Source organism: Sulfurospirillum multivorans DSM 12446, from assembly GCF_000568815.1.
GTDB lineage: Bacteria > Campylobacterota > Campylobacteria > Campylobacterales > Sulfurospirillaceae > Sulfurospirillum > Sulfurospirillum multivorans.
On record NZ_CP007201.1, the window covers coordinates 2,578,139 to 2,633,102 of the forward strand.

The window sequence follows — 54,964 nt, forward strand, 5'->3', positions numbered from 1 at the left end:
CGGCTTCTTGAATCCGTTCAGGCGTTTGAGGATTGGAGGCAAAGATGTTTTCAAACAGTTTGAAAACACCCTCCCCCACAAAATAGCGGTATTTTTCACGCTCCTGTGCTTCAAAACCAAGCGAAACAAGCGCAAAATTAGCACTGATGGCAATGTCTTCTAATGTATCAAGAAGCGTGCCATCAAGGTCAAATACAATGTTTTTTTTCATTATCGCGCTCTAACTCTGCTTTAAGCGCTTCATAGTCAAGCCCTAAAAATTCACATGCACTCTTCGTCGCTTTGTGTGCCGTAAAGCCAAATTTCTCAAATAAGAGCTCCGCTGGGCCACTCGCACCAAAACGCTCCATGCAGATGACTTTATCCGCATAGCGGTACCATTCAATCCCCGCACCCGCTTCAATCGCGATAACTTTGGTTTGTGGCTCAATGATCGTTTGAATATACGCCTCATCTTGCTCATTTAAAAGATCAAAACATGGCACGCTCACCATATTGCTTGGGATGCCAAACATCGAAAGGTAGCACGCCACTTCCAACGCAAGATAGACTTCGCTTCCACTTGCCATCAAGGTAACTTGTGCATTTTCGCGTCGTTTTAAAAGGTAACCACCATTTTCCACATCACCATACGCTCGATCATCTTTGAGCGCTCGAAGTTTTTGGCGTGAGCAGACAAACGCAGCAGGCGCTTGCATACTCAGAGCCTTTTTCCATGCTTTCACGTTTTCTCTACCATCGCATGGGCGATAAACGTAGAAGTTTGGAAGCGCTCTAAATTGGCTCAATTGTTCAATCGGCTGATGCGTTGGGCCATCTTCCCCCACACCGATGCTATCGTGCGTCCAGATATAAAAATTTTTCAGTTTCATCAGTGCAGCTAAACGAACAGAAGGTTTCATATAATCACTAAAGATAAAAAAGGTCGCACCAAAAGGGATAAACAAGCCGTACAACGCAAACGCGTTGATGATCGCTCCCATCGCATGTTCACGAATACCAAAGTGAATGTTTCGACCTAGAGGATAATCGCCTAAGCCTGTCAGCTCACTTTTATTGGAAGGGCCAAGATCGGCACTACCGCCTAAAAAGCCTGGAATCGCTTGTGCAATGGCGTTGAGAATTTTTCCATTGCTATCGCGTGTTGCGACATCACTCTCAAAATTTGGCCACTCGATCTTTGAAAAATCAGGATTTAACAGTGCTTCTAACAGTGCTTTTTGCTCACTGCTCAACTTATTTTTAACGCGTGCATTCCAATTTGCCTCTGCCAAATCACCTTTCTCAAGGGCGCAACTAAAGCGCGCATACACATCTTCATCGACATTAAAACTTTTTTCAGGATCAAACCCTGCTTTGATTTTAGAGTTTTTGATCTCTTCGCACCCTAAAGGGGCACCATGGGCGTGGTGACTTCCTTCCATCTGGCATGCACCTTTAGCAATGGTCGTATCTGCGATAATCAAATAAGGCTTTGTTTGCTCTTTGGCTTGCTCTAATACTTCATTGATTTCATCGTAATCATGTCCATCAATACGTGACACTTCCCAGCCTTGCGCTTCAAAGCGGTGCTTCACATCTTCACTCCACGCAATGGAGGTATCACCCTCAATCGTAATTGCATTGCTATCGTAAATAACCACTAAGTTATCCAAAGCAAGGTGTCCAGCCAGAGAGCACGCTTCATAACTAATGCCCTCTTGCAAATCGCCATCGCCACACAAACAGTAGACTTTATGGGTAATCACTTCGGCTTTGGGTTGATTGAGTACGGTTGCCGCATATTTGGCTGCCATGGCAAAACCGACGGCATTGGTAATACCTTGTCCAAGAGGGCCTGTGGTGACTTCAACACCAGGAACATCGCCGTACTCTGGGTGACCAGGTGTTTTACTTCCAAGTTGTCTAAAGTTTTGTAAATCTTCTAAGCTAATGTCATAACCGCTTAAATGTAAAAAAGAGTAGACGAGTGCGGAAGCATGACCTCCACTGAAAACCAAACGGTCACGGTTCAACCACTTTGGATTTTTAGGATTGTGCGTGATATGGCGTGCTAAAATAGTGACGATGTCCGCTAAGCCCATAGGCGCTCCTGGATGTCCACTGTTGGCACGTTGTACCATATCGGCTGCCAAAAAACGGATCGTATCGGCTTGTTTTTTCAGTATTTTTTTATTTTCCATCGTATCATTATCCTTTAAAATATGCTTCTACAATGCTTTTGAGTCTGTGAGATAAAGCTGCATCAAGCTTTTCTAATTCACCATCCAATTCCAAAAGAAGTTTTTGCTTCACCTCTTGGGCATCTTCCAATCCTAGCAAATTGACAAATGAGTTTTTATGCCCATCATTGTGCGTAGGTTTGCCCGCCTCTTCGCTTGAGAGCGTTGCATCGATGATGTCATCTTGAACTTGGAACAAAAGCCCAAGTTTTAGACCAAATTGATAGAGTGCTTCTTGAATCGTTTTATCCAATTCACAGATCACAGCCCCCATCACCAGCGACGCTGCAATGAGTTTGGCTGTTTTGTGAAGGTGTAAAAATGTCAGTTCTTCAACATTCAAACGTTTATCTTCAAAAAAACAGTCAATGGCTTGACCCAAAACCATACCATGAATTCCCGAATTGCTTGACAGAATGGAGACCAGTTTTATCTTGATCTCAGCGCTGAGAGGAGCATTGGCTAAAAGATAAAACGCGTGGGTGTTGAGGGCATCTCCGATGAGCACCGCAGTGGTTTCATCATAGCTTACATGTAAGGTTGGGTGCCCTCGCCTAAGGGGCGCATTGTCCATGCACGGTAGATCATCGTGAATCAGCGAATAGGTATGCATCATCTCCAAACCAAGGGCTACATGTAAAGCATTTTCAACCAAAAGAGGTTGGGAGCTTTCAACCACACTGAGCAGTAATAAGGGGCGAAATCGCTTTCCCCCAACATCAAGCATTTCACCCAATGCTTGGTTAAAATGGGGGTGAAAACTCTCCACAACGGGGAGTTTTGCTTTTAAAAACAGTTCAAACTTTGCAATTAACTCTTTAGAACTCAAAAGATCCCTTTCAACGCGTCAATGTTACAAAAAATTGGAAATCATCACGATCAAATAAAAGACTCACTTCGCGGTTACGATTTTTTGCCAAATAAGCATCCGCCTCAGCAACACGCGTAATGGGAAGTTGCTCCACTTGCATTAAACGATCTCCCACTTTAAGACCACTTTGTTCAGCAAAAGAGCCACGCGCTATCTCTTTAATGCGAAGATTTGTATCAAACGTAAATCCCTTGCTCTGCAAATAGCTCACTTTTTTAACCTGAGGAGTCGGCATTTTTTTCTTTGCTTCCTCTTTTTTAGGAAGCGGTTTAGGTGCCATTAAATTCTCTTCCATCCAAGCGTTATTGCGCTGAAGTTGCGCACTGACTTTGCTCAAATCTTTAAGACCTCTGAGGGCATCCGCAAACTCAGCAACGTTTTTCACAGATTTTCCATTAAGGCGTGTAATCACATCGCCCACTTTGAGTTTCGCCTCTTTCACATTGGAATCCACAAAATCGACAATGACGCTCTCATTCCCATCCACAACGCGTACACCTAAGTCTTGAAATGAAGCGGTCTTACCATCGATAAAAAGCTTTAATGCTTCTGAGCCAATAAAAAATTTATCACCAATACCAAGACCATACATTTCACAGCAAAGCCCACCCACGAGGGTACTCACTTCGCCCACGCCACCAAATTCAAACAACTCATTGGCGCTGTTTCCAATTTTAGATGCATTAACGGCGATGAGGGAGTTGTCGGTCATACTGACAAGCCATTCACCCAGCTTTAATTCACTGGTTGGCTTTAGTTTTACAGGCACCAAAGGTTTTGGAGAATCAAACAGATAGAGATTGGCATAGTAATCAAACCGAACATAGGGAACACTCGGTTTCTCTTTGGAATACGCAACGGCTTGTTTCTCGCTAATAGCAACAGAGCGCGTTGAGCCAAAAGAGACAATGGAGTGTCTGTTTTTTTCATAACATTGTGAAAAATCGGGATAAACAAACTCTGCTTTAGAAGCAGGAGCTGGCGTAGATGCTGGCACATCGGCTGCAAAGAGTAACCCGGTTATTAAGAGAAGAAAGAGTCCTAGACGTTTCACATACTACTCCTTAATTTTTCGCGCCAAATCCCCCAATGCCGGAGAGCATCTGAGTCGTCGCTAGTTTTTTATTCTCTTCAACCATTTTAGAGACATCGTTCATCGCACTGATCAGTAAAATCTGCAACGACTCTTTGTCCCCAAGCAGTGAATCATCAAGCGTTATATCAATAACTTCACCGTTACCATTCATGCTCACACTCACCATTCCACCGCCGCTTTTAGCGGTAAATTGCTTACTGCTTGCATCTTCGTGCATTTTTTGAGCTTGCTTTTGCGCCTCTTCAAGCATCGCACCCACTTTTGAAAGATCAAAATTTTCAAACATCAGATGTAATCTCTCACTTCGACCAACGCATTATTTTCATCCACCAAAGCGACCGTTGGCTTAAATGTTTTGAGCTCTTCTTCACTCATATGCGCGTAGGCTATGATGATGATCTTATCGCCAATATGGGCTTTGCGAGCCGCCGCACCGTTTAGGCAAATATCTTTTCCGCCCGCTTTTCCCTCAATCACATAGGTGGTAAAGCGCTCACCATTGTTAATGTTCACGACTTCGACTTTTTGCCCTACATGAAGGTTAGAAGCCTCTATTAACTCTTTATCAATCGTAATCGAACCTACATAGTTCAAATTTGCATCTGTAACCGTGGCTCTGTGAATTTTGCTGTATAGCATCTCAAGCGTCATCGCTTTTATACCTCTTCTGGATTAAGAAATTTGTTTATTTTACCCTATTTTTGCTTAGCCCATTGAGCGATAAGCTCTCTTACGACGCTACGATCATCAAAAGGATATTTTTTACCCTTGATCTCTTGATACGTTTCATCCCCTTTTCCAAGGATCAGAAGCACTTCATTGGGAGCTTGCATCCTCAATGCTTTTTCAATCGCTTCGTGGCGATCTACTTCTACATGTAAAGATTCATGATGATTCATTCCTGCCAAAATTTCAGTGATAATACTTTGGGGATCTTCAGAGCGTGGATTATCGCTGGTTACGACAATTTTTTTAGCATAACGCTGAGCCATCGCTCCCATTTTTGGGCGTTTCGTGCGATCTCTATCGCCTCCTGCTCCAAAAACCACGACAAGGTCGCGCTCTTTCATACTATCAAGCACCTTCTCCATGCCATCGGGTGTATGCGCAAAATCAACGATCACCAAAGGATCCTGACTGACTACCTCCATACGACCTTCCACGCCACCAAAGTGCTCTACCGCTTCGCAGATAGACTCCATGGGAGCAACCCCTAACATATCGACTGCACTGATCGCGGCAAGAAGGTTGTAGAGGTTAAAAAAGCCATGTAAGGGGGATTCAAACTCATACACTTTTTCAATCTTCGCAACCGCCGCACTGATGCCTTCTTTGAGCGAATACGCCAAAATTTTATAGGTTGCAGGATGTTCGATCCCATAACTCATCGCGTTCGTGCGATTAAAACGAATTTTGCTCTCATCTTTGTTGATGAGCTTGACACTCTCATCGTCAAAAAAACGACTCTTAACAGCGATATATTCATCAATCGTTTTATGAAAATCAAGATGATCTTGCGTGACATTGGTCAAAATCTTCAAAGCAAAAGCAATCCCATCGATGCGGTTTTGCACAATGGCATGCGAGCTTACTTCCATCACAAAATACTCACAGCCAGCTTCTACGGCATGTTTGAGGTTGTGAATCGTCTGTAAAATGGGCGGTGTTGTAAGGCTTTTCTCTTCGATGCGATGATCGTTGATAAAACACCCTCGCGTTCCTTGCAGACCCACTTTTTTGCCTAAATCAAGCAAAATAGAGTAGATAGCAGCCGCTGTGGTTGTTTTGCCATTCGTACCCGTAATGCCAATGATTTTAATCGCATGAGTGATGCCAAGCAAATCCAAGCACGCTTTGGGTGAAATGATGTGAGTGCAGCCATGATCACGCGCACTTTGCTCATACATCGCGTTCAGTTTGGTTAAAACAAAGATGCTTGAGGCATCACATTCGTTTGAATTGTCGGTTACATGTAAAAATGTATTATGATTTGGAAGTTCTATTTTCAAGATGATTCTCTATTTTTGTGCTTTTTTAATCAGCGATAAAAGCTGCTCATCGTTCGGGAAAAGCGTGACGGCACTCTCAAGATAATTCAGGGACATTTCGATAAAACCATTCTCAATCAGTCTGGCTAAAAAGTCAACAAAATCCTCTTTTTTCGAGATGATGACTTTGGTGGAGAACATAATGTCTTCAAATGCCTCTTTAAAGCTACCACGCGCTTCAATCAGTGTCATAAAATCTTCGTATTTAATGCCGTTTTCTGCATTAATACGTGCTTCAAAATCACTCTCTTTAAACAAATGCGCTATTTTTTCACTGTGTTCTTCCACGGAGTTAATGATCTCTTCCATCACCTCTTCACAATCTTCAGCACCATTCTCTTTGGTTAAAATATAATACTCAAAAAGCGCCATGGCTTGTTCTTCATTCTGTGTTGCCATATCGCATAAAATAGCTCCAATGCGAGCTTCTTTTGATTGAGGATCAACACTCAGTGCTAATGCAAACTGAAGCATTGCCTCTTGGAAATTTTTTGTGTAAAATTTTTCAATCCCTTTGGTAATATAAGCGTTCATTACTCTCCAATTGCTTCAAACTCATGTTCCATCCCAGGTAAAATATTTACAACTTCAAGCTCAGGATGAATATCAATTCTTAATTGGCGTTCTACGCCGTATTTCAGTGTTTGTCCACTGGATGCGCACCCTTGGCAGGCACCTTGAAGTTGAACAAAAACACGTCCGCTTTTTATGCCTAATAATGTCAGTCCACCGCCGTCTAATGCAAGCATTGGCTTAATTTTTTCAAGTGATTTTTCGACAACGGGAAGCAACTCTTCGTCACTAAATGGTATCATAGATTCTCCTATAGCAAAAGTATCTAATTTAACAATAGTTTGAGTTAAAAGTGACTTAATTTTTAGTGGGGAAAGAAGTGTTTAGGGTAAAAAAAATTTAACGCATAAAAGCTTGGGAGCAAGCCGCTCCCAAAGCAAAAAAGTGAGATTTAGACGAGTTCTAAAAACGCCATAGGCGCTGCATCGCCTTTTCTGATACGTGTTTTTATAATACGGGTGTAACCACCATTTCTCTCAACATATTTAGGTGCGATCTCATTAACCAATTTTTTAGTACACTCTTTATCTTGAAGTGCAGCAAAAACAGTTTTGTGAGCATGATCGCCACCAACTCCTGCTTGCGTAATCAATTTTTCAACAAATCCTCTAAGCTCTTTTGCTTTAGGAACTGTTGTCTCGATTTTCTCATATTTAATGACAGCTATAGCCAAGTTCTTCAACAACGCCGCTCTGTGTGATGAAGTACGACCAAGCTTTCTGTATCCGTGCTTATGTCTCATAAATTAACCCTCGTTGGCTTCAGATTTTAAATCTTCAATTTTTTTCTTGAGCAAACTTGCCGTCTCGTCAGAGAAATTATATCCAACAGGATAACCACTCTCTTCCATAACTTGTCTGATCTCTTCTAACGATTTCTTGCCTAGATTTTTGAGGTTTTTAAGTTCTAACTCGCTCATTAAAGCAAGCTCGCCAATAAATTTCACCTCTGCTCTATCTAAACAGTTGAAGCTACGAGCACTTAGATTTAACTCTTCAATACTCTGTAATAGCTTACCAAGCTCCACATTCTCATTAGAACTCTCACTTTTTGGAGCTACTGCAATATCCAAAATGCCATTAAAAACAGACATTTGTGAATACATTGCTTCAAGTGAATTTTTAAAAGCTTCGATTGGAGAAACAAGTCCGTCTGTTTCAATCGTGAAAACAATTTTCTCATAGTTAGGATTGTCTTCAACCAAAACATTCTCAATATCGTACACAGCTCTTTTTACAGGGGTAAAGAAAGCATCCAGTGCAATATAATCTTCTCCAACCAAACCTCTAATGTTCTCACTTGGAACATAGCCGATCCCTTTTTCAAGGATTAAAGAGAAGTTAAACTCTGCATCTTCATTGATCGTTGCCAAATAAGCATCTGGTGTAACAATCTCAATGTGAGCATTGGCTAAATCACTTCCCTTAATCTCTTTTGGTCCCGTAAATGAGTAGTTAACCTCTACACGTTTCTCATCGCCTTTGATTTTGAAACGAATATTTTTAAGGTTAATGATGAAAAGAGCAACATCTTCAAGCATACCGCGCATGCTATCAAATTCATGGGTTACGCCTTCAATCTTTACAGCCGTTGGGGCAGATCCTACGGTACTGCTTAAAAGCAATCTTCGTAAAGGATGTGCCAAGGTTACCGCAAAACCAGATTCAAATGGGTATGCACTAATTTGAACCTTATTTGCCGCAATAGTCTCTACCTCAATTTCAGTTGGCATGTAAGCTGATGTATTGATTTTTTTCATATACTACCTACTTTATTATTTAGAGTATAGCTCAACGATTAATCTTTCTTCAACCGGAATCACTACTTCTTCTCTCTCAGGGATGCGTGTAAAAATACCCATTGCTTTTTCTCTCTCAACATCAACCCATGGCGCAATACCAGTTTGTTGTGTTAATTCAAGAGCTCTTTTTACTTGTGGGTTATTTTTAGATTTTTCACAAACCTCAATTTTCTCACCTGCACGCACAACATAGGAAGGAATGTCAACTCTGCTGCCATTCACTAAAATATGTCCATGTGTGACTAATTGACGTGCAAATCTTCGTGTTGTTGCAAATCCCATACGGTAAACAACATTATCAAGTCTTCTTTCGATAAGAAGGACAAGGTTAATACCTGTATTTCCCTCTTTACGAGCTGCTTCGTCAAATATACGTCTGAATTGTTTTTCAGAAACTCCATACATAAATTTAGCTTTTTGTTTCTCTCTTAATTGGAGTCCATACTCGCTAATTTTTGATCTTCTTTGTCCGTGTTGACCTGGTGCATATGGTCGCTTATCTAACGCACTTTTACCAGCAAGTCTGCGCTCACCTTTAAGGGCTAAGCTGACACCAAGTCTTCTTTCGAGCTTCTCGACTGGTCCTCTATATCTTGCCATTTTTTCTCCTAATCTATTGCATAAACGAAAAAATTATTTTGTTTCTCTCAAAGACGTTCTATTCTAAAAATTAGAATTAAACTCTTCTTCTTTTTGGAGGTCTACAGCCGTTGTGTGGAAGAGGTGTAATATCTTTTAGGAAAGACACTTTAATACCTTCTGTTGTACCAGCACTTTTTACCGCTGTCTCGCGACCACTGCCCGGGCCTTGAACTTTAATACCGATTTCTTTGAGACCATGTTCTTTTGCTTTAGTCAATGCATCTTCGACGGCTTGTTGTGCTGCATAAGGAGTAGATTTTTTACTACCCTTAAAGCCAAGACTACCTGCACTGCTCCACGCAATAACATTTCCCATCTCATCAGTTACAGTTACGACAGTGTTATTAAATGTTGCAGAGATATAAATGATACCTTTAGCAATATTTTTCTTAACAACTTTTTTACGTACTACTTTTCTTTTTGCCATCTGTTTCCCTTTGAGACTTCGTTATTTAGCTTTAGCGCCAACGGTGCGTTTTTTACCTTTTCGGGTACGCGCATTCGTTTTTGTTTTCTGTCCACGAACTGGCAAGCCACGTCTATGTCTAAGACCTCTATAGCTTCCCATATCCATCAAAGCTTTAATATCCATAGCCACTTTTTTACGAAGATCACCCTCTACTTGAAAGTCTGCTTGGATCTCTTTACGAATCGCAGCAACTTCATCTTCACTTAGCTCATGAACTCTTTTATCAAACGAAATTCCAGTTGCTTTTAAAATAGCTCTAGAACTTGTCAAACCTATACCGTAGATGTATGTTAAACCATACTCTACTCTCTTTTTCATTGGAAGGTCTACACCTGCAATCCTTGCCATGCTTATCCTTGTCTCTGTTTGTGTTTTGGATTTACGCAAATGACTCTAACGATACCTTTTCGTTTGATCACCTTGCACTTATCGCACATCTTCTTTACAGAAGGTCGTACTTTCATTCGTGACTCCTGAACTTTATTTCCACTGGAATTTTGAGCTAAACTGTCACAGGTTTGATGATGTATCTCAAACCAACAATCGAAAAAACAGTGGTTCCTTTTTCGATTATTCTTCACACAGCTTTACAAAAGGGGCAAATTATACATAAATTAAGCTAATAATTTACTTATACCTATAAGTTATACGCCCTTTATCCAAACTATACGGTGTTAACTCCACTTTAACGGTATCTCCGGGCATTATTTTAATATAATGCATTCTCATTTTTCCTGCAATGTGACATAAAATCACATGGCTATTTTGGACTTCAACTTTAAAGGTTGCGTTGGGAAGTGCTTCTATCACTTTACCGTCAATTTCAATCACGTCATCTTTTGCCATTTTACCTCCTATAATCTCAAGATAGAGACAAAATTTCTACTTTACCATCTACGATTGCAACGGTGTGCTCATAGTGGCTTCCTCTTAACCCATCCGCAGAAACAACAGACCATTTATCCGCCAAAATTTTAGGCGTGCCATCTTTATGGCAGATCATTGGCTCTATGCAAAATACCATACCATTTTTGATTTTGGGACCACTTTTGGGGTTAATCCCTTCTAAATAGTTGGGAATTTCTGGCTCTTCATGCGGCTTTCTGCCAATGCCATGCCCACAGAATCCATGCAAAGGAACATACCCTTTTTGAAGAATAAATTGCTCAATCGCATGACTTAGCTCTTTAAAGCGCATCTCAGGCTCGATAATATTAATGGCATAATAGAGGGCATCTTTTGCACATGCAATCAAGCTCTCATCACTTTTTGATATTTCTCCAACCCCTACAGTTACAGCAGAATCGCCATACCAGCCATCAACCTCTGTACCAATATCAAGTCCAACAATATCACCCTCTTTAAGCTCGTAATCTGTAGGAATCCCATGAATAATCACTTCGTTGACAGAGGTACACACACCTGCTGGAAAACCATAAAGGCCTTTAAAGGCAGGACGCGCACCAAGGCTATGAATGTAAGACTCACCCATGGCATTGAGCTCTTTCAAGCTAAGCCCTGGATGAATGTTACATGTAAGATACTCTAACGTTTTGGCAACAATCTTATTAGCGGCAGAAAGCTTTGCAATTTCCTGAGCTTTTTTAATCGTAATTGCCATCTTCTTAAAGACCTACCGCACTAAGTGTTTCATATTTATTCATGTACATTTGTGCTTCAATTTTACGCATCGTATCGAGTGCCACTTGAACAACAATTAAAACAGCTGTTCCACCAAAGTAGAATGGTACACCCATCACTTTTACCAAAACCCATGGAAGCGTAGAGATAAGCCCTAAATAGATTGATCCCCAAAGGGTTAATCTACCCGCTACTTCATTTAGAAAGAGTGCGGTGCTCTCTCCTGGTCTAACACCGGGAATAAAGCCACCCTGTTTTTTAAGGTTTTCAGAAATATCTTTTGCATTAAAAACAATCGATGCATAAAAATACGCAAAGAAAATGACGAACAAAAATGTAAGTACATTAAAGACATAGCTGTTTGGATTGAGAAAATCGTGAATAGATTGAACAATCGGATTGGTACTTGCTTGCATAATCGTTGATGGGAACATCAAAATTGCACTTGCAAAAATAGGAGGAATAACACCGCTTAAATTCATTTTTATAGGAACATAATTCATAATACGTTTGTGTTGATTTTGAAGCACGACTTTTCGCGAATACGAAATCGGAATACGTCGCTCACCCATCTCCACATAAATAATAGAACCAACCGTGGCTAAGATGACCACCAAAATACCAATAACAACAAGGAAATTGAGCTCTCCCGTGTTGACAAGGTTAATGGTTCCACCAATTGCACTCGGAATTCCAGAAACGATACCTGCAAAAATAATCAAACTGATACCATTACCAATGCCGCGCTGTGTAATCTGCTCACCAATCCACATGAGTAACATGGTACCCGTAAGCATACTCGCAGCAGCAATCGCTGTAAAGGTTGTCATATCGATCATAATAGCACTCTCGCCAGCACGACCACTTAACCCTCCAAGACCAACGGAAACACCAATGGCTTGTACAATCGTAATAACAATCGTTGCGTATCGAATGATCTGCATGTATTTCACCATACCATCACGTTCTTTTTTCATTTTACCAAGTGTTGGGAAAGTTGCAGCAAGAAGTTCCATAATAATAGACGCGGTGATGTAAGGCATAATACCTAACGATATAATACTAAGACGTTGTGCAGCGTTACCGCTGAACATATTAAACATTCCAAGGGCATTTGAGCTATTGGAGTCGAAGAACTCTTTAATTACAGCGATATTGACACCAGGAACTGGCACGTATGCCAGTATCCTGTATGCAAATATAAAGCCTAACGTAACTAAAATCTTCTTCGTAAGATCTTGGCTCATTTACTCATTCCAGTAAAAATGACGTTTTCGTCTTTGATCTTAGCAGTCAACTCTTTGGCACCTGCACCGATCAATTTCACTTTAATAACACTGCTTCCAATTTTATGCACAGTTCTAATCGCATCAACCGTAATTTCAGCAAGTTCTGCAACTGCTTTAATTCTATCAACGTTGATGATATAAGGTTTCACGATTTTAGAAGTAAAACCAACTTTTGGTAATCTTCTTTGAAGGGGTTGTTGGCCACCCTCGAAACCTCTTTTACGTTTATAACCTGTACGAGATTTTTGACCGTTGTTACCACGGCTTGCGGTTTTACCCATACCACTACCTTGACCACGACCTACACGTTTGATCTTTTTGGTAGAGTTTTCTGCTGGTGTAAGATTATCTAATGCCATTTTGAATCCTTCTTCTCTACTTAGCTTTTAATCATGCTAAGAGCTTTAATAGTTGCTCTTACCACGTTAGAAGCGTTGTTTGAACCCAATGACTTTGTCAAAATATCTTTAATACCCGCAAGTTCAACGACAGGACGTGTTGCACCACCAGCGATTACGCCGGTACCATCACTTGCTGGCTTAAGAATAATACGACTTGCATTAAATTTAACTTCAACATCATGAGCGATGGTTGAACCTTTGATATTTACTTTGACAATGTTTTTAAACGCATCATCAACTGCTTTTCTAATAGCATCAGGAACCTCTTTAGCTTTACCAAAACCAAAGCCAACAAGACCTTTTTTATTTCCAACAACTACGAGTGCTGTAAATCTAAAACGTCTACCGCCTTTAACAACTTTTGTTACGCGGCCAATGTTAACGATGACTTCTTCAAACTCTTCTCTGTTATATTTTTCCATTGAATCGTTTTCCTCTTCTTTTTCTTATAGCACTATGCCGTTTGCTCTAAGGCCGTCTGCAAAAGCAGCAACTACACCATGATACAAATAACCATTTCTATCATAGACAACTTGAGTTAAATTCTTAGCCTTGAGCGTCTCTGCAAAAACTTTTGCAACTTCCGCTGCACTTGCTTTGCTAGCATTGAACCCTAATTTCTTGCCATCTACACTTGCCAACGTAACACCATTAACATCATCAATCGCTTGCGCATACATAAATCTGTTTGATTTAAAAAAAGATACTCTTGGTCTTTGTTCTGTACCTGAAATATCTGCTCTTACTCTTTTTTTACGTTTAACTCTTAATGCAAGCTTTCGTTTTAAAATATTTGCTCTCATCTCTTACCCCTACTTCTTGGAAGTTTTTCCGGCTTTACGGATAATAGTTTCATCAGAATATTTAACACCTTTGCCTTTGTAAGGCTCTGGAGCTCTAAAACTTCTAATTTCGGCAGCAATCTGACCAACTACTTGCTTGTCATCACCTTGAATAGTAACCACGTTTTTCTCAACAACAATATGAATATCTTTTGGAAATTCATAATTGATTGGGTGAGAAAATCCAAGTTGAAGCTCAAGAATATTACCATTAACGGCAGCTCTGTAACCTACACCGTTAATTTCAAGTTGCTTTTTAAAACCTTCGGTTAAACCTGTGATAACATTTTGACCAAGGGCCCTGTATGTTCCCCAAAAAGCGCTGCTCTGACGATCAGCACCTTTTGAAATAAATACAAGCTCTCCATCTTGAACTTTTACGTCAACATTTCCCTTGGTGTCCAATACTTTTTGAACACTGCCTTTTTTAAACTCTACTAGATCACCATTCACTGACACTTCAACGCCAGCAGGAATCTTAACAGGCTTTTTACCAATACGAGACATTTTATTTCCTTTTACTTGTCTACGATAAGCTTAAAATCTTAGAATGGATATCGAATACCATAAAAGAACAGCTAATTACCAAATACTACAGATAACTTCGCCACCAAGACCTGCTTTGTGAGCGTCATCATTACTGAGAACACCTTTTGATGTACTAACAACGATCGTACCATAACCATTTTTAAAGCGTTTAATTTCATCGCGACCTTTATAGACTCTACGTCCAGGTTTTGAGATTTTTTTCACTTCATTAATAACTTGGGTGCCTCTTGCATCATACTTCAAAACAACATTGATAAATTTCTTAGGACCTTCTTCAACAACGTTAAAACTTTCGATATAACCTTTGTTTTGGAAAATAACTAAAATCGCTTCAACCAGTTTTGAATGCATTAATTTAGTCACATCAAGTTTACGCATTGATGCATTTCTGATTCTTGTTAAAGAATCTGCTACTAGATCATTAATCATAGTCTATTTCCTTACCAGCTTGCTTTTTTGAGGCCTGGAATAAGACCCTCATTTGCCATTTTACGAAGACAAATTCTGCAGATACCAAAATCTTTGTAAACAGAATGTGGACGTCCGCAAATTTGACATCGTGTGTATGCTCTTACTTGAAACTTAGGCGTTCTTGCAGCCTTTGCAATCATCGATTTTTTAGCCATATTATTTACCTTTTGCGAACGGCAAACCAATGAGTTCAAGAAGTTTAAATGCTTCTTTATCATTGCTAGCAGTTGTTACGATCGTAATATTCATTCCGTGTGTTTTCATGATGTTATCATACTCAACCTCAGGGAACATTAATTGTTCATTAAGACCAAAGTTATAGTTTGCACGTCCGTCAAAACCTACTCTTGGAAGACCTCTAAAATCTTTTACTCTAGGAAGTGCTACCGAGATAAGTTTGTCTAAAAATGCATACATAGTCTCTTTACGAAGTGTTACTTTAACACCGACTGGGTAACCAGCACGTACTTTAAAACCAGCAACTGATTTCTTAGCATTCGCAACAACCGCTTTTTGACCAGCGATTAAAGAGATGGTATCGACGATATTTTGCAATAACTTAGTATCTTTACCTTCTTCACCAGCACCAACGCTGATAACGACTTTTTCAATTTTAGGTGACAACATAGGATTAGCAATATTAAACTCTTTAACCAATGCTGGTTTAACTTCAGCATTAAATTTCTCTTGCAATCTGTTCATTATTTACCCTCTACTTTAGCCACGTTAGAGACATGAATTGGTTTTTCAAGATTTGCAAAACCACCCTTAGGGTTACTCTCACTTGGCTTAATGGCTTTTTTTACTACCTTGCAACCCTCAACAACGACTTGTGAAGTTTTTGGCAAAACTTGAACAACTTTCGCCTCTTTACCTTTATCGTCGCCTGCGATTACTTTAACAGTATCGCCTTTTTTAATTTTCATCTTAGTCGCCATTATAGTACCTCCGGTGCCAAAGATACGATTTTCATAAAGTTAGCATAACGAACTTCACGACCTACTGGTCCGAAAATCCTTGTACCGATTGGCTCTCTTTTGTTATCAAGAATAACAGCAGCATTTTCATCAAAACGAATCAATGAGCCATTTTCTCTTTGGATCTCTTTTTTTGTTCTTACGATAACCGCTTTGACAACTTGTCCTTTTTTCACTTTACCACTTGGCAAAGCTTTTTTGACAGAAGCGATGATAACATCACCTACCGTTGCATAACGACGTTTACTACCACCAAGAACTTTAATACACATGATCTCTTTAGCACCACTGTTATCAGCAACAGCTAATCTTGTAAAACTTTGTATCATTATTCAACTCCCACTTTAACAATCGCGCTAAGTCTAAAAGACTTTCTTTTTGAAAGTGGTCTGCACTCGATAGCGCTTACTGTGTCGCCGATTTTTACTTGGTTGCTCTCGTCATGGACTAGGTATTTTTTGAAACGTTTAACGAACTTGCGATATCTCGGGTGCATTACACGTCTCTCTACCAAAACGGTGATAGTTTTATCACCAGTTTTCTGAACAACTACGCCTTGAATCTCTCGTTTTAAAGCCATTAGTTACCCCTACTTGTTTTGAGCAGAAATTGCCGTACTAATACGTGCGATATCTCTTCTAACTTCTTTAATCTCATTTGGATTAGTAAGTTGCATTGTTTTTAGCTTTTGTCTTAATGTAAACAAAAGAACCTTTTTCTCTTTTAACAACTCTAAAAGCTCTGACGCGCTTTTGCCGTTTAAATCAATATACTTCATTTTCGCTCTCTCGAGTTACAATCTTGGTTTTGAAAGGTAATTTGTGCATTGCAAGTGTTAATGCTTCACGCGCTAACTCTTCAGGGACACCCGCCATTTCAAAAATAATTCTACCAGGCTTAATATTCATAACCCACTTATCAACAGAACCTTTACCTTTACCCATACGTGTTTCGATAGGTTTAGCCGTTAATGGTTTGTCTGGGAATACACGAATCCACGTCTTAGCTTGACGCTTAACATGTCTCGTATACGCAATCCTCGCAGCCTCAATTTGGCGTGAATCAATACGTCCAGCTTCAACAGCTTTGAGACCGATTTCACCAAAAGAGATAGATGCGCCACTGCTGGCTTCACCGCGGTTGCGGCCTTTCATCTGCTTTTTATATTTCGTTCTTTTAGGCATTAACATTAGTTTTTACCTCTCTCTTTACGCGCTCTTGGCTTGCGTGAATTCTCTTTTTCAGGTGCTTCTTCTTTTTCTGGAGCAAGTCCTTTTACAAGAACCTCACCTTTGAAGATCCATACTTTAACACCGATAACACCGTATGTTGTGTGTGCTTCAGCAAAACCATAATCGATTTTTGCACGAAGTGTATGAAGAGGAACACGTCCTTCTAAGTACCATTCAGTTCTTGCCATCTCCGCGCCACCAAGACGTCCAGAGACAGAAATTTTAATCCCTTTAGCACCAGATTTTTGTGCACCTTGAATCACTTTTTTCATTGCTCTTCTAAAGGCGACACGGCGCTCAAGTTGCATTGCAACGTTTTCTGCACATAATTGAGCAGAAGCTTGTGGGCGTCTCTCTTCTTTAATGTTAACGTTTACATCTTTATCAATTAATTTGGTCAATTTAACTCTTAATTTTTCAATATCAGAGCCTTTTTTACCAATAATGATACCAGGACGTGCAGCAACAACAGTCACTCTAAGCTTTTTAGCAGTACGCTCGATCAAAATTTGACTTACGCCTGCATAGTAAAGCTCTTTTTTTAAGAATGTTCTAATTTTGTAATCTTCACCAATGCTTGTCGCTAAGGTTTGTTTACTTGGGAACCAACGTGAATCCCAGTTTCTATTAATACCAAGTCTTAAACCAATCGGATTTACTTTTTGACCCATCTTAGTCTTCCTTCTTTGCAGCTTTTGCTACTTCAACAAATACATGAGAAGTTGGTTTTCTGATACCACTCGCACTACCTCGTGCTCTTGGCATAAAACGTTTAAGTACTGGACCTGCGTCAACACGGCAAGAAGCAACCACAACTTCTTGTGGTTCAAATCCGCCATTAGAAACAGCAGAAGCGATCACTTTAGAGATGATTTTTGCACCTTTGTTTGGCATAAACTCTAAACTTGCCATAGCAAGCTCAGCATTCATTCCTTGAACTTCACGTGCAATTAACCTTGCTTTTGTAGGAGATAATCTGATAAATTTTAATATTGCTTTGCTCATAGTCTACCTACTTACCAATTTTTTTCTGAACAGAGCCTTTATGACCCTTGAACGTACGAGTTGGTGCGAATTCACCCATTTTATAACCGATATGGTTCTCTGTAACGTACACTGGAACAAAGTTTCTACCGTTATGGACATTGAATGTCAAACCGATCATATCAGGAATAATAGTACTTCTACGAGACCATGTCTTAATCGGCTTGTTTGATTTTGTCTCTTTTGCTTCAACCGTTTTTTTCAACAAATGAGCATCAACAAAAGGACCTTTTTTTAGCGATCTAGCCATCTATTTTCCTTTTCTTCTAGAAATAATCAGTTTGTCGCTCGCTTTTTTCTTACGAGTTTTTCTACCTTTAGTTGGTTGTCCCCATGGAGTTACTGGATGACGTCCTGAGTTGGTTTTACCCTCACCACCACCATGTGGGTGATCTACTGGGTTCATTGCAGAACCACGAGTTTGAGGTCTAATACCACGGTGTCTGTTACGACCCGCTTTACCGATAACAACGTTTGCCCAGTCTTCATTTCCAACAACACCAACCGTAGCCATACACTCTGCCAAGATTTGTCTCATCTCACCACTTGGAAGTCTTACCATAACATATTGAGTCTCTTTACCCATAAGTTGAGCGTAACCACCAGCACTACGTGCCATTTGTCCGCCTTTACCCGGTTTAAGTTCGACATTGTGTAAGATAGTACCTACAGGGATGCTTTTTAGCTTCATTGCGTTACCTGGTTTAATATCAAGTCCGCTTTCAGCTGATTGAATTTTATCGCCCACTTTTAGACCTGATGGTTGAAGAATATATCTTTTGTCACCATCGGCATAATTGATAAGCGCGATTCTACAGTTTCTGTTTGGATCATATTCAATAGCAGCTACGGTTCCCTCTACATCAAATTTTCTTCGTTTGAAGTCAATAATTCTGTACAGTTTTTTAGCACCCGCTTCTTTATGACGTGAAGTGATTCTACCATTGTTATTTCTACCTGCCGTTGCAGCAATTTTAACAAGGAGTGAAGGAACACTTGCTTTTGCAGTAATGTCACTTGAATCAAGTCCTGTTAAAAATCTACGACTGGGGGTATAGGGTTTAAATGATTTTATTGCCATGATTACGCCTCCACATTCTCTAGTTTAGCGCCCTCTGGCAACTGAACATAAAACTTTTTAAAATCATTACGTTTGCCTTCAATGCCTTTAAACTTCTTAACTTTTCCCATAACTCTAAGAGAATTGATTTTTAATGGTGTAAAACCAAAGTATTGTTTTAATACCTCTTTTAAACCATTTTTTGTCATTCTTACGGAAGTTTGGATAACAACTGTACCATTCTCTTGAAGGCTCAAGCTCTTTTCAGTATAAAGGATTGCCTTAATATCAGTAATATCAGCCATTCTTAGCCCTCTTTTGTGATTGTTTCAAGCACTGATTTTTCTATGATTACCGCATAGAACGCAGTTGCTAAATACGCATTAAGCTCATTCGCTTCGACAAGGTAGCAGTTTTGAAGATTTCTAAACGCTAACAATGTATTCTCGTCAACCAATTGTTTAACGATTAATGCGTCTCTTGTACCAAGTGTTTTTACGATTTTTGCTGCATCTTTGGTTTTACCTGATTCTACAGTTAAAGAATCAACAACAAAAAGTGCGTTATTGAGCGCTTTTTCATTCAATGCAAATTCAAGCGCCAATTTTTTCTGTTTTTTATTGACTTTTAAATCATAATTTTTGTTAGCTCGTGGGCCAAATGCAGCACCACCACCAACCCATACTGGACTTCTTCTACTACCAGCACGTGCACCACCACGACCTTTTTGAGCCCATGGTTTTTTACCACCACCGCTTACTTCACCTTTTGTTTTGGTGTTAGCAGTGTTGGAACGAAGCGCAGCTTGGTATGATTTGACATAAAGATATAGGTTATGTGAATGGATCTCTTCAAAGCTTGAAGGAAGAGCCAATGCACCAACATTTTCTAATTTTTCATTTAATACGATTGCGCTACTCATTTAACAATCCTTGCTTTACCTAATGATCCATTTGCACCTGGAACGGAGCCTTTAACAGCTAAGATACCATTTTGTGCGTCAAATGAAACGATCTCATTTTTTACAGTCACTTGAGTGTTACCATAATGACCTGGCATTTTTTTGCCTTTTTGAACACGACCTGGCCATTCGCAGTTACCGATTGAGCCCGTAGTTCTATGGAAACGGTGACCGTGTGCACCAGGACCACCACTAAAATTGTGACGTTTCATAACGCCTGTAAAACCTCTACCTTTAGTACTCAAAGACACTTTAAGTGTTTTTGCTTCACCCAAAGGTGCTGTATCTAAATCACCTGCTTCAGCGTTTGCAACATCAAGTGTTACGAAACGGTTGAATGCAGCAGAAAGGTTATACTTCTTTTGCTGACCCGCAATAGCTTTGTTCATTTTTTTGCCACTCACATATGAAACTAAAGCACGTTTTTCAGCGTTAACTTCACATACTTTCGCTTCTAAAACTCTGAGTAACGTGACAGGAACGCTTGGTACTGCGATTGTTCGGCTCATGCCGATTTTTTCAATAATATATTCCATCATTACCCCTTATTTACCCATAGCTCTAACTTCAACATTGACTTCAGGTGCCAAGTCAAGTTTCATGAGTGAATCAACTGTATCAGTCGTCGCAGACACGATGTCGATCATACGTGCATGGATTCTCATCTCAAATTGCTCTCTTGAAGATTTGTTTACGTGCGGAGATCTAAGCACTGTATAGCGCTTGATTTTTGTAGGCATAGGAATTGGTCCGACGATCTCGGCTCCAGTTCGTTTGACAGCTTCGACGATAGCTGCAACAGATCTGTCTAAAACTCTATGGTCATACGCCTTGAGTTTAAGTCTAATTTTTTCCATTTGGTACCCCTGTAAAGAACTTGCCACCTTGAAGATGACCTAATTAAAGGACTGTGATTTTACAACAATAGATATAAGAAGTCAAGAAATATAGGGCTTTTTAACGTGTAAATATTCATTTTATTTCCTTTTAATAAGGAAGATAATAAACTTTCCCAAAAGGAAAATGATGCAAACACTCCAATTTTTTTACGAAATGAATTTTAAAAATGGTCTCTTTTTGGATCGAAAACTATCCATCACGCACAAAAAAACCATTCTGTATGGACCACGAAAGAGTGGTAAAAGCCATCTGATTGTTGATCATTTAAGCCATTATGAAAAAGGGAGTTATCTCTATATTGATTTTTCCGATGATCGTGTGGAGCCTCATTTGGTGGCTGAAAACGTGTCTCTTTTTATTCAAAAAAACCGCATCAAACTCCTCGTCATCGAGCATTTTGACTTCTCCTTTGAACTTCCCAATGTCGAGGAAATATTGCTTTCAACCTCTTTTACATGTAAAACACTTGCGGGCTTTGACTCCCTCACACTTTACCCACTGGATTTTGAGGAGTTTATCTCGTTTGATAAAAAGCACTCGAATATTGAGCATCTCTTCAATCTCTTTGCCAGTCACGGCACCTACCCACATATTGTGCAAAGTGTTGAGCAAGATTATCAACGGCAGATGCAGATGATGCTGCATCTTATCTTAAACGACACGACCACCTTTTTGATCTACAAACGGTTGTGCGAACTGCAAGGAAGCAAAATTTCGCTGTTTCAAATTTACAACCACTTAAAGAGTTTTACAAAAATTTCCAAAGATAAACTGTATGCCATCACATCCGAGTTGATCGACCAAAAGCTTCTCTTTTTTGTAGAAAAGTACAATCAACCCAGTGCCGCTAAAAAGGTCTATCCGATTGATTTTGCGCTCAAAGATGCCCTCACCTTTAAAAAAGATTTTTTGAAACGTTTTGAAAATATGGTTTTTTTGGAGCTAATTAAGCGCGATAAAAACGTCTTTTACGAAGAGGGGATTGACTTTTTTCTCCCCGAAGAATCCTTAGCCATTGTGTGCGTTGGCTTTGCAACCACGGAGGCGATTGAGATGAAACTTCAAAAGCTTTTACCGACCTTTTGGGCTTTACATGTAAAGCGTATTGAAGTCGTCACACTGAGCAGTGAAAGTGCCAAAGACATTGAAGGATTTAGCTTTTCCATCGCCCCTTTTTGGGAATGGGCGTTACAACTCTAACGTGGGTGTGATGAATTTTTGAATCGTAATGGCATTGCCTTTTTTGTTGAAATAAAAATGGTCTAAAAGTTTGCGAATAATAACAAACCCACGCCCGCTAAACTTCTCAGCATTGAGGACAATGTTTTTGAGCACCATCGTATCAAACCCTTCGCCTTGGTCACTAATCGTCGCTTCAAAAAGTTCGCGTTTACCATTAGGAAGGATGCCATAGACAATTTTGATCTTTTTACGCTGATGCACTTTCTCAAGTCGCAGCATCTCTTCATCAAACAAATTGTGCTCAATCAGATAATTTTTCCGTGCTTTATCGACTCCAAAACTGCCATGTTCCAAAGCATTTAACAGTAGCTCTGAGAGGGTTAGCATAATCTGACTCGATGTTTTGCTATCGATATAATGCGCTTTAAGATACTGCGTAATGCCAAGCAGTGCTGCATCGATCGCTTCGTAGGTGCTCGGGATACGCAGAACCTTAAACGTTTTGGGAAGCTCCAATTTTTGGATGTAAATATAGGTCAGATCATCATCCCCCTTGCCAATACGCTCTTTCACTTTATCGCGAAAATCTTTCACACACATAGAGTCAATAAAATCTTCTTTCAAACACGAAGCATAGAGTTTTCCATCACGCAGGAGACTCTCACTGAGCCCATCGCTGTAGCAGAGCATCTTTGCAATCGGAACGGAAGGAAGGGTGTTGCTTTGAACACTTTTTGTGAAAACACTTAAGGGAGGATTGTTACTGCGAATCGATTGAAACTCACCCTTTTCACTGATGATAAAAAAAGCGGGCATACCACAGGAGGCGTATTTGATAACCGATGCATGAATGTCATACTCCACGAGCACAATGCTCATGATCTCTTCATCAAACAGATTTTTTTGTAAAAATTTGAGCGTTTTGGTGATCCACACATCAAAAACAAAGCCCTCTTCCTCTTCGAGCTCATCAAAAAAGTAGTTCAAAAATCGTGTGATCGCCATCGCACTCATCGCCGCAGAAAGCCCTTTGCCCATCGCATCAGCGATAAATCCCACCAACCTTCCATCGTTGGTTTTGCGAAGGGAGTAGGTGTCGCCACTGAGCGTGCTGTGCGGTTTGTAAGAGATGTCGACACGTAAAAGCTCTTTTTTCTTGTTTTTCGTCAAATCAATTTGCTGATAGTACAGATCGTTTTTGATCACAAAAAGCTCTTTATTGAACGCTTTTTCAAGATCTTCTTTGTGGTGGAACATGTATGGACTCCTTTGGGATATTTTAGCAAATCTACACTAAACTTCGTTTACATGTAAAGATTAAAAGGAATGAAATGTTATGTGGCATTGATGAAGCAGGACGAGGATGTTTAGCAGGACCGCTCGTCGTAGCAGGCGCTATTTTAAAAGAGAGTGTTGCAGGACTCAATGACTCTAAACAACTAAGTCCAAAACAGCGCGAAGCCTTTTTTGAGATCCTTCAAAGCAAAGCCGAATTTAAAATCGTCTTTTGCGACCATACCATGGTCGATACAAAAGGACTCAGTGCCTGCCTTAGATACGCCATAGAAACGATTAAAGCGCATTTTTCGGAGCATGAGATTTTAATGGACGGTAACTGCAATTTTGGCGTTTCGGGTATCACCACGATGGTCAAAGCCGATGCCAAAGTTCCTGAAGTCAGTGCGGCAAGCATTTTAGCCAAAGTCAGCCGTGACCGCTATATGTACAACATTGCGCCTACCTATCCACAGTACGAATTTGAGAAACACAAAGGCTATGGCAGTGCTTTACATGTAGAAAAAATCAGAGCCTTTGGCTACTGCGAAATTCACCGAAAATCCTTCAAACTCAAAGCACTCTCTCAACCTTCGCTGTTCTGATCAATAGCTTTGGTGTTTTTACTTCTTTAAAAAATAATTTTGCAGAAAAACTTCGTTTTCATCTCTTTTTTCTGTGTGCGTTAAAAATTATTTAACACAAATTTAATACTTCTCAAAGAATTAGAGTACTATTATTCGATTGCGATTATCAATATGTAAAATTAAATCTCTTTACATGTAACGCATAACGTAATGAATCAAAGGTAACTCAATGAACTACAAAATGCTCTGCTTATTTCTGATGGGATTTCTCCCTTCCTTGCTTTTTTCGGCGGCTACAACGAATTATGCGGATATTATAAACCGAATCAATCAAACCTTTCAAGAGAGTTTAGCACTGTATGAAAAAGGAGAGCAAGACGAAGCGAAACAAGTGGCGCAAAGTGCCTATTTTGAGCTTTTTGAAAACCTTGAAGGACCGATTCGCATCAACATTTCGGGTAAAAAATCCTACGCGATGGAAGCGCAATTTGTCTCCATTCGTAAGCTGATTAACGATGGTGCATCTGTTGTGAAAGTCAAAGCCGTTATGGATAATCTCTCCGCTGAAATGGCAGAAGTGCTTCCCAAACTGGAAAAAGGAACACGCATCGTTGCCGAAAAAGGCGATGACAGCCATTTGCAAACCGTCGTTGAAACACCTCAACCTGCATTAGATATTAAATGGAAAACGCTCTACAACCACATCGAAGCCAAATACGCCAAAGCCTTGGTTGCTTTTGAAAAAGGCGATAAAGAAGAGACAAAATTTATCATTACCTCGGTTAAATTTGAAGATTACCGCAACGGCATGATCGAAACCGCGGTTCGTAAACACATCTCCAAATGGCGCGATAGCCAAATCCAACAAGAGATGGGACGTGTGATTCGCGCGGTGGATGAAGAGATTCACACCAAAGAGGAGCTCAAAGAGGAGTTAGAGCGTTTGAAAAGCAACATCTGGCATAGCCTTCTTGAACTACCCTCAGACGCGGCTAAACTTGCGGTGGTGAGCGTTAAAGAAGAGGCGATTGAAGAAGTTAAAGAAGATTTTGCTCCTGTGATGGCAAACCTCAAAGCAAAATTGGCCGAAGCGCACACACTCTACAGCAAAGGTGAATCGAAAAAAGCGATGCAAGTGGTTCAAAATTCCTATTTTGACATCTTTGAAGCCAGTGGAATGGAAGTCAAAATTGGCGCAGTCGATAGCACTCTTAAAACAAGCATCGAAGGCTCATTTAGCAAAATTGTTGCACTCATGAAAAATCAAAGCACACCAGGGAGTGTGTTAAACGAGATGGATTCATTAAATACGCAAGTGGCAAAGGGGGCTGAAAAACTCTCGGGTTCTGATTCACCATGGAGTCAATTCCTCTACTCGTTGATCATTATTTTACGTGAGGGCGTTGAAGCACTTATCGTTGTCACCGCCGTCATCGCCTACTTGATTAAAAGCGGTAATGCAACACGTCTTAACATCGTTTACAGCGCTTTGTGGAGTGCCATTGCCCTTAGTTTTGTGACCGCTTTTGTGATGAACTTGATCTTCCAAAACCCAGGCGAATCGCGTGAAATGTTAGAAGGTGTAACGATGCTCGTCGCTGTTGGACTGCTCTACTACGTGGGCTTTTGGCTTCTCTCCAACGCTCATGCGAAAAAATGGAGCCATTACATCGCTGAGAAGGTCTCGGAGTCCCTTAGTTCTGGCTCGATTAAAGCACTCTGGTTTACCGTCTTTTTAGCCGTTTACCGCGAAGGTGCGGAGACGGTGCTGTTCTATCAAGCACTTATTTTCGATGCGAAAACACCGCTGGGGTACAGCATGTTAGCCGCAGGATTTGGCACGGGCGTCATTGCACTTGTCATCCTCTTTTTCCTCCTCAAAGCAGGAGCAATTAAGATCCCGATTAAGCCTTTTTTCATGATCACCAGTGCAATCATCTTTTATATGGCGATTGTTTTTACGGGCAAAGGCATTATGGAACTCGTGGAAGGCAAAGTGTTTCAACCTACCCTTATTGAGGGCTTTCCAACGCTAACGTGGCTTGGAATTTACCCGTACATGCAAAGCCTTATTCCCCAAGCAGTGCTTATCATTGGGCTGATTGTGGGCTCGTTATACATCATGGTTCAAGCGAAAAAAGCTTGAATCTCAAAAAAAGGAGAACGATTTTGAGATCTAAATTTTCTAAGGAGGAACTATGTTAAAAATGTTGGCAAAATCAGTCTTAGCACTGAGCGTAGCCGTTATGTTAGCCCATGCCGCAGAGGCTGAGTTTAAAGAGTATCCCATCGGCGAAGAGGTGGTGATGAATCACATGGCAATTGCTGCTGTGTACCTTAAACCGATTGATATGGAACCTAAAGGTATTGACCTAGCACCTTCCCAAGCCGATGTGCATCTTGAAGCCGACATCAGCGCAACCGAAGGTAATACCAATGGTTTTGCCGCAGGCGAGTGGATTCCTTATTTAACGGTCAGTTATGAGGTCAAAAACCTCGACACAGGCAAAAGTAAAAAAGGTAATTTCATGCCAATGGTTGCATCCGATGGTCCTCACTACGGTGCCAACATCAAAATGCTAGGTGTGGGTAACTACGAAGTGAAATTTACGATCGACAATCCTTCAAAACAAGGCTTTGGCAGACATGCTGACGCGGCAACGGGGGTTGGTAAATGGTTTGAACCGTTCACAACAAGCTACAAATTTAAATACACAGGTATTCAAGACTAAAAACCCTAAGAAGAGCCTTTGTGCTCTTCTTTTCTACCCAAAATTTGCGTCTCTTTTTTTTACATGTAACCGAAAAAAGACGCAAGTTTTTGTTGAAGGACACGACGCAATGTCAATTTATTTTATTCACGTGATGCAAGCATTACTAGGCTTTACGCTTCTAAGCGCTTTATGGGAAAAACACCCGAGCCTCAAAGCCACTTTTTTAGCCTCTTTTATCGGTATTTGGATAGGAATTGGACTCTTTGAATGTGCCAATCTTTACCTCTGGGACACCACGCTCAAACTCTATGCCAACGGTGCAATTGCCATTTCATTGCTTCTGGGCTGGGCGGTGTGTCTGCTTCCCTTTAAAAGCGTTAAATTGGTTCTTATGGCACTGCTTGCGATCTCTTTTGGTATAGAGTACGGTACACTGAGTCGTGATTTTCCACTGCTGAAAGGGGCACTTTTAGACACGCTTTCCATTGTCTCTTTGGGCATTGTGATCTTAAGCGCATGTTTGCTTTTGCTGCTTTACTGGTTGATGACAAAGGTCGCTGAAAAGAGCCGTCCTAGCGTTCGAAACACTGCCATTGCGCTTACTACTCTCTTTTTACTGTTAGATATTTTGGGAGAACTTGGCATTGCCTTAATGCGTTTGGGCGTACTTCCGACCTCAACGTGGCTTCTCTCAGCGGTCGCTAAAGTGTTGCATTACTCTTCGTTTTTCACGTACATTTACCTTGCCATCGTCGTTGTCTTAAGTACTCTTTTTCTGCGCCATCAACCGCGCAAAGAGCCTAAAGAAACTGTGGGTGTCATCGCTTCTAGGCGCATTCGTGCGACACGATCATATCTGCAAAAAATCTTTACATGTAACATTATCATCGTGCTTACAATGAGTGCGTTTATGCTCTTCTACGATGTGATCGCTTCACGTCCGCCAACTATTTCGACACCCACAATTTTAGAGCCCGTGAATGGTGAATTTAAAATTCCGATGGAACTCTTGCGCGACAATGACCTGCACCGTTTTGCGTACATTACCGATGAGGGCAATAAAATTCGCTTCTTTCTGCTCAACCGTTACAAAGAGAAAGATGCACCTGTCGCCGTGTTTGACGCGTGCATGATTTGTGGCGATATGGGCTATGTCAAAAAAGGCGATGAGCTCATTTGTATCGCGTGCAATGTGCGCATTTTTATCCCATCTGTCGGTAAAGAAGGTGGGTGCAATCCTATTCCGTTCCCGTATCAGTTTGATGGCAAAGAGATCACATTCAAGTTAGAGACGATCCTCAAAGGGGTGAACTACTTCTCAGAAGTCGTGGAAAAAAGCGTGAGTGACCCCGTCAGTGGTGCCAAATTGATTAACCTCAAAGCGCCTAAAACCTATGTGTTTGGTGGAAAAACCTACTACTTTGAGAACAACGATACCTATGAAAAATTTAAAGAAAACCCTGAGCGCTACGTGGGAACTGCGAGTGAATCGCACTGGAGAGCACAAGGCTACCAAGCGTTAGGAGAGATAAACAAATGATGGAATACACACTCCTTAAAAGTGCCCTCTGGGGCAATAAAACTCAAAAGATGCTCGCCTTTTTGACTATCTTTTTAGCCTCCATGCTGGTCGCTTCGATGCTCAACATCACGCTTGGCATTGGCGATAAGGTCGCACTTGAGCTTCGCAGTTATGGCTCCAATATCATCGTTTTACCCAAAGGTGGCGCACTGAGTATGGAGATCGAAGGCAAAACCTTTAAGCCTTTGCAAGAAGATGCTTATTTGGACGAGAGCAAACTGCCTAAAATCAAAGAGGTTTTTTGGCGCAACAATATCGCAGCGTACGCTCCTTTTTTAGAGGGGAAAATCGCTTGGTCGAAAGCGTCGATACCTGTTGCCATCATTGGCACTTATTTTGATAAAAATCTCCCGATTGCTGATGAGCCAAATTACCGCATTGGCGTCAAGTCACTTTACCCATTTTGGAGCGTTGAAGGAGCGTGGATCGAGGATGATACGGAAGCGAACATTTTGATCGGCGAAACCCTCGCCAAAGAGCACCACATCGCGGTTGGCGACACCCTCACACTGGCAGATAAATCTTTACATGTAAAGGGTATTTTAAAAGGGGCACAAGAGGCGGAGAGCAAGATCATGATGTCCATGGCTCTGGCACAAACACTGCTGGGTAAACCTGAAAAAATCTCCCGTGTGGAAGTCTCAGCGCTTACGGTTCCAGAGGACGACCTCTCGATGAAAGCCAAACGAAACCCTGCGGAGCTCGATACTTTGGAGTATGACCATTGGTACTGCACCGCGTATGTGAGCTCGATTGCCTACCAAATCGAAGAAGAGTACAAAGGTGCTACGGCAAAGGCACTGATGAAAGTGAGCGATGGCGAGAGCAAAGTCGTGAAAAAAATCCAATCCCTGATGGGCATGGTCAGCATCATCGCGCTCATTGCCGCGTCCATTGGTATCGCTTCGTTGATGGCATCGGAGATTCACCGTCGTAAAAAAGAGATCGGACTCTTAAAAGCATTGGGGGCTAGCAATCTTGCGATCTACGCGCTTTTCATTGCCGAATCACTCAGTGTTGCTCTTATCGCAGGAGCTGTTGGAGCGCTTGTGGGGTATGGACTTTCGATGCTGATAGCGCTCAGTATCTTCGGACATGCTGTTGAAATTTCATGGATTATTTTACCCCTTACAATCAGTTTTGCGCTCATTATCGCCTTTGTGGGCTCACTGCTTCCGATGCGCGGCGTAATCGATCTTTTACCTGCGGAGGTGCTTTATGGTCGCAAATAAAAAACAAACCTTGCGCAGTGCTTTTTTACTTCGTTCGGTCTTTAAAAGCCTTCGTTTCAGTTACGATCATACCCTCATCATTTTTATTTCCATCATGCTAGGAGCATGCGTGACGGGAGCTTTTGTCAATGTTTATCTCGACATCGACTCTAAGATGCGCAAAGAGCTCAAGGCGTATGGCGCCAATGTGCTTTTCACGCCCCAGTCGGTTGAAAAATCCCTTTTCTTCGATCAAAGTGATTATGAAAAGTCTTTACATGTAATCCCAAAAGGCTCCCTTTTAGGTGCCTCACCCTACCTCTTTGGAACGGTGCGCTTAAGTCTGGGTGATGCTGTGATGGCAGGTGTTGACTTTGCAGGGATGAAAGTGGCTAAACCTTTTTTAGAGGTCGTACAAGGAGCGTACATCAACGTCGATTTTGACGAACGAAACGCCCTTATTGGGGTGGATTTGGCGAAAAAGATGGAACTCAAAGTGGGCTCAAGCATCAATTTAGTCAATGAACAAAGCGGCTTTTCCACGACCATTCGCATCAAAGGGATCGTCTCCAGTGGCGATAAAGAAGATGGACTTCTTTTTGTCTCTCTTCCTTTGGCACAAAAAGTCTTAGGAAAAGCGGGGCAAATCCATCTGGTTGAAGCGGTCATCTTGGGCGATTTTGATCAAATAAATGCGATCAGTTCGGAGCTTTCCAAAGGAGGCAGTTTCAGCGCCAAACCTCTCGCGCGCATCTCACTCTCAGAAGGTCTGATCTTAGATAAAATCAAATTCTTGATGGCATTGGTCGCCTTTACGGTACTGCTCATCACCTCCATGTGTGTCAATACCACGCTTAGCTCCATCATCTTTTCACGTACCAAAGAGATCGCCCTACTTCGCGCCCTTGGTGCATCCAAACGCAATGTCGCCACTCTTTTTGGCACCGAAACCTTTTTGATGACCCTTTTTGCTTCGGTGTTGGGTGCCTTTTTAGGCTTCTTTTTATCCCAATTTTTTGGCACGGTTATCTTTGGCTCTGGCATTGATTTTCGTTTTTTATCGATTCCGATTGCGACTATTTTATCGCTGCTCTTTGCAGCCATTGCCGCATATTTTCCCATCAAGCGTTCATTGAACTTGCCTGTGGCGACTATTTTAAGAGGAGAATAATTCTTAATGACACCTGTATTAGAACTTAAAAATATTGAAAAAAAATTTGGCGACGTAATCGCATTAGAGGGCATCAATCTATCCGTACACAAAGGCGAGTGGATCAGCATCATGGGCCCATCGGGTTCTGGAAAAACAACGCTACTTAACATTCTTTCTTTAATGGATGCTCCCACTAGTGGTGAATACCTTTTGGGTGGCGTTAATGCAGGCTTTTTGGATGAAGCGCAAAAGCTTGTGATCAGACGTGAAAAAGTGGGGCTTATCTTTCAACAATTTCACCTCATTCCCTACCTCAGTGCGCTTGAAAATGTCATGCTAGCACAATACTACCATAGTAGCGTGGATGAAGAAGATGCCAAAGCAGCACTTGCCAAAGTGGGATTAGCACACCGTTTAACCCACCGTCCTTCCGAGCTTTCAGGCGGTGAGCAACAACGCTTGTGTATCGCGCGTTCACTTATAAATGATCCTGAAATCCTCCTCGCCGATGAACCAACAGGCAATTTGGATGAGCAAAATGAGAAAGTCATCCTCGATCTTTTCTGTCGTTTAAGGGAAGAAGGCAAGACGATCATTCTGATCACCCATAACCCTGAACTTGGACGCTATGCGAATCGCATCATCAACCTTCGCCATGGAAAAATGGAAGAGGCGCCTCATGCGTAAATCTACTTTTGCCCTTCTCCTTTTGGCACTGCTTTTCACTGCCTGCGCTGGTGTGCCGCAAAAAGCGAAGATGAATGCGCAAGCACCCGAACTCTCGGCAAAAACGCTCAGTGGTGACGCGGTTCATTTATCCAATTATGCAGGAAAAATCGTGGTACTTCGCTTTTGGATGATCGGGTGTGCCTCATGTACCGAAGCGATGCCACTGTTAGATCAATTACAAACGCAATACCCCGATACATTAGCCATCGTTGCGATCAATTCTATCAATGAGAACAGAGATTGCCGCGTTTGAAGCCCAGTCAAAATTTCACTATCCGCTTTTAAAAGATGATATTGATATTACGGCTAAACGTTACAACGTGCGTTCCGTGCCGATTATGTTTTTGATTGACAATCACGGTGTTTTAAAAGAGGTCATCCATGGAGAACTGCCATGGAAGGAAGCTCAAAAAATCATTATGAAGTACCTCTAATGCGTTACTTTGGATGGATTTTATTTTTATTTTTGAGTGGTTGCACTGAAAACCTTACACAAAAAAATCACATCGTCATTGGTGAGAGCAAACCCATTCAAAGCACCTTTACCCCTAAAGAGGTGCGTCTAAAGCTCTCGTATGAGAAACCGTATCTGCTCTTTTTCTTCTCCAAAACGTGCGGTGCGTGCAAAGAGGCGATTCCCTACTTAAATGAATTGGCGCAAAGCTTTCAAGGAGAGGTTGAGATCATCGGTATTTTAGGCGGAAGTGCACGCAGTGATAACGACATTGCCTTTTTAAATCAGCACGATGTTCGCTTTAAAGTCATCTCAGATCCGCAATCAACGGAGTATTTTAGCAAAGCTGTTGGTGGCGTTTACGGTGTGCCTCTGTTTGCTTTTTTCTCCAGTGAAGGCAAAGAGAAGAAACGTTTTTTAGGGCTTGTTCCCAAATCTCTTTTAGAGGAGATACTCAAAACGATACGTCCTAACGAGTTTTAAAACGACACCTCACGTTATAACTGCATCGAGAAAGCAGTTCCATTCTATTTGTATTTTAATAATCGTTTTTATTTAGACATAAGGTTACTGTCTATATAATGCGCTCTTATGAAATTGGATTTAGAAAGGAATGCTTATGGATTTATCTCAAATCACTAAAAATCAAAAAGCGCATATCACCCATATACACGCACAACATTCGTTGAAAAAACGCCTCTTCTCACTCGGTCTTGGTGTAGGTAAAGAGGTCGAAGTCGTCGAGACAAGCCTTCAAAAAAATACGATTAAAATTACTCTTGGCTTTAGCGCCGTTGCCCTTCGTTTCGATGAAGCGAAACTCATCGAAGTCGAGGTTGCCTGATGAAAAAAATTGTTATCGCCCTTGTAGGACAACCCAATGTCGGCAAAAGTCACCTTGCCAATGCCATCAGTGGCTCCAATCTCAAAATCGGAAACTTTGCAGGCGTTACGGTTGAAAAAGCAACCGCGCGCCTCAGTACTGAGGATTTTGCTATTGAATTTATCGACCTTCCAGGCCTTTACTCTTTGGAAGATTTTGCCGCGGATGAAAAAGTAACCAAAGACTTTTTGCTGGGTGCCGAATACGACCTAATCTTAAATGTGCTTGACTCTACGAACTTAGAGCGCAATTTAATGCTTACCACTGAGCTGATGGAACTTCAAAAGAAAATGGTGATAGCTCTGAATATGGACGATGAAGCGATCAAAGAAGGCATTCATATCAACGCCGATGCGATGAGCAAAATTCTCTCTATTCCATGTATCCGTGTCTCTTCTAAGACTAAAACCAACATCGATCTTTTGGTTGAAAAGATTTTACATGTAAGCAAAAATCCTCTTGTTGAGCCCAAAATGATCTACAGCGATGAAGTCGAAGAGCAACTCCAAACCATCGTAAAATTTTTAGATGACAAACATTTTCATGGCAAAGATGCACTCACAAACCGCCAAATCGCTGTTGGGCTTTTGTGGCAGAAAAAAGAGATGTACGCTTACATGCACGAACATCCTCTCTACGTTGAGCTCCAGCCGATTCTCAATAACGCGCTCGGACATGTTTACATGTACTGCCAATGCGAAGAGATCGAAGAGGTTATCAACCGCCAACACAGCGCATTTTCAACTGGTTTGAGCGCCGAAGTTCTGAGTGTTACTCACGTTAAAAATCGCAATCTTACACAAAAAATCGACACGATTTTGATTCATAAACTTCTTGGTCTTCCTATCTTTATCTTCTTAATGTGGGGACTGTTTCAACTCACCTTTACACTTGGTGAAATTCCGATGGGCTGGATCGAAGAGAGCTTTGGCTGGCTGGGTGAAACTATAGGGGCGTCGATCACCAACGAGGCGCTGAAATCACTCATTGTCGATGGTATCATCGCGGGTGTGGGAAGCGTCATCATGTTCCTTCCGAACATTATGATTCTGTTCTTAGGCATTGCGCTTTTGGAGACAACGGGTTATATGTCCAGAGCGGCGTTTTTGCTCGATGGATTTTTCCATAAATTTGGTCTGCATGGTAAAAGTTTTGTGCCTCTTGTCACCGGTTTTGGATGTTCTGTGCCTGCGTATATGGCAGCGCGTACCCTTAAAAACAAAAAAGACCGATTGCTTACCATGTTTATCATCGGTTTCATGAGTTGTGGCGCACGCCTTCCTGTGTATGTTCTGTTTGCAGGTGCTTTTTTTGATGAAAGCATGGCAGGAAATGCTCTGTTTGCTATCTATATCGTTGGCGCTCTTTTAGGACTCATCGCGGCGAAGATTTTGCGTGTGACGGCGTTTAAAGGTGAAGATGAACCGTTTGTTATGGAGATGCCAAAGTACCGTCTTCCAAGCCTGAAATTGCTCTGGTTTGTGGTCTATTCGAAGTCTGCGATGTACATCAAAAAAGCGGGAACGTTCATTCTTTTGGCGTCCATGCTTATCTGGTTTATCAGCTCTTACCCTCAAAATAGCCTGATCGAAGAGGAGTACACAACCAAGATCGAAGCGCTCCAAGCACAACTGGATGAAGCGGTTTCCATGGAAACCGTAGCACCAAACCAAGAAGTGACTGAGGAGGTAAAACCTACTGAAGAGGCTACCGCTGAGCTAACAACTCAAGATTCCGCTTCCATCGAAGACACCATTGCCGCTCTTGAAAATGAAAAACATGAAAAATTGGTGGAAAATACCTACCTTGGCATCATGGGAAAAGCGATCGAGCCTGCGTTTGCACCGCTTGGATTTGACTGGAAAATGGGGGTTGCAACGATTAGTGGATTGGCGGCCAAAGAGGTCATTGTCTCAACGCTGGGCGTTCTCTACTCTCTAGGTGATGAAGTGACAGAAGAAGACACCTCACTTCGTGAAGTCATTGCTTCTAATATGAGCCTCGCTTCCGCGATGGCGTTTATCGTCTTTGTTATGGTTTATCTGCCATGCCTTGCCGCAACCGCTGTGTTTGCCAAAGAGGCTGAGAGCATCAAATACACGGTCTACTTAGTCGCATTTACCTTTATCACCGCGTGGGTGCTTGCGTTTATCACCTATCGAATCGTTCTACTGTTGAGTTAAAAAATGTGGCTACCTCGCGTAGCCACACCTTTACATGTAAACGCGTTTGAGCTGGTCGATGTTCGATCCTAGATTTAACAGCAGCAGATCGGCAAGGACCAAAGCTGCCATCGATTCTGCCACGACACTACCGCGCACCGCGATGCACGGATCGTGCCTTCCCTTGAGATTACATGTAAGCACATTCCCCTTTGTGTCGATCGTCTCTTGCGCGATAAAAATAGAAGGGGTCGGTTTGAAATAGACTTTACATGTAATCACATCGCCATTGCTCATACCGCCCAAAATGCCGCCACTGTGGTTGGTGGCAAAGCCCTCTTTCGTGATTCCATCATTGTTCATTGAGCCTTTCAGTACTGAAGAGCCAAACCCTTCGCCGATTTCCACACCTTTAACACCGTTAATGCCCATCATCGCTTCTGCCAAGAGGGCATCTAGTTTATAGTAAATTGGCTCGCCAAGTCCGATAGGAGCACCAACAACCTGCACAAGCGCTACACCACCGACCGAGTCATGCGCATTTTTCGCCTCTAAAATGGTTGCCTTTTGCGCCTCTTCGACACTGGCATCGAGTGCGTAAATCTCGCTTTGGCTGACACGCGCAAAATCATAGCTTTTGGCTTCAATACCACCAATGGCGCAAATGCCGCTTTGAACCTTTACATGTAACGTATTTAAAAGCAATTTTGCAATCGCCCCTGCCGCCACACGTGCCGCGGTTTCTCTTGCACTACTACGTCCACCACCACGGTAATCTCGGATGCCGTATTTATGAAAATAGGTGAAATCGGCGTGTCCTGGGCGAAAAAGATCTTTGACACTCTCGTAATCACCGCTTTTTTGGTTCTCATTAAAAATGACCATCGCGATGGGTGTGCCCGTACTAAGACCCTCAAAAACACCACTTAAAATCTCGATTTTATCGCCCTCTTTGCGTGCGGTGGCAAATTTATTTTGCCCTGGTTTTCTACGATCAAGTTCACTTTGGATAAATTCTTCATCGATTGCTAGCCCTGCTGGTACGCCATCGACAACACATCCGATCGCCTTTCCATGCGACTCGCCAAAGGTCGTAAAACAAAAACGCTTGCCAAAGGTATTCATCGAACTTCCTTTTTAAGAATCTCCAACGCCAACATGGCTGCTTTTTGTTGCGCCTCTTTTTTGCTTTTGCCACTCGCAACGGAGAGATCACGACCTCTCACGCTGACAGCAATTTCAAACTCTTTTTTATGATCCGGTCCAAAAGATCGCACCAAGCGGTACTCTGGCGTCATGCCAAAATGGGCTTGTGTAAGCTCTTGAAGTGTGGTTTTATGGTCTCTAAAAATGGCGTCCATATCGATTTTAGGGTACGCCTCTTCCAAAAGTGCCACTGCCAAATCCCTCGCCTTTTCAAGTCCTGCTTCGAGGTAAAGTGCGCCGATGATCGCTTCAAATGCGTTAGAGAGCAAGGAAGGTTTTTCGCGCCCGTTGTTGTTCTCTTCGGCTAAAGAGATGTAGATGTATTCGCCCAAATGTAGCAGTCGTGCAAGTTTTTCAAAACTTTTTTCATTTACCAAGGAAGCGCGAAGTTTGGAGAGTTCACCTTCCGCGACCTCTGTAAATTCGTGGTACAGATACTCACCCACGATGAGATCCAGCACCGCGTCACCTAAAAATTCAAGGCGCTCGTTGTTGTACGGTTGTTTGGAACTTTTGTGTGTCAGTGCCTCGATTATCAGGTTTTGATCCCTAAACTGATAACCCAAGCGCTTCTGTATCGCTTCTAATCTTTTTTGCATGATTATGACTCCATCAATTTAATTTTTGTTGCTTCTTCTTTGGCGATTTTATCGCACATTTCATTCTCGGCATGCCCATCGTGACCTCTGACCCAAATGCCATGGACTTTATGAATTTTGGAGACATCGAGGTAGCGTTGCCACATTTCAGGGTTCTTCACCTTCGCAAAGTTTTTGCGTTTCCAACCATCCAACCACTCGTTAATCCCTTTGATCACATAACTCGAATCGCTAATCAGCGTCACATCACACGGCTCTTTAAGCGCTGCTAAACCTTCGATGACCGCCAAAAGTTCCATCTGATTATTGGTGGCATTTGCCATTCCACCACTGACAATGCGCTCGGTACTGCCAAACCGTAAAATCGCGCAATAGCCACCAGAACCCGGATTGCCGAGGGAGGAGCCATCACAGAAAAGAGATATTTTCTTCATGATCCGCTTTAATAAGGTTGGTTTGAATCGTTACAGTGTCGATGCTTTGGCAGTGCGGACATCTGTAAAAATGAATCGGGAAAACGTGTTTGCATTCAAAGCAAAGGTACTCAAAACTGATGCTTGCTTTAGTATAACCCACACTGTGGAGTTTGCCTAAAACATCGAGCGCAAACGGCATTTCGCTCTTGGGCTCAACATAGGGCGCCAGTCCCCGTGCCATCGCGATTTGCTGCACCAATGGATCTTTACATGTAAGAATGTCATACACCATAAAATCCACATACCACAACAGATCCATCATTCCTCGAAACGGCAAGGTTTCAAAAAATGAAGGCTCGATTTTGATCCCAGTTTCCAACATATATTCAAACAGTTTTCGCTTTAAAAAAGGTGTTGTAGCGGAGAGTTCAAGCAGTTTTTCAACTTTTTCGCCCTCTTTAAGGCGACTGTCTTTAATCGTACTAAGCGCTTTTAAGTAAGCTCGCTGTACCCCAACTTTGGCACCCAACTCTTCTAACGAGTCCAGTACCTCTTCGGCTTTGGTGTATTCTTGAAGTTGCTCATAGGCAACGGTTAAATACTTCAAAGACTCCTCGTTGCGTGGATGCAGGTGCAATGACTCTAAAAAAACTTCAGAGCTTCGGCGAAGAAAACCCGCTTTAAAATAGGTCTTGCCCAACGTGGAGAGAAGGTACTGCTTCTCATCTTTGCCTTTAACGCGTTTGAGCGTGACCAGATAGATATTGATCGCTTTTTCATAATCGCCTCCTTTGCCATACGCATGCGCAAGCAGGGCTAAGGATTCGAGAGGAATGGAAGCGTCTTCGAGGAGCTTTTTATACTCATTTTCATCGGTGACAATTTCAAATTTTTTAACAAATTTATCGATGCTTTGCTTCTCTTCTTTGCTCTTAAAAACACCCCACCAATAGTTGGAAAACGAGATGACAAAAACAATCGCAAACAAGATAATGACGCCAAAAAGGGGATCACGGTACGCTATAAAAAAATTATCCAAAACGTAAACCTTCGCATATGAAGTTGAAACAGAATTCTATTATACCAAACTTGATATAATATGACTATGATAGACAAAACATCCATAGAAAATCTCAAACAACGCCTTGATATTGTTGACGTCGTAGGCTCGTACTTAGAGCTGAAGAAAAATGGCGCGAACTACAAGTGCGTCTGCCCATTTCACAACGACACCAGCCCAAGCCTTGTGGTGAGCCCATCGAAGCAGATTTACCACTGTTTTGCCTGTGGCGCAGGAGGCGATAGCATCAAATTTGTGATGGAATACGAAAAACTCTCCTACCCCGAAACCATCGAAAAACTCGCTAACATGGTCAACTTTTCACTCTCCTACACCACCAATGAAGGGGTGAAAAAAGAGGATCGAAAGTTGATGGAGACGCTCAATCTTTTCTACGTCAAACAGCTCGATTTTACCCCTTTTGCTAAGGAATATCTTGCAAAACGAGGCATTTCTGAAGCTTCTGCGGAGAAGTTTGAGATCGGCTATGCACCTGCTTCCTTTGCGACGCTTGATTTTCTAAGCTCCAGAGGTTACGCGATGAGTGAAGGCATAGAGTATGGTGTCGCAGGTGTGGGCGAGAACAATCAACCGTATGCCCGTTTTATCGAACGTGTCACATTTCCCATCTATTCACCAAGTAATCGACTCGTTGGTTTTGGCGGACGAACTCTCTCCAATCACCCAGCCAAATACGTCAATTCGCCTCAAACCAAGCACTTTAACAAATCGCAACTGCTGTATGGTTATCAGCTTGCCAAAGAGAGTATTTATAAGAAAAAATCCATCATCATCACCGAAGGGTATCTTGATGTCATAATGCTGCATCAAGCGGGCTTCACTCACGCCGTTGCAACGCTTGGAACCGCCCTTACGAATGAACATATTCCTCTCATCACGAGGGGTGATCCTGAAGTGATTGTGGCGTACGATGGCGATGATGCGGGCATTAATGCAGCACTCAAAGCTTCGTTTTTGCTGAGTGCGCATGGCATCAAAGGAGGCGTGGTGCTCTTTGGCAATGGCATGGACCCTGCGGATATGGTGCAAAATGGTTTGATGGACGCACTCAATCATCTCTTTCGCACCCCTCAACCCTTCATCGAGTTTGCACTAGAGCGCATGGTCAAAAAGTACAATCTCAAAGACCCTTTAGCCAAACAGCAAGCCCTAACCGAGGCGATGAGTTACCTCAAAACGCTTCCGCAAGCCATTCAAGAGAGCTACACAGGCATGCTCTCTGAAAAACTGGGATTGCATCACAATTTGGTCAAAATCCAAAGCCATAAACCGCAAAGACTTGATAAAAAAGAGCGTGTGTTTGAAGATATGTTGGAGCTTACGATCATTAAAACGATTCTCAGCCAGCCGAATCTGATTGACACGGTACTCGATACCATCGATAGTTCCATGTTCAAAACCCATCACGAAGAGTTTTCGCTTCTTTTGGAAAATCAACTTGAACACCCCAAACTCAGACGCATTTTGCTTTGGGAAGACATTAAAATTTACGATGAGAAGTCGCTCATCGCTTCGATGGTCGCTTTTTTGTACCATTACTACAACGAAAAATTCCAAGAGATCAAAACCGCGCGTGAACTCAGTTACGATAAAAAGCAGTTTTTGATCCGTAAAATTCAAGAAAAAATGATGAAATTAAAACAAGGTGAATTGGTTCCGTATGAAAGCATTAGTACTCTATAGCGGCGGGCTTGACAGCATGCTCGCGATGAAACTTTTAAGTGATCAGGGCATTGAGGTCATTGCGCTGCACATTAACATTGGATTTGGTATCAAAGAAGACCATTATGAAACACTCAAACGTCGCTCCGCCATTGCTGGAGCAACCCTTGAAGTGATCGATGTACGCGATCAATACCTTCAAGAAATTCTCTTTAGCCCCAAACACGGCTATGGCAAACAGTTCAATCCGTGCATCGACTGTCATGGGTTTATGTTCACGGTCGCAAAATCCCTGCTTCCACGTTATGGCGCTTCGTTTATTGCAACCGGCGAAGTGGTCGGACAACGCCCGATGAGCCAAAATAAAGACGCCTTGCGCCTTGTGAAAAAGATAGCGAACGACATCGATGAAGACATTATTCTTCGTCCACTCTGCGCGCTTGTCATGGAAGAGACGAAGCCTGAGCGTGAAGGGTGGGTTGATCGAAGCAGACTTTTAGGCTTTAATGGAAGAGGACGTCATGCACAACTTGCCCTTGCTAAAGAGCTCGGTTGGGAAGATTTTCCCACACCCGCAGGGGGCTGTTTGCTCACCGATGTGCAATTTACTGCGCGTCTGCGCGACTTTATAGCGCATGACACCTTTGCCAAAGAGGACATTGACGTGCTGAAAAACGGAAGGCATTTTAGGCTTCCTGCTGGCGCAAAACTGGTCATTGGGCGCAATGAAACAGAGAACGATTTTCTTGATTCCTTGCACAATCCCAAGTTTAATCTTTTACATGTAAGCGGTGAGATGAATGCGCCAAGCTCACTTCTTTCTAAAAATGCTTCTGCTTCGGATGAAGCGCTTGCGTGTCGTATGGTGCTCAGTTTTACCAAAGCCATTCCAGAGCAAACCTATGCACTGAGTCTTGGCGAAAAAATTCTCTACGCGAGCCCTTATGCAAGTAAAGAGGAGAGTAAAAAATATCTTATATAGTTTTTTAAAGATATTTTTTGTACTATAGTCGGCTATGGAATTACACTATGAGGATTATGAGATGGGCTTATCAAGCACAATGATTTTTTTAATCGTTGATGATTCAAAAATATCACGGAGATGGCTTATCGAAATGATTCCTAAAAAAATCCTTGAAAGTGCGGAAATCATCGAAGGATGCAATGGCGAAGAGGCAATCGCACTTTACGATCAACACCGTCCCGATATCGTTTTTTTGGATATTACGATGCCTATTATCGATGGGTTTGAAGCGTTGGAGCGTATTCGCGCCATCAACAAAGATGCCCTAGTGGTGATGGTCTCAGCCGATCGTCAAAAAAGCACGAAAGAGAAAGTTTTAAGCCTTGGTGCTTCGGCACTGATCTCAAAACCTATTGATGAAGAAGAATTTCGTACAACCCTCTTAAAGTTGGTATTTTAAATGACAACGCCCTATTTTAACCCGCAGCAAGAAGATATTTTAAAAGAGCTTATTAACGTCTCCTTTGGGCTTTCCGCCTCATTAATCGGCGATATGCTCGACAACCATGCCAAACTACACATTCCTGATATTTCAAACATTGACATCCATAATTTAGACGATAAAATCGTTGAAGTCTTGGAAGAAGAGTATGAATTTTATCTCACAAAACAGCGTTTTTTAGGCTCGTTTAACGGTGAAGTCCTTTTTGTCTTTAACCGCTATTCCGCCCATGCGTTTTGTGATCTTTTGCTCAAACAAGAGATGAGCGACGAGAGTGATATCAAATCGTCTATTTTGGAACTGACCAATATTATCACCTCCGCATGTATTGGAAAATTCTGTGAGATCATTCATGGTGAGACGATCTTTAAAGTTCCTTCCATCGAAAAACGTGAAATCTCTGAGATGGATAAATACGACAAAATCGAAGGTTATGACAATGTCATTGTTATCAAAACCGCCCTTGACATCGAAAAAGAGAATATCTTAGGACACATGTTTATACTTCTGAACAACGAGATGCTTGATCATCTTAAAAATACGATCGATAAGATATAACGATGATAAACTGCGAAAAAATTATTGATTCTATCAATGTAGGTATCGTAACGATTGATGCGGATCTTAAGATCTATTACGTCAACAAATGGTTTGCCGTGCACAGTGACATCGATGCGCAGCAAACCCTGGGGAAAAATCTTCTTGATCTGTTTGAACTCTCTCCTGAGCGTCTCAAATCCTTAAAACGCCACATTAAAGCGGCACTCACACTGGGTGGCCCCTCTTTTTTTACAGCCGATGCAAACCACTATCTTTTTCCCATGAAAAACTCCAATACAACGAAATCTATTTTTGAGTTTATGCAACAAGATATCACGATTATGCCTTACAATAGTGAACAAAAACAGGTGACCGTACTGATTTACGATCAAACCAGTTTGATGGAAGAGAAAGCCAAATGCAATAAAGAGAGTGAAGAGCTTGCCAATGCTAACAGGGTTGCGAATGCGACGATTCGCAAACTTGAAACGGCTAAAAATAAACTTCTGAAACAAAAAGAGATCATCTACAAACAAGCGCATTATGACCACCTAACGTCCTTAGCCAACCGAACCCTACTCACACAACGCATGCAGCTTTTGATCGAAAACAATCAAAACAGTGGTAAAAAATTTGGTGTCCTCTTTTTGGATTTGGATAATTTCAAAGAGATTAACGACACACTCGGACACGATGTGGGCGATATGATTTTGATTCATGTGGCAAAAACGCTGCTATTAGCCACAAGGAAGAGCGACACGGTTGCACGTTTTGGAGGGGATGAGTTTATTATTTTAGTCGATGATATTGGCGAAGAGAACAATCTCAATCACATTGCTAGCAAGCTGATTCAAGCCATCACACAACCCATTCGCATTCGAAACTTCGATTTACATGTAACGACCAGTATTGGCATTAGCCTCTTCCCAAATCATGGCATCGACTTTAATCAACTCATCAAAAATGCCGACCTTGCCCTTTATGTTGCCAAAGCAGAAGGTCGAAATACCTACAAGATTCATCACCAATCCAAATAAATAATAGCTCAGCGCATGCCGTTTACTTAAGAGCATGCGCTTTTATTTCTCATAAAACGTGTTTTATGAAGCTTTAGGGGGTGTCGGGGATCTATCCCTGACCTTCAACAATGGGTTTTACTCATTGTTTAAGATACCGTTACGCAAACTGCGTAACATCAATCAAAAGAACTCTATATCATCATCATGACTTGGATCGAGGCTCTTCTCATCAAAGATGGCTTCTATTTGAATGCACGAACTCAAAAGAGATGAGTCAAGATAGTGAATATCGCGTGCCACTTGGGTTATAAACACATTTTCTCTCCATGAAGAGAGATCATGCAGAAGATTAAGCAGCATGGCGGAGAGGCGTTTGGATTTGTCGGTATCAAATTGCTCTTCAGTGAGCGTTCCTAGAAAATCAATCAATGTTCTTACCGCAAAACCTAAATGCTCAAACTCCATCAATTCCGCTAAAATTTCGGCATACTCTTGGAAATTTTCATAAATAACCGATAAATTGCGCTTATTGGGCTCTTTTTCAAATACTAAAATAGCTTTGTCGGTATCGTCATTAATGATCTCTAAACCATCAATTTTTGAAAGAAAGGAGATCGCCGTAGAGTTGATATAATCCACAGCACTTTGCACGTTATCGTGCGTTTTAGAGAGGATTTTTTTGGTCTCATCACTCATCTCTACACTACTTGAGGTTGTATCGCGCTTGATCTCTTTATCCAGCTGGAAGGTGAGCATGTCATTGGAGAGAATATACTTGGCATTGGCAAAATGTTTGAGCAAAATATTTTTAATGATATTGCCGTTCAGTGGCTTTACATGTAAAAGCATCATGTAGAGTTTTTCTTCGCTCTCTTCCACGACAATACTGCATTCGTATTCATGTTTTAACAGCCATAAAACAAAGCCATAAATAAGACGCACGCAGTCACTCAGATTGATGATATTTTTCTCACAATTGAGCCAATAGTCCCAAAACTGCGCCAATGCCTCTTCGTCATCAATACGAAAAGTAATGTTTCGGTGAAACACATGGGCATTAAAAGGATTCAAGGCACTTGAGAATTTATGAATCTGTTTATTGCGCAAGGCAATAATGCGTAAATACTGTCTGATACGTTGTAAAAAATGCTCGGCATTCAGCGGTTTGGTGAGGTAATCTTCTGCACCCAAAGAGAGCATTCTGTTTTTTGAGGTATCATCATCAAGGGCACTAAGGGCGATGATCATACTCTTTTTATTGACCTGTTTAATGAATTGCGTCGCCTCAAAACCATCTAAAACGGGCATCATAATGTCCATAAAAATCAGATCAAAATGGTTTTTAACACACATTTCTACGGCAACTTGCCCATCTTCAGCTTCAAAGATTTCGATGCCATCCACCTCTTCAAGCAAAAGATTGAGCGTGAGCCTGTTATTATCATTATCGTCAACAATCAACACTTTATACATTTTTTTGCTCCTTTAATCTTTTGGTTAAACTAAATTTTGCGCCACCTAACAAAGGGGAATCTTCGATTTTATACTCTAATTTCAATCCTTCGCATAAAAGCTTCACAAAATGAAGCCCAATGCCCGTTCCCTTTTTTTCAATAACACCCGTTCCTGACGCACTTTGAGTGTAGAGTTCAAACACCTCTTCTTTATCTTTAATCCCTTTGCCATCGTCTTGCACCACGATCTCTATTTTTTCACTATCGGATGCTAAAAAGACCTCAACAATCGAATTGCCATATTTGATCGCATTGGAGAGAATGTTTGAGAGAATTTGTTTAAAACGGTACTCATCGCTCGTAATAAAAGGGCCGCTTTCATCACTTTGAAAAAACAGCATGCGTTTATGCTCAATCGCCAAGGCAGCATGCTTTTCAAGCACATCTAAAATAGCCTCTTTGACGTTAAAAAGCGTCAAATTGTAGTGTAATTTCTGATGACGCAGTTTTCCAAGATCTAAGATATTGGTGACATTTTCGAGCATCGAAGAGGCACTCTTATAAATCTGCTCCAAAAGGTAAACACGCTTGGCTTTTGGCACCTCATCAATATGTGGCATGTGTTTATAAAGGTATTGCGAAAAGTTCAAAATGGCATTGAGGGGCGTTTTTAACTCATGCGTAAAGAGCACCAAAAAAGCATCTTTGGCTTCGGCAAGCTGCTCTTGTTCCTGTGCCTTACGACTAATCTCATTCGCTGCGCGTTCTTTTTGTAAAAAGTTGGTAATGTCATGGCGAATGGCAAGATACTGAAGAATTTTCCCGCTCGTTTGCTCTTTAAAAGGAATAATAATGGTCTCGGCCCAAAAGTCACTGCCATCTTTGTTGCGATTGATAATCTGCGCACGCCAGACTTCACCTTGGGTGATCGTGCCCCACATGTCGCTAAAAATTTCAGGTGCCGTTTGTGGATGTTTAATGATGCGGTGATTTTGCCCTATTAACTCTTCACGTTCATACCCTGTGACTTTCAAAAAATTATCATTTATATAGGTGATATTTCCATCAATATCGGTTTGTGAGACTATTGAAAAGTCAATCAATGTTTGAAAATAGTGACGCTCTGCAAGATAGCTATCATCTAAAAACGTTTTGATGCACTCTTTAAAATGGTCCAACACAGCCTCACTTTCATGTTTCATACTCAAATATCGCTCGCATTTAAGCGCTAAAATTTCATCCAACATACTCAATTGATCGGTTTGTAAAAAAAGAATTATTTTCACATGAGCATCACGTTCTCTGGCACGTTTCAATGCGGGAAGGTAGAGATGTTCGTTACGCGATGAGAGCGATCCAAAGATCAGATCGATCTTTTTTTCTTCCATCATCGTCTCAATTTCGCATGGAGAAATGTTTACATGTAAAGCATCGCACAGCTTCTTGGCTGCATTAACAAACACGGCATCGTAGGATATTTCTCCGATCAGCAGTGCTGAAATGAGGCGAGGTTGATCCAAAAGGTGTGCAGCCATTTTTCTCTCCTTACACTAACATTTTGACAATAGTGTGCGCGATCTCAGGAAGCGGTAAAACCTCATCCACACCACCCAACTTAACCGACTCTTTGGGCATGCCATACACCACGCAACTCTCTTCATTTTGTGCAATGGTTTTAGCCCCTGCTTCGTGCATGTGAAACAACCCTCGTGCACCATCACTTCCCATTCCCGTCAAAATCACACCAATCGCGTTACTTCCTGCCACTTTGGAAACGGAGTTAAACAACACATCCACACTCGGACAATGCCCACTGACTTTAGATCCCAGTCCAATTTCAATAAAATAACTCGCCCCCGATCGTCTTAACACCATGTGTTTTCCACCTTGAGCGATGTACGCGGTTCCCGTTTGCAAAAACTCCCCATGACGTGCCATTTTAACATCCAGTACGCAGAGTTGATTTAGCCGCATCGCAAATGATTCCAAAAAGCTGTGAGGCATGTGCTGCACCACTAAAACCGCAGGCGACGTGGAAGGAAGTCCTCCAAGAACGACTTTAAGCGCCTCTGTTCCACCCGTACTTGCCCCAATAGCAATCACTTTATGTGTTGTCTCCGCCAGACTCGTATGATGCGGGTTCATTTTCATCATAGGAATCTTTTTTTGCACGCGTGCATGAGAGGCATTGATCACTTTTTGAATCAACTCCTCTTTAATCTCCTCTTTACCATCGTAAATATGCGAATGGGGTTTTGTCACATAATCGATCGCACCTGCTTCCAGTGCGTCCAAAGTGGTATTGGCACTGTTGCGCGTAAGCGAAGAGACCATGACGACGGGAGTGGGATAGTGCAACATCAGCTTTTGCAAAAAGGTCACACCATCCATGCGTGGCATCTCAACATCCAAGCAAATGACGTCAGGTTTGAGCTCCACAATCATATCGCGTGCAATGTAAGCATCCGCAGCCAATCCCACCACTTTAAGCCTAGCATCGCTCTCTAGGATCTCTCGTAAAATGTGGCGAGCTGTGGCGCTGTCATCCACAATTAAAACACGGATCATTCCATGATCTCATTTTGCACGTATTTTAAGATAATGCGATTCGCATCGCTGATCATCATAATCCGTCTGCCATTATTGCCACCCGTGTCTTCGGCTCTGATGGGAATGCTGTAGTGTCTTAAGATCTCTTTGGCAATCAGAACATTTTTCTGCCCAATGAGTTGACCTTCCGAATTGGTACGGTGAATGTTCGCCCCTCCAAAGATTTTCGCCTCCATGTTGCGCCGCAGACAGCCTATATTTTCCATATTTTCAATCAGTTTTGGAATCGCGACATTGCCGTATTTTGGACTCTCCAGCCCATTGCCATTCCACAGTGCTAACAAGTAGTGATTCATCCCACCAATGAGTTCGACTTTATCGTACAGGCACACACTCACGCATGAACCCAGCACGGTGACAATCTCGGTAGGTTTAATGCCCACAAAAATTTCTCCAACATGGATAAATTTACGCGGTAACATCAAAACTCTTTCATCTCTTGCGTATCGTCAAACATAAATTCATTCGCACTCTCACTCATCAACGCCTCCGCTTTGGAGGTATCTTGAAGTTTAAGGCAAAGATTAAACTGTGTTAAATTCTCGTTTGAGCTGTAGGTCACCTCTCCATCAAGGGATTCCACCAGCGCATTGACGATGCTAAGCCCAAGCCCTAGTCCATCGATGGATGTCCTTGCTTTGCTCGCATGCACACCTACTTTTTTAAACCGACTAAAGAGCTCTTTATTAGGATCTTTGATAATAACATCCCCCGTATTGGCGATGCTGATAAGCAGATGATCGTCTTCTATCCGTGCGCTTATCCTGACATTGTGTGTTGGAAAAGAGTATTCACACGCATTGGAAATGAGATTGGCAAAAATAGTGTGTAGCTTTTTGGCATCACTGACGATCAAACGATCCAGTTCAATGTCTGAGCTAAAGTGAAGCTCTTTTTCCTCAATCAGATACGCAAACGCCTCTTTTGCTTCTTCGATAATCAAGCGCAAATCGATTTCACTCCAGTAATTGGCAATCTCTCCTGCTTCAATCTCAGCGGCGGTGAAAATGTTGTTGAGCTGAAAATCAAGCTTGTGAAGCTCCATATCCAAAAGAAGTTTCATTGTCTGCGTCTTAGGCGAATCTTCATTTTTGCGCATCATCGAAGAGAGATTGAGCAGAGAACTGAGAGGATTATTAAAGACATTTTTGATTAAAGAGAGAAACTCTCCTTTGATGGAATCATGCTCTTTGAGTTTTTCATTGAGTAAGTAAAGCTTTTTCGTTAAAAATTCCATCTCTTCAAGCGTACTGTTTTTTTGATCAAAGCGTCGTTTGACCTCTTCAAGTAAAACCGTATCACTGACATCCTCAAAATTTTGTTTCATACTCATATTAAGCCTTTTGATAAATTGAAGCACTCTTTGATCTAAAATCTTTTTTCATATCCGTAAGCGCTTCGGAACTTCCTATAAAAAGATACCCATTTTTTGGCAAAATCGTGTAAAATCGATCCACAAGTGCACTTTGGGTCGATTTGTCAAAATAGATCATCACGTTACGGCAAAAAATAATGTTAAGGGCTTTCGCATCAAAAAGCGAATAATCTCCCGTGACGAGGTTAAATTCTCGAAACAAAATTCTCTGTTTCACGGCGTCACGAATGCGGTAAAACGCTTCACCTTCGACTATTTCCGTACTAAAATATTTGCGCAAATAGACCTCGTTTAAAGAGAAAATGGCTTTTTGACTGTAAAGCCCATTCATCGCTATTTTTAATACTTTTGATGAAACATCGGTTGCTAGAATCTTTATATCATACTGCGTATAATTGGGAAGATGTTCCATAAGAAACATCGCAATACTGTATGGCTCTTCGCCACTTGAGCACGCTGCGGACCAGATGCGAAGTTTGCCACCTGAGCGCTCTATAATGGAAGGAAGTTCTCTTTTTAAAAACTCCCACTGTTTTGCTTCTCTAAAAAAGGAGGTCACATTGGTCGAAATAAGCGAAGAGAGATACTCCAGCTCGCCTCTTTTTTTATCGGCGACTAAATAGTCATAATACGCCCCAAAGCTCGAAAGTCCTAATTGCTTGACCCGTTTGGCGAGTCTCGCTTGCACCAGATAAATCTTATGGTCGCCTAAACTAATGCCGATGTGTTGATAGATGTATGCCTGTAAAAGCGTAAACTCTTTACGCCTTAAAACGAGCCGTTCAACCATCAGTACAACTCTTCAACGTTTAAGATGAGCGCTATTTCGCCATTGCCCATCACAGCACCTCCACTGACTCCCTCTGTTTTGGCTAAAAATCCACCCAATGTTTTAATGACCACTTGCTGTCTACCCACCAATTCATCCACTAAAAGTGCAAATTTACCCCTCGCATTTTCAATGCAAACCAGCGTACACTCCCAAGGATTTGGCTGAGCATCATCTAATTCGAGCACACGAGAAAGGCGCACAATCGGCAAAAGTTCGGAGCGCAACTGCACAAACTCCTCTTTGCCGCCTGCACTGTGAACACTTGCCTCTTTGGGCCTAAAAGACTCGGTGATGCACAGCGTTGGGATAATAAAAATCTTCTCGTTGGAACGGACAATCATGCCATCAATAATCGCAAGTGTGAGAGGTAAAACGATGGAAAACGTCGTTCCTTTGCCCTCTTCTGAGCTAATATCAACCTTCCCACGTACCGCTTCAATGGCCGTTTTAACCACATCAAGCCCAACGCCACGCCCCGAAATATCGCTGATCACATCGGCAGTCGAAAACCCTGGTTGCATGATGAGCCCGTAAATTTGGGCATCGCTGAGCTCTTCATCTTTTGACACAAGTCCACGCTCTAGCGCTTTATGATAGACTTTGGCTTTGTTGATGCCTCGCCCATCATCTTTCACTTCGATGATGATAGTGCCCCTCGATGATAGGCACGTAGGCTCACCATCCCCTCTTCGCTTTTGCCTGCTTTGAGGCGCTCTTCCACACTGCTTTCGATGCCATGATCGATGGCATTGCGAATGATATGCACCAAAGGGTCCGAAAGCGCTTCCACCATCGTTTTATCGATCTCGGTCTCTTCGCCTTCAAGCATCAAATGAATCGGTTTATTGACCTTTTTAGAAGAGTCTCGCACCACACGTTTCATCTTATCAAACGTGTCACGAATCGGAATCATCCGCAAACTCATCACACGGTTTTGAATAAGGCGCGTGATCTTGGAGAGGTTTTCAATTGTTTTAGTCACCTCAGCATCGGCAATCGCTTTAATTTTTGTATTTTCACCCAAATAATTTTGGGCAATCACAAGCTCACCAATAGAATCAAAGAGTTCATCCAGTTTCAGCGCATCGATTTTGAGGAAGTTTTTAGAAACAACCGTACTTCGTTTGATCTCTTCTTTCTCTTCAGGCAAAACCACACTTTTAGAGGCCTCAACACTCTGGGGCGCAACTGCTTTGGCGTGGATTTCTTCCACTACGTACTCATTCTCTTCTAAAAAAGCAAAAATATCTGCAATACTTTCAGCCTCTTTTTCACTCGCGAGATAAAGCGTCACTTCTTGAATGGCGTTACGCTCAACATCAAAAAGTTCCTCAGCACGATACTCAGGCACTCGCCAAAATGAGGCTAAAATTCTGCCTACATGTAAAAGGTTTTTGAAGTATAAAAAATGGTCAAATCCGCGCAGGTAAATATCTTCATCAAAGCGCAAAATGATCTTAAAAAGGGTTTCATTCGGGCGTAGTTCTGCTAAGAAATCTTCATTGACTGCGCTGGGAACTTGAAAAAAAGCATCATTGCCAAACTCCAAAGAGAGGTCATTCGTGGAGCTCTCTTCAGGGCTTTGATGTCGTTTACATGTAAAAGAATTTGCTGAATCTTTGCGAGGCATGGCGTGTACTCCGCAGGCAATTTTTCGCTCTCATCCACTTCGCACAGCAGCGTCTCTTTGATGACATTGACACTCTCTAAAAAAAGGTCCACATCAGCACTGCTTGGCGTTATATCGCTGTTTCTAAAGTAGTCAAGGACATCTTCAAAATGGTGAACAAACTCTCCAAGTCGCGCAAAATTAAACGCATTCGCACTGCCTTTGAGGGTATGAACACCTCTGAAAATTTCATTGAGCAGTGCTTTATCATTCGGCGATTCTTCATAATTGATAATATCGACATCCATCTTTTCGATGATCTCGTTTGCCTCTTCGATGAAGATTTGTCTTAGTTTTTCTCTACTCATGCGTTATCCAATTCATCATACCATACGACTCAAGATCAAGACGCATTGAGTCAATAAAATCGATCTTAAGAGAAGGTTTGGTCCGTTTGATCCAAAAAAGCAACGCGAAAAGTGCCGAAGTCGAAGGGATGCCATCGCGAGAGCGCAATAAGACAATCTCCTCAATATACCCCAAACGATCTTTGATGAACTCTTGAAGCGTTTTGACCTCTTCTAAATCCATCTCAATATCCAGTTCTAGCACATCTCCATCTATATACATTGCACACCTTTGTCACAGATCTTTTACACGACGCTTTACATGTAAAGGGAACACTAAAACTCTTTTAAATCATCTTCATCCAAAGGGAACACCTCTTCGTTACTGCGTTTTGAAGCAGAACTAAAGGTCGACTTTGTTCGTTTAGGAGCCATTGCTAAACGCTTTGGAGGCATACTAAGGCTTGAAGTCGAGGCACGTTTAAGAGACGCTGCTTTTGAAGCCTCTTTTCCCATATCGTACCCTGCAAGAGCTGCAATCTCCGCCACACTCTCCAGCATCGAAAGCGCTTGTGCGTTAAGCTCTTCTGCCGCTGCTGCGGTCTCTTCAGACGCTGAAGCATTTTGTTGGGTGATTTGATCAACCGAACCCATTGCTGTTGCGATCTGATTCATACCCTCGGCTTGCTCTTTAGCAGAAATGGCAATCTCGCCAATCAAATCAGAGGTCTTTTTAATGCTTGTCAATATCTCGGTAAACGACTCTTTCGTACGGTTCGCCACTTCGGTTCCCATCTTCACTTGATCGATGCTCGCTTCGATAATGCCCGTAATCTCTTTCGCCGCTCCCGCACTGCGTTCTGCTAGGTTTTTAACCTCTTCTGCGACCACCGCAAACCCAAGACCATGCTCACCCGCACGCGCCGCTTCTACGGCTGCATTGAGCGCTAAAAGGTTGGTTTGGAAGGCGATTTCATCGATTGTTTTAATGATTTTGGCAATTTTTTGAGACGAATCGGTGATCTTCTCCATTGCCACCATCAGGTCGCCCACTTGTTGATTGCCGATGCGTGCGGCGTCATTGGAGTGTTGCGCCAAAAGATTGGCTTCACGGCTGTTATCTGCGTTTTGATTATTGCTTGCCGTTGCTTCCTCGATGGTTGCACTGACCTCTTCCACACTGCTCGCTTGTGAACTTGCTCCTTCAGCCAAAGAGACCGAAGCGGAGCTAATTTGCTCACTTGCACTTACTACCTGAGCCGTTCCCTCGGAAAGAGATTTGACAGAGTCAACGACCACTTTTACAATACTTCGGATCAAGAAAAATGCAAGAATAATACTAATGATTAAACCCACTATCACACCAATAATCATCGCAAATGAAGCAGTAGAGAGATCACTGCTAGTCTCTTCTGCAATGGTGACAATCGAGCTAAAGCCCTCTTCCGTAATAGCATCAATCGCGATGGAAAGCTCACCGACAACTTGCAAACGTCTCTTTTGAACTTCATTCGTCTCTTGCATAACCGCAACAAACCCTTTTAAAGACTCTTCATACACTTTAGCTGAAGATTCAATGGCATTAAGATACCCTAAAGCGACACTGTCCGTTGTTTGCGCCTTAAGTGCGCTTACGTCTTGAAACAAGACATCAAATTTTTTGATCGCACTTTCAAGTAACGCTGGATCTCTCTTGACCTGAGCACGTTGCCCATAGACCCTTGAGTAAGTTCCAATACTTAGAACATCATCAATTTTGGCAAGTTTACTGTAGCGTTGTTTTAATTCAGCAGGCGAAATACGATCATTCATCTCTTTAAAAAGCTGCTCTTCTTGTGTCTGTCGGTACAACTCAACACTTTTAAGAAACAGTGCTGCGTTATTGACCGTTGCTTCATCAAATAGTTTTTTCTTAGCTAAAATCTTCTCATTTTGCTCTACTGTGGTGACATACTCTGCCAATGCTTTCGCTGCTGCTTTTTGGTGTTCCAATAATTTTTTGAGATTGTTTTTTTTACCAAGCTCATCGACTTTAAGAAGGTTGGCTTGAAGATCTGCAAAATTGGTTTTTGCTTTGCTTAAAGCCACTTCATCATCAATAGAGATAAAACTCAAAATGTTATAGCGTGCATTGCTAAAATTTTGCATTACCTGACTTGCAAGTGTGACTTCTGGCACATACACCGATGAAAGACGTGTCGCATCTGAAGAAGCACTGCGCATTGAGATAATACCTGTTAACCCAATAATCAAGACGATGGCGATTAAAACCCCAAATCCTAGTGAAATCCTATATCCTAATGTTGCATTTTTCATGACACTTCTCCTTTACGCTTCGCTGGCTGTTTTACTTAAATTTTGTACCATAGTGAGTTCCTCTTCACCAAACAAAGCGAGTAGGTCCAAGATCATGACCACTTTTTGTTTGTATTGCGCCATATTTTTGATAAATCTGGTATCGATATGACTACCAAATTCAGGTGGAATGCTTAAATGTTCCTCTTCCACATTGATGACCTCTTCCACCTTGTCAACAATAAAACCAATCTGCTTTTCCCCAAGCTTGATGATAACAATCGCGGTATACATATGAGCAGGAATGGAAGGCATATCGAATTTAAGGCGCATATCCACCACGGGGATAATATTGCCTCTTAAATTCATCACCCCTTGAATAAACTTGGGGGTTTTAGGCACAGGAGTGGTTTTCATCATTGCGATGATCTCTTTCACATCAGAGATATGCACCCCATAGACCTCCTCTTCTAAGTAGAACGTCAAGAAACGATTGCTCGTTCTATCGTTGTGTTTTTTTTGCTCCATTGTTATAGTCCCAATACCATGCTAATCGCTTTGACCAATTTGTCATCGCTAAAAGGTTTGACCATCCAGCCTGTAACGCCGATGGCTTTACCGCGAGCTTTCATCTCAGGAGAACTTTCTGTTGTTAAAATTAAAATAGGTCGATTTTTAAATTTATCATGGGCTTTTAATTCAGACGCAAGATCAAGTCCACTCATTTGCGCCATGTTGATGTCACTGATTAAAAGATCATAATCTTCGCTTCCCCTCAAAAGGGCATCGCGTAATTCAGCAGGATTGAGATACGTAGCAAGCTGAATAATTCCTTTGTTAACCATCTCCTCAAGCGCCATCTGCGCTGTTGCAAGAATCGTCTTGGAATCATCCACTAAAATGACTCGTTTACTCACATCATCTCCTTGTTAATTATTGATATGCATCGTACCATAAATATAATACGGTCACATTACGGTCATATTCGCTTTACCTGAAAATATAATTTAAAGAATATTAAAAAAGTGTTAATACCGACGAAGAAAGGGTACTAAATAAGGAATCAATTTTGCTTAGATTCGTTAAGCAAAGGAGGAATCATGAAACTGCATCTCAAATCGGATAGCATTACCATTCACGTTGCAGAGAACTCTTCACACTATTTACATGTAAGCCATATTTTGACGCATATACTCGGTCGATCCTTTTGGGTCAATGATACTCTTATTAACTTCGTTACACCTCAAAACAGTGAACAACGTCAAGCATTTCTAACCTCGTTATACTACGCCTGTGCCCTTAGCTCCAAAACCCACAATGCCTCATTCTTAGAAAAGCTCCTACACGCTTCCCAAAAACCCATTCGGCTTGTCAAAAAAAGGTTGATTCGCCCTTTCAAAGAGGTACCAATAGATCCTTATGGCTTGCTCAA

The 54,964-nt window shown here is 41.8% G+C and carries 74 protein-coding genes and 1 pseudogene (2 of these 75 cut by a window edge); 19 read left to right on the forward strand and 56 right to left on the reverse strand.

The window, feature by feature from the left end; all coding sequences use genetic code 11:
• From SMUL_RS13285 to rpsJ, 38 genes and pseudogenes are all read right to left on the reverse strand, one after another.
• On the reverse strand, positions 1–211 hold the start of the coding sequence (locus tag SMUL_RS13285) for an HAD family hydrolase (protein ID WP_025345749.1). 446 nt of this gene lie to the left of the window's left edge; the window shows 211 of its 657 coding nt (coding positions 1–211); the start codon lies at positions 209–211; its stop codon lies beyond the left edge, outside the window.
• Positions 189–2,183 carry a transketolase gene (gene tkt, locus SMUL_RS13290; protein ID WP_051492702.1) on the reverse strand — a complete coding sequence of 665 codons (1,995 nt, stop codon included), beginning with the start codon at positions 2,181–2,183 and terminating at the stop codon, positions 189–191. The genes SMUL_RS13285 and tkt overlap by 23 nt, the downstream gene beginning before the upstream one ends.
• A 7-nt stretch (positions 2,184–2,190) precedes the next feature.
• Positions 2,191–3,051 carry a polyprenyl synthetase family protein gene (locus SMUL_RS13295; RefSeq protein ID WP_025345751.1) on the reverse strand — a complete coding sequence of 287 codons (861 nt, stop codon included), beginning with the start codon at positions 3,049–3,051 and terminating at the stop codon, positions 2,191–2,193.
• A 10-nt stretch (positions 3,052–3,061) separates the two neighbouring features.
• Positions 3,062–4,147: a DUF7488 domain-containing protein gene (locus SMUL_RS13300; protein ID WP_025345752.1), complete on the reverse strand. Its 1,086-nt coding sequence runs from the start codon at positions 4,145–4,147 to the stop codon at positions 3,062–3,064.
• Between the two features lie 10 nt (positions 4,148–4,157).
• Positions 4,158–4,475 (reverse strand): YbaB/EbfC family nucleoid-associated protein, encoded by a 318-nt coding sequence (locus SMUL_RS13305; RefSeq protein WP_025345753.1) that lies wholly within the window; start codon positions 4,473–4,475, stop codon positions 4,158–4,160.
• Positions 4,475–4,840, reverse strand: a complete 366-nt coding sequence (gene panD / locus SMUL_RS13310; protein ID WP_025345754.1) for an aspartate 1-decarboxylase — start codon at positions 4,838–4,840, stop codon at positions 4,475–4,477. The genes SMUL_RS13305 and panD overlap by 1 nt, the downstream gene beginning before the upstream one ends.
• Before the next feature lie 44 nt (positions 4,841–4,884).
• Positions 4,885–6,198: a UDP-N-acetylmuramoyl-L-alanyl-D-glutamate--2,6-diaminopimelate ligase gene (locus SMUL_RS13315; RefSeq protein WP_025345755.1), complete on the reverse strand. Its 1,314-nt coding sequence runs from the start codon at positions 6,196–6,198 to the stop codon at positions 4,885–4,887.
• Positions 6,199–6,207: 9 nt separating this feature from the next.
• A complete protein-coding gene (locus tag SMUL_RS13320; protein ID WP_025345756.1) occupies positions 6,208–6,771 on the reverse strand; it encodes a tetratricopeptide repeat protein in 564 nt (187 codons plus the stop codon).
• Positions 6,771–7,052: a NifU family protein gene (locus SMUL_RS13325; RefSeq protein WP_025345757.1), complete on the reverse strand. Its 282-nt coding sequence runs from the start codon at positions 7,050–7,052 to the stop codon at positions 6,771–6,773. Before SMUL_RS13325 ends, SMUL_RS13320 begins: the two co-directional genes overlap by 1 nt.
• A gap of 149 nt (positions 7,053–7,201) precedes the next feature.
• Positions 7,202–7,552 carry a 50S ribosomal protein L17 gene (gene rplQ, locus SMUL_RS13330; RefSeq protein WP_025345758.1) on the reverse strand — a complete coding sequence of 117 codons (351 nt, stop codon included), beginning with the start codon at positions 7,550–7,552 and terminating at the stop codon, positions 7,202–7,204.
• A gap of 3 nt (positions 7,553–7,555) precedes the next feature.
• Positions 7,556–8,569, reverse strand: a complete 1,014-nt coding sequence (locus SMUL_RS13335) for a DNA-directed RNA polymerase subunit alpha (RefSeq protein WP_025345759.1) — start codon at positions 8,567–8,569, stop codon at positions 7,556–7,558.
• Between the two features lie 15 nt (positions 8,570–8,584).
• Positions 8,585–9,211 carry a 30S ribosomal protein S4 gene (gene rpsD, locus SMUL_RS13340; RefSeq protein WP_025345760.1) on the reverse strand — a complete coding sequence of 209 codons (627 nt, stop codon included), beginning with the start codon at positions 9,209–9,211 and terminating at the stop codon, positions 8,585–8,587.
• A 76-nt stretch (positions 9,212–9,287) separates the two neighbouring features.
• On the reverse strand, positions 9,288–9,680 hold the full coding sequence (rpsK, locus tag SMUL_RS13345; protein ID WP_014770213.1) for a 30S ribosomal protein S11: 393 nt from the start codon (positions 9,678–9,680) through the stop codon (positions 9,288–9,290).
• A 21-nt stretch (positions 9,681–9,701) separates the two neighbouring features.
• Entirely contained in the window at positions 9,702–10,070 is a 369-nt protein-coding gene (gene rpsM / locus SMUL_RS13350) for a 30S ribosomal protein S13 (RefSeq protein ID WP_025345761.1), read from the reverse strand.
• 2 nt (positions 10,071–10,072) lie between these two features.
• Positions 10,073–10,186 (reverse strand): 50S ribosomal protein L36, encoded by a 114-nt coding sequence (rpmJ, locus tag SMUL_RS13355; protein ID WP_038533455.1) that lies wholly within the window; start codon positions 10,184–10,186, stop codon positions 10,073–10,075.
• 163 nt (positions 10,187–10,349) lie between these two features.
• Positions 10,350–10,568 (reverse strand): translation initiation factor IF-1, encoded by a 219-nt coding sequence (gene infA / locus SMUL_RS13360; RefSeq protein WP_012857710.1) that lies wholly within the window; start codon positions 10,566–10,568, stop codon positions 10,350–10,352.
• A gap of 16 nt (positions 10,569–10,584) precedes the next feature.
• Positions 10,585–11,343, reverse strand: a complete 759-nt coding sequence (map, locus tag SMUL_RS13365) for a type I methionyl aminopeptidase (protein ID WP_025345762.1) — start codon at positions 11,341–11,343, stop codon at positions 10,585–10,587.
• 4 nt (positions 11,344–11,347) lie between these two features.
• On the reverse strand, positions 11,348–12,610 hold the full coding sequence (gene secY / locus SMUL_RS13370) for a preprotein translocase subunit SecY (protein WP_025345763.1): 1,263 nt from the start codon (positions 12,608–12,610) through the stop codon (positions 11,348–11,350).
• On the reverse strand, positions 12,607–13,011 hold the full coding sequence (rplO, locus tag SMUL_RS13375; protein WP_025345764.1) for a 50S ribosomal protein L15: 405 nt from the start codon (positions 13,009–13,011) through the stop codon (positions 12,607–12,609). Before rplO ends, secY begins: the two co-directional genes overlap by 4 nt.
• Before the next feature lie 20 nt (positions 13,012–13,031).
• On the reverse strand, positions 13,032–13,475 hold the full coding sequence (rpsE, locus tag SMUL_RS13380) for a 30S ribosomal protein S5 (RefSeq protein WP_012857714.1): 444 nt from the start codon (positions 13,473–13,475) through the stop codon (positions 13,032–13,034).
• Between the two features lie 24 nt (positions 13,476–13,499).
• Complete coding sequence (rplR, locus tag SMUL_RS13385; RefSeq protein ID WP_038533460.1) at positions 13,500–13,856, reverse strand: 50S ribosomal protein L18; 357 nt, start codon at positions 13,854–13,856, stop codon at positions 13,500–13,502.
• Positions 13,857–13,865: 9 nt separating this feature from the next.
• Positions 13,866–14,402, reverse strand: coding sequence for a 50S ribosomal protein L6 (gene rplF / locus SMUL_RS13390; protein ID WP_025345766.1), 537 nt, complete (start codon positions 14,400–14,402; stop codon positions 13,866–13,868).
• A gap of 75 nt (positions 14,403–14,477) precedes the next feature.
• Positions 14,478–14,873, reverse strand: coding sequence for a 30S ribosomal protein S8 (rpsH, locus tag SMUL_RS13395; protein WP_025345767.1), 396 nt, complete (start codon positions 14,871–14,873; stop codon positions 14,478–14,480).
• An 11-nt stretch (positions 14,874–14,884) separates the two neighbouring features.
• Positions 14,885–15,070, reverse strand: a complete 186-nt coding sequence (locus SMUL_RS13400; protein WP_025345768.1) for a type Z 30S ribosomal protein S14 — start codon at positions 15,068–15,070, stop codon at positions 14,885–14,887.
• Between the two features lies 1 nt (position 15,071).
• Entirely contained in the window at positions 15,072–15,617 is a 546-nt protein-coding gene (gene rplE, locus SMUL_RS13405) for a 50S ribosomal protein L5 (protein WP_025345769.1), read from the reverse strand.
• Positions 15,617–15,853, reverse strand: a complete 237-nt coding sequence (gene rplX / locus SMUL_RS13410; RefSeq protein ID WP_025345770.1) for a 50S ribosomal protein L24 — start codon at positions 15,851–15,853, stop codon at positions 15,617–15,619. Before rplX ends, rplE begins: the two co-directional genes overlap by 1 nt.
• Positions 15,853–16,221: a 50S ribosomal protein L14 gene (gene rplN, locus SMUL_RS13415; RefSeq protein ID WP_012857721.1), complete on the reverse strand. Its 369-nt coding sequence runs from the start codon at positions 16,219–16,221 to the stop codon at positions 15,853–15,855. Before rplN ends, rplX begins: the two co-directional genes overlap by 1 nt.
• The gene (rpsQ, locus tag SMUL_RS13420; RefSeq protein ID WP_012857722.1) at positions 16,221–16,472 is read right to left on the reverse strand and encodes a 30S ribosomal protein S17; all 252 of its coding nucleotides are present in this window, start codon (positions 16,470–16,472) and stop codon (positions 16,221–16,223) included. The genes rplN and rpsQ overlap by 1 nt, the downstream gene beginning before the upstream one ends.
• Positions 16,473–16,481: 9 nt before the next feature.
• The gene (gene rpmC / locus SMUL_RS13425; protein WP_025345771.1) at positions 16,482–16,670 is read right to left on the reverse strand and encodes a 50S ribosomal protein L29; all 189 of its coding nucleotides are present in this window, start codon (positions 16,668–16,670) and stop codon (positions 16,482–16,484) included.
• Positions 16,657–17,082, reverse strand: a complete 426-nt coding sequence (gene rplP, locus SMUL_RS13430; protein WP_025345772.1) for a 50S ribosomal protein L16 — start codon at positions 17,080–17,082, stop codon at positions 16,657–16,659. The genes rpmC and rplP overlap by 14 nt, the downstream gene beginning before the upstream one ends.
• The gene (rpsC, locus tag SMUL_RS13435) at positions 17,082–17,795 is read right to left on the reverse strand and encodes a 30S ribosomal protein S3 (protein WP_025345773.1); all 714 of its coding nucleotides are present in this window, start codon (positions 17,793–17,795) and stop codon (positions 17,082–17,084) included. The genes rplP and rpsC overlap by 1 nt, the downstream gene beginning before the upstream one ends.
• A gap of 4 nt (positions 17,796–17,799) precedes the next feature.
• Positions 17,800–18,129: pseudogene (gene rplV / locus SMUL_RS13440) on the reverse strand (50S ribosomal protein L22); the annotation flags it as partial.
• 7 nt (positions 18,130–18,136) lie between these two features.
• Positions 18,137–18,418 (reverse strand): 30S ribosomal protein S19, encoded by a 282-nt coding sequence (rpsS, locus tag SMUL_RS13445; protein ID WP_025345775.1) that lies wholly within the window; start codon positions 18,416–18,418, stop codon positions 18,137–18,139.
• The gene (rplB, locus tag SMUL_RS13450) at positions 18,419–19,249 is read right to left on the reverse strand and encodes a 50S ribosomal protein L2 (protein WP_025345776.1); all 831 of its coding nucleotides are present in this window, start codon (positions 19,247–19,249) and stop codon (positions 18,419–18,421) included.
• Positions 19,250–19,251: 2 nt separating this feature from the next.
• Entirely contained in the window at positions 19,252–19,533 is a 282-nt protein-coding gene (locus tag SMUL_RS13455; protein ID WP_025345777.1) for a 50S ribosomal protein L23, read from the reverse strand.
• Between the two features lie 2 nt (positions 19,534–19,535).
• Entirely contained in the window at positions 19,536–20,150 is a 615-nt protein-coding gene (gene rplD / locus SMUL_RS13460; protein WP_025345778.1) for a 50S ribosomal protein L4, read from the reverse strand.
• Positions 20,147–20,725, reverse strand: coding sequence for a 50S ribosomal protein L3 (gene rplC / locus SMUL_RS13465; protein ID WP_025345779.1), 579 nt, complete (start codon positions 20,723–20,725; stop codon positions 20,147–20,149). Before rplC ends, rplD begins: the two co-directional genes overlap by 4 nt.
• Before the next feature lie 9 nt (positions 20,726–20,734).
• On the reverse strand, positions 20,735–21,046 hold the full coding sequence (gene rpsJ / locus SMUL_RS13470) for a 30S ribosomal protein S10 (RefSeq protein ID WP_025345780.1): 312 nt from the start codon (positions 21,044–21,046) through the stop codon (positions 20,735–20,737).
• Between the two features lie 169 nt (positions 21,047–21,215).
• Here rpsJ and SMUL_RS13475 point away from each other — a divergent pair, with 169 nt between their 5' ends.
• Entirely contained in the window at positions 21,216–22,289 is a 1,074-nt protein-coding gene (locus tag SMUL_RS13475) for an ATP-binding protein (RefSeq protein ID WP_025345781.1), read from the forward strand.
• On the opposite strand, the gene SMUL_RS13480 is transcribed toward SMUL_RS13475, so the two are convergent.
• Positions 22,278–23,528 (reverse strand): ATP-binding SpoIIE family protein phosphatase, encoded by a 1,251-nt coding sequence (locus SMUL_RS13480; RefSeq protein WP_025345782.1) that lies wholly within the window; start codon positions 23,526–23,528, stop codon positions 22,278–22,280. The genes SMUL_RS13475 and SMUL_RS13480 overlap by 12 nt on opposite strands.
• A gap of 74 nt (positions 23,529–23,602) precedes the next feature.
• Here SMUL_RS13480 and SMUL_RS13485 point away from each other — a divergent pair, with 74 nt between their 5' ends.
• The 12 genes from SMUL_RS13485 (at position 23,603) to feoB (ending at position 35,042) form a co-directional block, all read left to right on the forward strand.
• Positions 23,603–24,151, forward strand: a complete 549-nt coding sequence (locus SMUL_RS13485) for a ribonuclease HII (protein ID WP_025345783.1) — start codon at positions 23,603–23,605, stop codon at positions 24,149–24,151.
• 211 nt (positions 24,152–24,362) lie between these two features.
• Positions 24,363–26,279 carry an FTR1 family iron permease gene (locus tag SMUL_RS13490; RefSeq protein WP_025345784.1) on the forward strand — a complete coding sequence of 639 codons (1,917 nt, stop codon included), beginning with the start codon at positions 24,363–24,365 and terminating at the stop codon, positions 26,277–26,279.
• A gap of 52 nt (positions 26,280–26,331) precedes the next feature.
• The gene (locus SMUL_RS13495; protein WP_025345785.1) at positions 26,332–26,865 is read left to right on the forward strand and encodes an iron transporter; all 534 of its coding nucleotides are present in this window, start codon (positions 26,332–26,334) and stop codon (positions 26,863–26,865) included.
• A 109-nt stretch (positions 26,866–26,974) separates the two neighbouring features.
• Positions 26,975–28,387: a Fe-S-containing protein gene (locus tag SMUL_RS13500; RefSeq protein ID WP_025345786.1), complete on the forward strand. Its 1,413-nt coding sequence runs from the start codon at positions 26,975–26,977 to the stop codon at positions 28,385–28,387.
• The gene (locus SMUL_RS13505; protein WP_148295306.1) at positions 28,384–29,661 is read left to right on the forward strand and encodes an ABC transporter permease; all 1,278 of its coding nucleotides are present in this window, start codon (positions 28,384–28,386) and stop codon (positions 29,659–29,661) included. Before SMUL_RS13500 ends, SMUL_RS13505 begins: the two co-directional genes overlap by 4 nt.
• Positions 29,648–30,811: an ABC transporter permease gene (locus SMUL_RS13510; protein ID WP_038533467.1), complete on the forward strand. Its 1,164-nt coding sequence runs from the start codon at positions 29,648–29,650 to the stop codon at positions 30,809–30,811. The genes SMUL_RS13505 and SMUL_RS13510 overlap by 14 nt, the downstream gene beginning before the upstream one ends.
• A 6-nt stretch (positions 30,812–30,817) precedes the next feature.
• Complete coding sequence (locus tag SMUL_RS13515; RefSeq protein WP_025345789.1) at positions 30,818–31,480, forward strand: ABC transporter ATP-binding protein; 663 nt, start codon at positions 30,818–30,820, stop codon at positions 31,478–31,480.
• Positions 31,473–31,775, forward strand: a complete 303-nt coding sequence (locus SMUL_RS13520; RefSeq protein ID WP_051492703.1) for a TlpA family protein disulfide reductase — start codon at positions 31,473–31,475, stop codon at positions 31,773–31,775. Before SMUL_RS13515 ends, SMUL_RS13520 begins: the two co-directional genes overlap by 8 nt.
• Positions 31,750–31,956: a TlpA family protein disulfide reductase gene (locus SMUL_RS17110; protein WP_148295307.1), complete on the forward strand. Its 207-nt coding sequence runs from the start codon at positions 31,750–31,752 to the stop codon at positions 31,954–31,956. Before SMUL_RS13520 ends, SMUL_RS17110 begins: the two co-directional genes overlap by 26 nt.
• Complete coding sequence (locus tag SMUL_RS13525) at positions 31,917–32,459, forward strand: TlpA family protein disulfide reductase (protein WP_223809714.1); 543 nt, start codon at positions 31,917–31,919, stop codon at positions 32,457–32,459. The genes SMUL_RS17110 and SMUL_RS13525 overlap by 40 nt, the downstream gene beginning before the upstream one ends.
• Before the next feature lie 136 nt (positions 32,460–32,595).
• Complete coding sequence (locus SMUL_RS13530; RefSeq protein WP_025345791.1) at positions 32,596–32,820, forward strand: FeoA family protein; 225 nt, start codon at positions 32,596–32,598, stop codon at positions 32,818–32,820.
• The gene (gene feoB, locus SMUL_RS13535) at positions 32,820–35,042 is read left to right on the forward strand and encodes a ferrous iron transport protein B (RefSeq protein WP_025345792.1); all 2,223 of its coding nucleotides are present in this window, start codon (positions 32,820–32,822) and stop codon (positions 35,040–35,042) included. The genes SMUL_RS13530 and feoB overlap by 1 nt, the downstream gene beginning before the upstream one ends.
• A gap of 30 nt (positions 35,043–35,072) precedes the next feature.
• Here the strand turns inward: feoB and aroC are convergent, their stop codons facing one another.
• The 4 genes from aroC to SMUL_RS13555 are packed head-to-tail and all read right to left on the reverse strand — an operon-like array spanning position 35,073 to position 38,281.
• Positions 35,073–36,146, reverse strand: coding sequence for a chorismate synthase (gene aroC / locus SMUL_RS13540; protein WP_025345793.1), 1,074 nt, complete (start codon positions 36,144–36,146; stop codon positions 35,073–35,075).
• Positions 36,143–36,826 (reverse strand): ribonuclease III, encoded by a 684-nt coding sequence (gene rnc / locus SMUL_RS13545; RefSeq protein WP_025345794.1) that lies wholly within the window; start codon positions 36,824–36,826, stop codon positions 36,143–36,145. Before rnc ends, aroC begins: the two co-directional genes overlap by 4 nt.
• 2 nt (positions 36,827–36,828) lie before the next feature.
• The gene (gene rnhA, locus SMUL_RS13550; protein WP_025345795.1) at positions 36,829–37,260 is read right to left on the reverse strand and encodes a ribonuclease HI; all 432 of its coding nucleotides are present in this window, start codon (positions 37,258–37,260) and stop codon (positions 36,829–36,831) included.
• Positions 37,235–38,281, reverse strand: a complete 1,047-nt coding sequence (locus SMUL_RS13555) for a tetratricopeptide repeat protein (RefSeq protein WP_025345796.1) — start codon at positions 38,279–38,281, stop codon at positions 37,235–37,237. Before SMUL_RS13555 ends, rnhA begins: the two co-directional genes overlap by 26 nt.
• Before the next feature lie 66 nt (positions 38,282–38,347).
• Here SMUL_RS13555 and dnaG point away from each other — a divergent pair, with 66 nt between their 5' ends.
• The 5 genes from dnaG to SMUL_RS13580 all read left to right on the forward strand — a co-directional run bounded on the left by dnaG (position 38,348) and on the right by SMUL_RS13580 (position 43,028).
• Positions 38,348–40,006, forward strand: a complete 1,659-nt coding sequence (dnaG, locus tag SMUL_RS13560) for a DNA primase (RefSeq protein ID WP_025345797.1) — start codon at positions 38,348–38,350, stop codon at positions 40,004–40,006.
• Entirely contained in the window at positions 39,984–40,967 is a 984-nt protein-coding gene (locus SMUL_RS13565) for an argininosuccinate synthase domain-containing protein (RefSeq protein WP_025345798.1), read from the forward strand. Before dnaG ends, SMUL_RS13565 begins: the two co-directional genes overlap by 23 nt.
• Positions 40,968–41,028: 61 nt before the next feature.
• On the forward strand, positions 41,029–41,409 hold the full coding sequence (locus tag SMUL_RS13570; protein WP_038533471.1) for a response regulator: 381 nt from the start codon (positions 41,029–41,031) through the stop codon (positions 41,407–41,409).
• Positions 41,410–42,009, forward strand: a complete 600-nt coding sequence (locus tag SMUL_RS13575) for a chemotaxis protein CheC (RefSeq protein WP_025345800.1) — start codon at positions 41,410–41,412, stop codon at positions 42,007–42,009. It abuts the gene before it with no gap.
• A 2-nt stretch (positions 42,010–42,011) separates the two neighbouring features.
• A complete protein-coding gene (locus SMUL_RS13580) occupies positions 42,012–43,028 on the forward strand; it encodes a diguanylate cyclase domain-containing protein (RefSeq protein WP_025345801.1) in 1,017 nt (338 codons plus the stop codon).
• A gap of 162 nt (positions 43,029–43,190) precedes the next feature.
• Here SMUL_RS13580 and SMUL_RS13585 read toward each other — a convergent pair whose 3' ends face one another.
• The 13 genes from SMUL_RS13585 to SMUL_RS13635 all read right to left on the reverse strand — a co-directional run bounded on the left by SMUL_RS13585 (position 43,191) and on the right by SMUL_RS13635 (position 54,449).
• Positions 43,191–44,483 carry a response regulator gene (locus SMUL_RS13585; protein WP_025345802.1) on the reverse strand — a complete coding sequence of 431 codons (1,293 nt, stop codon included), beginning with the start codon at positions 44,481–44,483 and terminating at the stop codon, positions 43,191–43,193.
• The gene (locus tag SMUL_RS13590; protein ID WP_025345803.1) at positions 44,476–45,999 is read right to left on the reverse strand and encodes a PAS domain-containing sensor histidine kinase; all 1,524 of its coding nucleotides are present in this window, start codon (positions 45,997–45,999) and stop codon (positions 44,476–44,478) included. Before SMUL_RS13590 ends, SMUL_RS13585 begins: the two co-directional genes overlap by 8 nt.
• A gap of 10 nt (positions 46,000–46,009) precedes the next feature.
• A complete protein-coding gene (locus SMUL_RS13595; RefSeq protein WP_025345804.1) occupies positions 46,010–47,032 on the reverse strand; it encodes a protein-glutamate methylesterase/protein-glutamine glutaminase in 1,023 nt (340 codons plus the stop codon).
• Positions 47,029–47,496, reverse strand: a complete 468-nt coding sequence (locus tag SMUL_RS13600) for a chemotaxis protein CheD (RefSeq protein ID WP_025345805.1) — start codon at positions 47,494–47,496, stop codon at positions 47,029–47,031. Before SMUL_RS13600 ends, SMUL_RS13595 begins: the two co-directional genes overlap by 4 nt.
• Positions 47,496–48,401 carry a sensor histidine kinase gene (locus tag SMUL_RS13605; RefSeq protein ID WP_038534055.1) on the reverse strand — a complete coding sequence of 302 codons (906 nt, stop codon included), beginning with the start codon at positions 48,399–48,401 and terminating at the stop codon, positions 47,496–47,498. The genes SMUL_RS13600 and SMUL_RS13605 overlap by 1 nt, the downstream gene beginning before the upstream one ends.
• Positions 48,402–48,408: 7 nt before the next feature.
• Positions 48,409–49,239: a CheR family methyltransferase gene (locus SMUL_RS13610; RefSeq protein WP_025345807.1), complete on the reverse strand. Its 831-nt coding sequence runs from the start codon at positions 49,237–49,239 to the stop codon at positions 48,409–48,411.
• Complete coding sequence (locus tag SMUL_RS17515; protein ID WP_235674102.1) at positions 49,239–49,916, reverse strand: chemotaxis protein CheA; 678 nt, start codon at positions 49,914–49,916, stop codon at positions 49,239–49,241. Before SMUL_RS17515 ends, SMUL_RS13610 begins: the two co-directional genes overlap by 1 nt.
• Positions 49,913–50,632: a hypothetical protein gene (locus SMUL_RS17520; RefSeq protein ID WP_223809827.1), complete on the reverse strand. Its 720-nt coding sequence runs from the start codon at positions 50,630–50,632 to the stop codon at positions 49,913–49,915. Before SMUL_RS17520 ends, SMUL_RS17515 begins: the two co-directional genes overlap by 4 nt.
• Positions 50,633–50,769: 137 nt before the next feature.
• Positions 50,770–51,258: an Hpt domain-containing protein gene (locus SMUL_RS17525; RefSeq protein ID WP_223809715.1), complete on the reverse strand. Its 489-nt coding sequence runs from the start codon at positions 51,256–51,258 to the stop codon at positions 50,770–50,772.
• Complete coding sequence (locus SMUL_RS13620; protein ID WP_025345808.1) at positions 51,251–51,520, reverse strand: hypothetical protein; 270 nt, start codon at positions 51,518–51,520, stop codon at positions 51,251–51,253. Before SMUL_RS13620 ends, SMUL_RS17525 begins: the two co-directional genes overlap by 8 nt.
• A gap of 53 nt (positions 51,521–51,573) precedes the next feature.
• Positions 51,574–53,553, reverse strand: a complete 1,980-nt coding sequence (locus SMUL_RS13625; protein WP_025345809.1) for a methyl-accepting chemotaxis protein — start codon at positions 53,551–53,553, stop codon at positions 51,574–51,576.
• A gap of 12 nt (positions 53,554–53,565) precedes the next feature.
• Positions 53,566–54,060: a chemotaxis protein CheW gene (locus SMUL_RS13630; protein WP_025345810.1), complete on the reverse strand. Its 495-nt coding sequence runs from the start codon at positions 54,058–54,060 to the stop codon at positions 53,566–53,568.
• 2 nt (positions 54,061–54,062) lie between these two features.
• Positions 54,063–54,449 (reverse strand): response regulator, encoded by a 387-nt coding sequence (locus SMUL_RS13635; RefSeq protein ID WP_025345811.1) that lies wholly within the window; start codon positions 54,447–54,449, stop codon positions 54,063–54,065.
• A 183-nt stretch (positions 54,450–54,632) separates the two neighbouring features.
• Between SMUL_RS13635 and SMUL_RS13640 the strand changes: the two genes are divergently transcribed.
• Positions 54,633–54,964: the 5' portion of a J domain-containing protein gene (locus SMUL_RS13640; protein ID WP_025345812.1), read on the forward strand. Its footprint extends 187 nt past the window's final position; the window shows 332 of its 519 coding nt (coding positions 1–332); its start codon is at positions 54,633–54,635; the stop codon falls past the right edge of the window.

Coding starts and splice junctions, on each gene's coding strand:
- tkt (WP_051492702.1), bottom strand. CDS start 2,183: ATGGAAAATAAAAAAATACTGAAAAAACAAGCCGATACGATCCGTTTT.
- SMUL_RS13305 (WP_025345753.1), bottom strand. CDS start 4,475: ATGTTTGAAAATTTTGATCTTTCAAAAGTGGGTGCGATGCTTGAAGAG.
- panD (WP_025345754.1), bottom strand. CDS start 4,840: ATGACGCTTGAGATGCTATACAGCAAAATTCACAGAGCCACGGTTACA.
- SMUL_RS13320 (WP_025345756.1), bottom strand. CDS start 6,771: ATGAACGCTTATATTACCAAAGGGATTGAAAAATTTTACACAAAAAAT.
- SMUL_RS13325 (WP_025345757.1), bottom strand. CDS start 7,052: ATGATACCATTTAGTGACGAAGAGTTGCTTCCCGTTGTCGAAAAATCA.
- rplQ (WP_025345758.1), bottom strand. CDS start 7,552: ATGAGACATAAGCACGGATACAGAAAGCTTGGTCGTACTTCATCACAC.
- SMUL_RS13335 (WP_025345759.1), bottom strand. CDS start 8,569: ATGAAAAAAATCAATACATCAGCTTACATGCCAACTGAAATTGAGGTA.
- rpsD (WP_025345760.1), bottom strand. CDS start 9,211: ATGGCAAGATATAGAGGACCAGTCGAGAAGCTCGAAAGAAGACTTGGT.
- rpsK (WP_014770213.1), bottom strand. CDS start 9,680: ATGGCAAAAAGAAAAGTAGTACGTAAAAAAGTTGTTAAGAAAAATATT.
- rpsM (WP_025345761.1), bottom strand. CDS start 10,070: ATGGCAAGGATTGCAGGTGTAGACCTTCCAATGAAAAAGAGAGTAGAG.
- rpmJ (WP_038533455.1), bottom strand. CDS start 10,186: ATGAAAGTACGACCTTCTGTAAAGAAGATGTGCGATAAGTGCAAGGTG.
- infA (WP_012857710.1), bottom strand. CDS start 10,568: ATGGCAAAAGATGACGTGATTGAAATTGACGGTAAAGTGATAGAAGCA.
- map (WP_025345762.1), bottom strand. CDS start 11,343: ATGGCAATTACGATTAAAAAAGCTCAGGAAATTGCAAAGCTTTCTGCC.
- secY (WP_025345763.1), bottom strand. CDS start 12,610: ATGAGCCAAGATCTTACGAAGAAGATTTTAGTTACGTTAGGCTTTATA.
- rplO (WP_025345764.1), bottom strand. CDS start 13,011: ATGGCATTAGATAATCTTACACCAGCAGAAAACTCTACCAAAAAGATC.
- rpsE (WP_012857714.1), bottom strand. CDS start 13,475: ATGGAAAAATATAACAGAGAAGAGTTTGAAGAAGTCATCGTTAACATT.
- rplR (WP_038533460.1), bottom strand. CDS start 13,856: ATGAGAGCAAATATTTTAAAACGAAAGCTTGCATTAAGAGTTAAACGT.
- rplF (WP_025345766.1), bottom strand. CDS start 14,402: ATGTCTCGTATTGGTAAAAAGCCTGTTAAGATTCCTGCTGGCGTTGAA.
- rpsH (WP_025345767.1), bottom strand. CDS start 14,873: ATGATTAATGATCTAGTAGCAGATTCTTTAACAAGAATCAGAAATGCA.
- SMUL_RS13400 (WP_025345768.1), bottom strand. CDS start 15,070: ATGGCTAAAAAATCGATGATTGCAAAGGCTGCAAGAACGCCTAAGTTT.
- rplE (WP_025345769.1), bottom strand. CDS start 15,617: ATGAACAGATTGCAAGAGAAATTTAATGCTGAAGTTAAACCAGCATTG.
- rplX (WP_025345770.1), bottom strand. CDS start 15,853: ATGGCGACTAAGATGAAAATTAAAAAAGGCGATACTGTTAAAGTAATC.
- rplN (WP_012857721.1), bottom strand. CDS start 16,221: ATGATACAAAGTTTTACAAGATTAGCTGTTGCTGATAACAGTGGTGCT.
- rpsQ (WP_012857722.1), bottom strand. CDS start 16,472: ATGGCTTTAAAACGAGAGATTCAAGGCGTAGTTGTTCAGAAAACTGGT.
- rpmC (WP_025345771.1), bottom strand. CDS start 16,670: ATGAAGTATATTGATTTAAACGGCAAAAGCGCGTCAGAGCTTTTAGAG.
- rplP (WP_025345772.1), bottom strand. CDS start 17,082: ATGTTAATGCCTAAAAGAACGAAATATAAAAAGCAGATGAAAGGCCGC.
- rpsC (WP_025345773.1), bottom strand. CDS start 17,795: ATGGGTCAAAAAGTAAATCCGATTGGTTTAAGACTTGGTATTAATAGA.
- rpsS (WP_025345775.1), bottom strand. CDS start 18,418: ATGGCTAGATCGCTAAAAAAAGGTCCTTTTGTTGATGCTCATTTGTTG.
- rplB (WP_025345776.1), bottom strand. CDS start 19,249: ATGGCAATAAAATCATTTAAACCCTATACCCCCAGTCGTAGATTTTTA.
- SMUL_RS13455 (WP_025345777.1), bottom strand. CDS start 19,533: ATGGCTGATATTACTGATATTAAGGCAATCCTTTATACTGAAAAGAGC.
- rplD (WP_025345778.1), bottom strand. CDS start 20,150: ATGAGTAGCGCAATCGTATTAAATGAAAAATTAGAAAATGTTGGTGCA.
- rplC (WP_025345779.1), bottom strand. CDS start 20,725: ATGGAATATATTATTGAAAAAATCGGCATGAGCCGAACAATCGCAGTA.
- rpsJ (WP_025345780.1), bottom strand. CDS start 21,046: ATGGAAAAAATTAGACTTAAACTCAAGGCGTATGACCATAGAGTTTTA.
- SMUL_RS13475 (WP_025345781.1), top strand. CDS start 21,216: ATGCAAACACTCCAATTTTTTTACGAAATGAATTTTAAAAATGGTCTC.
- SMUL_RS13480 (WP_025345782.1), bottom strand. CDS start 23,528: ATGTTCCACCACAAAGAAGATCTTGAAAAAGCGTTCAATAAAGAGCTT.
- SMUL_RS13485 (WP_025345783.1), top strand. CDS start 23,603: ATGTTATGTGGCATTGATGAAGCAGGACGAGGATGTTTAGCAGGACCG.
- SMUL_RS13490 (WP_025345784.1), top strand. CDS start 24,363: ATGAACTACAAAATGCTCTGCTTATTTCTGATGGGATTTCTCCCTTCC.
- SMUL_RS13495 (WP_025345785.1), top strand. CDS start 26,332: ATGTTAAAAATGTTGGCAAAATCAGTCTTAGCACTGAGCGTAGCCGTT.
- SMUL_RS13500 (WP_025345786.1), top strand. CDS start 26,975: ATGTCAATTTATTTTATTCACGTGATGCAAGCATTACTAGGCTTTACG.
- SMUL_RS13505 (WP_148295306.1), top strand. CDS start 28,384: ATGATGGAATACACACTCCTTAAAAGTGCCCTCTGGGGCAATAAAACT.
- SMUL_RS13510 (WP_038533467.1), top strand. CDS start 29,648: ATGGTCGCAAATAAAAAACAAACCTTGCGCAGTGCTTTTTTACTTCGT.
- SMUL_RS13515 (WP_025345789.1), top strand. CDS start 30,818: ATGACACCTGTATTAGAACTTAAAAATATTGAAAAAAAATTTGGCGAC.
- SMUL_RS13520 (WP_051492703.1), top strand. CDS start 31,473: ATGCGTAAATCTACTTTTGCCCTTCTCCTTTTGGCACTGCTTTTCACT.
- SMUL_RS17110 (WP_148295307.1), top strand. CDS start 31,750: ATGAGAACAGAGATTGCCGCGTTTGAAGCCCAGTCAAAATTTCACTAT.
- SMUL_RS13525 (WP_223809714.1), top strand. CDS start 31,917: ATGGAAGGAAGCTCAAAAAATCATTATGAAGTACCTCTAATGCGTTAC.
- SMUL_RS13530 (WP_025345791.1), top strand. CDS start 32,596: ATGGATTTATCTCAAATCACTAAAAATCAAAAAGCGCATATCACCCAT.
- feoB (WP_025345792.1), top strand. CDS start 32,820: ATGAAAAAAATTGTTATCGCCCTTGTAGGACAACCCAATGTCGGCAAA.
- aroC (WP_025345793.1), bottom strand. CDS start 36,146: ATGAATACCTTTGGCAAGCGTTTTTGTTTTACGACCTTTGGCGAGTCG.
- rnc (WP_025345794.1), bottom strand. CDS start 36,826: ATGCAAAAAAGATTAGAAGCGATACAGAAGCGCTTGGGTTATCAGTTT.
- rnhA (WP_025345795.1), bottom strand. CDS start 37,260: ATGAAGAAAATATCTCTTTTCTGTGATGGCTCCTCCCTCGGCAATCCG.
- dnaG (WP_025345797.1), top strand. CDS start 38,348: ATGATAGACAAAACATCCATAGAAAATCTCAAACAACGCCTTGATATT.
- SMUL_RS13565 (WP_025345798.1), top strand. CDS start 39,984: ATGAAAGCATTAGTACTCTATAGCGGCGGGCTTGACAGCATGCTCGCG.
- SMUL_RS13570 (WP_038533471.1), top strand. CDS start 41,029: ATGGGCTTATCAAGCACAATGATTTTTTTAATCGTTGATGATTCAAAA.
- SMUL_RS13575 (WP_025345800.1), top strand. CDS start 41,410: ATGACAACGCCCTATTTTAACCCGCAGCAAGAAGATATTTTAAAAGAG.
- SMUL_RS13580 (WP_025345801.1), top strand. CDS start 42,012: ATGATAAACTGCGAAAAAATTATTGATTCTATCAATGTAGGTATCGTA.
- SMUL_RS13585 (WP_025345802.1), bottom strand. CDS start 44,483: ATGTATAAAGTGTTGATTGTTGACGATAATGATAATAACAGGCTCACG.
- SMUL_RS13590 (WP_025345803.1), bottom strand. CDS start 45,999: ATGGCTGCACACCTTTTGGATCAACCTCGCCTCATTTCAGCACTGCTG.
- SMUL_RS13595 (WP_025345804.1), bottom strand. CDS start 47,032: ATGATCCGTGTTTTAATTGTGGATGACAGCGCCACAGCTCGCCACATT.
- SMUL_RS13600 (WP_025345805.1), bottom strand. CDS start 47,496: ATGTTACCGCGTAAATTTATCCATGTTGGAGAAATTTTTGTGGGCATT.
- SMUL_RS13605 (WP_038534055.1), bottom strand. CDS start 48,401: ATGAAACAAAATTTTGAGGATGTCAGTGATACGGTTTTACTTGAAGAG.
- SMUL_RS13610 (WP_025345807.1), bottom strand. CDS start 49,239: ATGGTTGAACGGCTCGTTTTAAGGCGTAAAGAGTTTACGCTTTTACAG.
- SMUL_RS17525 (WP_223809715.1), bottom strand. CDS start 51,258: ATGAGTAGAGAAAAACTAAGACAAATCTTCATCGAAGAGGCAAACGAG.
- SMUL_RS13620 (WP_025345808.1), bottom strand. CDS start 51,520: ATGTATATAGATGGAGATGTGCTAGAACTGGATATTGAGATGGATTTA.
- SMUL_RS13625 (WP_025345809.1), bottom strand. CDS start 53,553: ATGAAAAATGCAACATTAGGATATAGGATTTCACTAGGATTTGGGGTT.
- SMUL_RS13630 (WP_025345810.1), bottom strand. CDS start 54,060: ATGGAGCAAAAAAAACACAACGATAGAACGAGCAATCGTTTCTTGACG.